The organism is Marinilactibacillus psychrotolerans, from assembly GCF_900101525.1.
GTDB lineage: Bacteria > Bacillota > Bacilli > Lactobacillales > Carnobacteriaceae_A > Marinilactibacillus > Marinilactibacillus psychrotolerans.
Genome location: NZ_FMZD01000017.1, coordinates 1 through 57,671 on the forward strand (window position 1 = coordinate 1; position 57,671 = coordinate 57,671).

At 35.1% G+C, this 57,671-nt stretch carries 47 protein-coding genes, 1 riboswitch and 1 other annotated feature (1 of these 49 running past the window's edge); of the genes, 11 read left to right on the forward strand and 36 right to left on the reverse strand.

Features of this window, described 5'->3' with window-relative positions:
* Positions 1 to 28 precede the first annotated feature (28 nt).
* Positions 29 to 289, forward strand: a complete 261-nt coding sequence (locus BLT22_RS09135; protein WP_091762709.1) for a hypothetical protein — start codon at positions 29 to 31, stop codon at positions 287 to 289.
* A gap of 477 nt (positions 290 to 766) precedes the next feature.
* Here the strand turns inward: BLT22_RS09135 and BLT22_RS09140 are convergent, their stop codons facing one another.
* The 5 genes from BLT22_RS09140 to BLT22_RS09160 form a co-directional block, all read right to left on the reverse strand.
* On the reverse strand, positions 767 to 2,527 hold the full coding sequence (locus tag BLT22_RS09140; RefSeq protein WP_087059842.1) for an ABC transporter ATP-binding protein: 1,761 nt from the start codon (positions 2,525 to 2,527) through the stop codon (positions 767 to 769).
* Complete coding sequence (locus BLT22_RS09145) at positions 2,524 to 4,284, reverse strand: ABC transporter ATP-binding protein (RefSeq protein WP_091762712.1); 1,761 nt, start codon at positions 4,282 to 4,284, stop codon at positions 2,524 to 2,526. The genes BLT22_RS09140 and BLT22_RS09145 overlap by 4 nt, the downstream gene beginning before the upstream one ends.
* Positions 4,285 to 4,857: 573 nt before the next feature.
* Positions 4,858 to 5,190 (reverse strand): PTS sugar transporter subunit IIB, encoded by a 333-nt coding sequence (locus BLT22_RS09150; RefSeq protein ID WP_091762714.1) that lies wholly within the window; start codon positions 5,188 to 5,190, stop codon positions 4,858 to 4,860.
* Positions 5,191 to 5,244: 54 nt separating this feature from the next.
* Positions 5,245 to 6,252: a Gfo/Idh/MocA family protein gene (locus BLT22_RS09155; protein WP_091762717.1), complete on the reverse strand. Its 1,008-nt coding sequence runs from the start codon at positions 6,250 to 6,252 to the stop codon at positions 5,245 to 5,247.
* 19 nt (positions 6,253 to 6,271) lie between these two features.
* A complete protein-coding gene (locus BLT22_RS09160; protein WP_091762719.1) occupies positions 6,272 to 7,123 on the reverse strand; it encodes a metallophosphoesterase in 852 nt (283 codons plus the stop codon).
* 191 nt (positions 7,124 to 7,314) lie between these two features.
* Between BLT22_RS09160 and BLT22_RS09165 the strand changes: the two genes are divergently transcribed.
* Complete coding sequence (locus tag BLT22_RS09165) at positions 7,315 to 7,521, forward strand: hypothetical protein (RefSeq protein ID WP_087059851.1); 207 nt, start codon at positions 7,315 to 7,317, stop codon at positions 7,519 to 7,521.
* A 163-nt stretch (positions 7,522 to 7,684) separates the two neighbouring features.
* On the opposite strand, the gene BLT22_RS09170 is transcribed toward BLT22_RS09165, so the two are convergent.
* Positions 7,685 to 7,948, reverse strand: coding sequence for a hypothetical protein (locus tag BLT22_RS09170; RefSeq protein WP_087059855.1), 264 nt, complete (start codon positions 7,946 to 7,948; stop codon positions 7,685 to 7,687).
* A gap of 667 nt (positions 7,949 to 8,615) precedes the next feature.
* On the opposite strand from BLT22_RS09170, the gene BLT22_RS09175 reads away from it, so the two are divergent.
* Positions 8,616 to 9,944 (forward strand): sodium-dependent transporter, encoded by a 1,329-nt coding sequence (locus BLT22_RS09175; RefSeq protein WP_091762720.1) that lies wholly within the window; start codon positions 8,616 to 8,618, stop codon positions 9,942 to 9,944.
* Positions 9,945 to 10,037: 93 nt separating this feature from the next.
* Here the strand turns inward: BLT22_RS09175 and BLT22_RS09180 are convergent, their stop codons facing one another.
* The 4 genes from BLT22_RS09180 to BLT22_RS09195 all read right to left on the reverse strand — a co-directional run bounded on the left by BLT22_RS09180 (position 10,038) and on the right by BLT22_RS09195 (position 13,299).
* Positions 10,038 to 11,291: a mechanosensitive ion channel gene (locus tag BLT22_RS09180; protein WP_091762722.1), complete on the reverse strand. Its 1,254-nt coding sequence runs from the start codon at positions 11,289 to 11,291 to the stop codon at positions 10,038 to 10,040.
* Between the two features lie 154 nt (positions 11,292 to 11,445).
* Positions 11,446 to 12,327 (reverse strand): DegV family protein, encoded by an 882-nt coding sequence (locus tag BLT22_RS09185; RefSeq protein ID WP_091762724.1) that lies wholly within the window; start codon positions 12,325 to 12,327, stop codon positions 11,446 to 11,448.
* A gap of 35 nt (positions 12,328 to 12,362) precedes the next feature.
* A complete protein-coding gene (locus tag BLT22_RS09190; protein ID WP_091762726.1) occupies positions 12,363 to 12,986 on the reverse strand; it encodes a hypothetical protein in 624 nt (207 codons plus the stop codon).
* A 31-nt stretch (positions 12,987 to 13,017) separates the two neighbouring features.
* On the reverse strand, positions 13,018 to 13,299 hold the full coding sequence (locus BLT22_RS09195) for a DUF503 domain-containing protein (protein ID WP_091762728.1): 282 nt from the start codon (positions 13,297 to 13,299) through the stop codon (positions 13,018 to 13,020).
* Between the two features lie 362 nt (positions 13,300 to 13,661).
* Here BLT22_RS09195 and BLT22_RS09200 point away from each other — a divergent pair, with 362 nt between their 5' ends.
* Positions 13,662 to 14,576 carry a DUF368 domain-containing protein gene (locus tag BLT22_RS09200; RefSeq protein WP_087056999.1) on the forward strand — a complete coding sequence of 305 codons (915 nt, stop codon included), beginning with the start codon at positions 13,662 to 13,664 and terminating at the stop codon, positions 14,574 to 14,576.
* 66 nt (positions 14,577 to 14,642) lie between these two features.
* On the opposite strand, the gene BLT22_RS09205 is transcribed toward BLT22_RS09200, so the two are convergent.
* The 9 genes from BLT22_RS09205 to gcvT form a co-directional block, all read right to left on the reverse strand.
* A complete protein-coding gene (locus BLT22_RS09205) occupies positions 14,643 to 14,837 on the reverse strand; it encodes a YwbE family protein (protein ID WP_087056998.1) in 195 nt (64 codons plus the stop codon).
* A gap of 63 nt (positions 14,838 to 14,900) precedes the next feature.
* Positions 14,901 to 15,362 carry a DUF305 domain-containing protein gene (locus BLT22_RS09210; protein ID WP_087056997.1) on the reverse strand — a complete coding sequence of 154 codons (462 nt, stop codon included), beginning with the start codon at positions 15,360 to 15,362 and terminating at the stop codon, positions 14,901 to 14,903.
* A gap of 12 nt (positions 15,363 to 15,374) precedes the next feature.
* Complete coding sequence (locus BLT22_RS09215; RefSeq protein ID WP_087056996.1) at positions 15,375 to 15,896, reverse strand: O-acetyl-ADP-ribose deacetylase; 522 nt, start codon at positions 15,894 to 15,896, stop codon at positions 15,375 to 15,377.
* A gap of 155 nt (positions 15,897 to 16,051) precedes the next feature.
* On the reverse strand, positions 16,052 to 17,779 hold the full coding sequence (locus BLT22_RS09220) for a Na+/H+ antiporter NhaC family protein (RefSeq protein WP_091762730.1): 1,728 nt from the start codon (positions 17,777 to 17,779) through the stop codon (positions 16,052 to 16,054).
* 111 nt (positions 17,780 to 17,890) lie between these two features.
* A riboswitch (Lysine riboswitch) is annotated at positions 17,891 to 18,064 on the reverse strand.
* A gap of 199 nt (positions 18,065 to 18,263) precedes the next feature.
* On the reverse strand, positions 18,264 to 19,049 hold the full coding sequence (locus BLT22_RS09225; protein ID WP_087056994.1) for an SDR family oxidoreductase: 786 nt from the start codon (positions 19,047 to 19,049) through the stop codon (positions 18,264 to 18,266).
* A 48-nt stretch (positions 19,050 to 19,097) separates the two neighbouring features.
* A complete protein-coding gene (gene gcvPB / locus BLT22_RS09230; RefSeq protein ID WP_091762732.1) occupies positions 19,098 to 20,558 on the reverse strand; it encodes an aminomethyl-transferring glycine dehydrogenase subunit GcvPB in 1,461 nt (486 codons plus the stop codon).
* 1 nt (position 20,559) lies between these two features.
* Positions 20,560 to 21,915 (reverse strand): aminomethyl-transferring glycine dehydrogenase subunit GcvPA, encoded by a 1,356-nt coding sequence (gene gcvPA / locus BLT22_RS09235; protein ID WP_091762734.1) that lies wholly within the window; start codon positions 21,913 to 21,915, stop codon positions 20,560 to 20,562.
* Between the two features lie 115 nt (positions 21,916 to 22,030).
* Positions 22,031 to 22,414 (reverse strand): glycine cleavage system protein GcvH, encoded by a 384-nt coding sequence (gene gcvH / locus BLT22_RS09240; RefSeq protein ID WP_087056991.1) that lies wholly within the window; start codon positions 22,412 to 22,414, stop codon positions 22,031 to 22,033.
* Between the two features lies 1 nt (position 22,415).
* A complete protein-coding gene (gene gcvT, locus BLT22_RS09245) occupies positions 22,416 to 23,555 on the reverse strand; it encodes a glycine cleavage system aminomethyltransferase GcvT (protein ID WP_091762736.1) in 1,140 nt (379 codons plus the stop codon).
* A 371-nt stretch (positions 23,556 to 23,926) separates the two neighbouring features.
* Between gcvT and BLT22_RS09250 the strand changes: the two genes are divergently transcribed.
* Both BLT22_RS09250 and BLT22_RS09255 read left to right on the forward strand, forming a co-directional pair.
* Entirely contained in the window at positions 23,927 to 25,123 is a 1,197-nt protein-coding gene (locus BLT22_RS09250; RefSeq protein ID WP_087056989.1) for an iron-containing alcohol dehydrogenase, read from the forward strand.
* A gap of 27 nt (positions 25,124 to 25,150) precedes the next feature.
* Positions 25,151 to 26,266 carry a GerMN domain-containing protein gene (locus BLT22_RS09255; protein ID WP_091762738.1) on the forward strand — a complete coding sequence of 372 codons (1,116 nt, stop codon included), beginning with the start codon at positions 25,151 to 25,153 and terminating at the stop codon, positions 26,264 to 26,266.
* Between the two features lie 79 nt (positions 26,267 to 26,345).
* On the opposite strand, the gene BLT22_RS09260 is transcribed toward BLT22_RS09255, so the two are convergent.
* Together BLT22_RS09260 and pepV are read right to left on the reverse strand one after the other, a co-directional pair.
* Entirely contained in the window at positions 26,346 to 26,546 is a 201-nt protein-coding gene (locus tag BLT22_RS09260) for a hypothetical protein (protein ID WP_087056987.1), read from the reverse strand.
* A gap of 112 nt (positions 26,547 to 26,658) precedes the next feature.
* Positions 26,659 to 28,068 carry a dipeptidase PepV gene (gene pepV, locus BLT22_RS09265; RefSeq protein WP_091762740.1) on the reverse strand — a complete coding sequence of 470 codons (1,410 nt, stop codon included), beginning with the start codon at positions 28,066 to 28,068 and terminating at the stop codon, positions 26,659 to 26,661.
* A 182-nt stretch (positions 28,069 to 28,250) separates the two neighbouring features.
* Here pepV and BLT22_RS09270 point away from each other — a divergent pair, with 182 nt between their 5' ends.
* Positions 28,251 to 29,081: an NAD(P)H-hydrate dehydratase gene (locus BLT22_RS09270; RefSeq protein ID WP_091762742.1), complete on the forward strand. Its 831-nt coding sequence runs from the start codon at positions 28,251 to 28,253 to the stop codon at positions 29,079 to 29,081.
* A 384-nt stretch (positions 29,082 to 29,465) separates the two neighbouring features.
* Here BLT22_RS09270 and BLT22_RS09275 read toward each other — a convergent pair whose 3' ends face one another.
* From BLT22_RS09275 to BLT22_RS09295, 5 genes are all read right to left on the reverse strand, one after another.
* Positions 29,466 to 30,182: a pseudouridine synthase gene (locus tag BLT22_RS09275; RefSeq protein WP_091762745.1), complete on the reverse strand. Its 717-nt coding sequence runs from the start codon at positions 30,180 to 30,182 to the stop codon at positions 29,466 to 29,468.
* Positions 30,183 to 30,229: 47 nt separating this feature from the next.
* Positions 30,230 to 31,903 (reverse strand): putative polysaccharide biosynthesis protein, encoded by a 1,674-nt coding sequence (locus BLT22_RS09280; RefSeq protein ID WP_091762747.1) that lies wholly within the window; start codon positions 31,901 to 31,903, stop codon positions 30,230 to 30,232.
* A gap of 236 nt (positions 31,904 to 32,139) precedes the next feature.
* Positions 32,140 to 33,912, reverse strand: coding sequence for an ABC transporter ATP-binding protein (locus tag BLT22_RS09285; RefSeq protein WP_236048923.1), 1,773 nt, complete (start codon positions 33,910 to 33,912; stop codon positions 32,140 to 32,142).
* Between the two features lie 240 nt (positions 33,913 to 34,152).
* A complete protein-coding gene (gene leuS, locus BLT22_RS09290; protein WP_091762749.1) occupies positions 34,153 to 36,573 on the reverse strand; it encodes a leucine--tRNA ligase in 2,421 nt (806 codons plus the stop codon).
* A 229-nt stretch (positions 36,574 to 36,802) separates the two neighbouring features.
* Positions 36,803 to 37,029, reverse strand: a binding site (T-box leader).
* Between the two features lie 147 nt (positions 37,030 to 37,176).
* Complete coding sequence (locus BLT22_RS09295; RefSeq protein WP_091762751.1) at positions 37,177 to 40,695, reverse strand: muramidase family protein; 3,519 nt, start codon at positions 40,693 to 40,695, stop codon at positions 37,177 to 37,179.
* 281 nt (positions 40,696 to 40,976) lie between these two features.
* Here BLT22_RS09295 and mnmM point away from each other — a divergent pair, with 281 nt between their 5' ends.
* Entirely contained in the window at positions 40,977 to 41,543 is a 567-nt protein-coding gene (mnmM, locus tag BLT22_RS09300) for a tRNA 5-(aminomethyl)-2-thiouridylate-methyltransferase MnmM (protein WP_091762753.1), read from the forward strand.
* Positions 41,544 to 41,637: 94 nt separating this feature from the next.
* On the opposite strand, the gene BLT22_RS09305 is transcribed toward mnmM, so the two are convergent.
* The 5 genes from BLT22_RS09305 to BLT22_RS09325 all read right to left on the reverse strand — a co-directional run bounded on the left by BLT22_RS09305 (position 41,638) and on the right by BLT22_RS09325 (position 49,223).
* Positions 41,638 to 42,594, reverse strand: a complete 957-nt coding sequence (locus tag BLT22_RS09305) for an ABC transporter permease (RefSeq protein WP_091762755.1) — start codon at positions 42,592 to 42,594, stop codon at positions 41,638 to 41,640.
* Positions 42,591 to 43,679: an ABC transporter permease gene (locus BLT22_RS09310; protein WP_371861805.1), complete on the reverse strand. Its 1,089-nt coding sequence runs from the start codon at positions 43,677 to 43,679 to the stop codon at positions 42,591 to 42,593. Before BLT22_RS09310 ends, BLT22_RS09305 begins: the two co-directional genes overlap by 4 nt.
* Positions 43,663 to 45,237: an ABC transporter ATP-binding protein gene (locus BLT22_RS09315; RefSeq protein ID WP_091762766.1), complete on the reverse strand. Its 1,575-nt coding sequence runs from the start codon at positions 45,235 to 45,237 to the stop codon at positions 43,663 to 43,665. Before BLT22_RS09315 ends, BLT22_RS09310 begins: the two co-directional genes overlap by 17 nt.
* Positions 45,238 to 45,491: 254 nt before the next feature.
* Positions 45,492 to 46,562: a BMP family lipoprotein gene (locus tag BLT22_RS09320; RefSeq protein ID WP_091762758.1), complete on the reverse strand. Its 1,071-nt coding sequence runs from the start codon at positions 46,560 to 46,562 to the stop codon at positions 45,492 to 45,494.
* 324 nt (positions 46,563 to 46,886) lie between these two features.
* Positions 46,887 to 49,223, reverse strand: a complete 2,337-nt coding sequence (locus tag BLT22_RS09325; RefSeq protein WP_091762760.1) for an FtsK/SpoIIIE family DNA translocase — start codon at positions 49,221 to 49,223, stop codon at positions 46,887 to 46,889.
* A 177-nt stretch (positions 49,224 to 49,400) separates the two neighbouring features.
* Between BLT22_RS09325 and BLT22_RS09330 the strand changes: the two genes are divergently transcribed.
* Both BLT22_RS09330 and yidC read left to right on the forward strand, forming a co-directional pair.
* Positions 49,401 to 49,772, forward strand: a complete 372-nt coding sequence (locus tag BLT22_RS09330; protein ID WP_091762762.1) for an acylphosphatase — start codon at positions 49,401 to 49,403, stop codon at positions 49,770 to 49,772.
* 75 nt (positions 49,773 to 49,847) lie between these two features.
* Positions 49,848 to 50,807, forward strand: coding sequence for a membrane protein insertase YidC (gene yidC / locus BLT22_RS09335; RefSeq protein ID WP_176935431.1), 960 nt, complete (start codon positions 49,848 to 49,850; stop codon positions 50,805 to 50,807).
* A gap of 25 nt (positions 50,808 to 50,832) precedes the next feature.
* On the opposite strand, the gene BLT22_RS09340 is transcribed toward yidC, so the two are convergent.
* From BLT22_RS09340 to argR, 5 genes are all read right to left on the reverse strand, one after another.
* The gene (locus BLT22_RS09340; protein WP_236048926.1) at positions 50,833 to 52,353 is read right to left on the reverse strand and encodes a sensor histidine kinase; all 1,521 of its coding nucleotides are present in this window, start codon (positions 52,351 to 52,353) and stop codon (positions 50,833 to 50,835) included.
* Positions 52,350 to 53,042, reverse strand: a complete 693-nt coding sequence (locus tag BLT22_RS09345) for a response regulator transcription factor (protein WP_072695406.1) — start codon at positions 53,040 to 53,042, stop codon at positions 52,350 to 52,352. The genes BLT22_RS09340 and BLT22_RS09345 overlap by 4 nt, the downstream gene beginning before the upstream one ends.
* Positions 53,043 to 53,343: 301 nt before the next feature.
* Positions 53,344 to 54,783 (reverse strand): NADP-dependent phosphogluconate dehydrogenase, encoded by a 1,440-nt coding sequence (gnd, locus tag BLT22_RS09350; RefSeq protein ID WP_091762764.1) that lies wholly within the window; start codon positions 54,781 to 54,783, stop codon positions 53,344 to 53,346.
* Between the two features lie 456 nt (positions 54,784 to 55,239).
* Positions 55,240 to 56,949: a DNA repair protein RecN gene (recN, locus tag BLT22_RS09355; RefSeq protein ID WP_087056974.1), complete on the reverse strand. Its 1,710-nt coding sequence runs from the start codon at positions 56,947 to 56,949 to the stop codon at positions 55,240 to 55,242.
* A gap of 44 nt (positions 56,950 to 56,993) precedes the next feature.
* Positions 56,994 to 57,443 carry an arginine repressor gene (argR, locus tag BLT22_RS09360; protein WP_087056973.1) on the reverse strand — a complete coding sequence of 150 codons (450 nt, stop codon included), beginning with the start codon at positions 57,441 to 57,443 and terminating at the stop codon, positions 56,994 to 56,996.
* Positions 57,444 to 57,627: 184 nt separating this feature from the next.
* Here argR and BLT22_RS09365 point away from each other — a divergent pair.
* Positions 57,628 to 57,671: part of a transposase coding region (locus BLT22_RS09365; RefSeq protein WP_176935433.1), annotated on the forward strand (this coding region is incomplete at its 3' end). Its footprint extends 207 nt past the window's final position; the window shows 44 of its 251 annotated nt.

Here is a 57,671-nt window from a genome sequence, read left to right on the forward strand (position 1 = left end):
GCTTTGTCTCAATTAAGAAATTAACTAAATGGGAACTGCAAAGTTATGGATAAATTTCCTGCACTCTTATGGATTTTATTCTTGCAAAATACAATATTATTTGTCAGGAAAATTAGATATTAAAAACCTTTCTTTTAAGCATAAATTTTTAATTAACCTCTTATATAAAAATGCCAAAAAAAAAGATCTTATTGAATTAACCAAAAATGAGTTAGATATCATAAATGCTTACGAACAAACTTCTGATTTTAGATTATCTAAATTAGAAAAGCTGATGAGTGAATTATAATGAACACAACTTACCTGAGCATACTTGTACCACTCTATTTTAAATAAGTGGATTGATAGAAATACTGTTCTTAGTAAAGCAGATTCTTTTTTATTAGATTAAAATTTTTGAAAATTCTACGCTAAATAACTATTTATAAAGGAATATCTAAGGGATGAGCTAACCTATCAATCTTCTGTTCCGAATATTAAAAGCTTCTGCCTAGTTCTAAAGATGTCTATATATTGTTTTAGTGTTGGAGACGATATTAATGAAATGCATAAAAAAATAAAAAGATTCATACTCCCAAGATTAAAGGCGACAATAGACTACTAAAAGTATCGCTGGATAACAGTAACTAACAAAAAGAAAACGCCACAAAAATATTTAAAAAATAAAACACCGTCAAATCAAGGTTTGCTTTCCTTGATTTGACGGTAATTTATTTTACTTAGTTTTAATTGACTATGCCTTCCTAAACTTCTGTCTCTACTTTTCTTAAGCATCCATTTTCTGACCTTTTTTCTGCATTTGGTACATTTCAGCATAAGCACCTGCTTGTGCCAACAAGCTCATATGATCTCCTTCTTCTACAATCTCTCCTTGGTCTAAGACAAGGATTTGATCAGCATGTTGAATTGTCGATAATCGATGAGCAATAATAAAGGTTGTTCTTCCTTCTTTTAAGACCTGCATTGCATGTTGAATAATATCTTCTGTTTCTGTATCGATCGAACTGGTCGCTTCATCTAGAATCAAGATTTTAGGATTAAAAGCTAAAGCTCTTGCAAAAGAAATCAATTGACGTTGCCCCGAACTCAGTGTATTTCCTTTTTCTACTACTGGTTCATCTAACCCTTTTTCAAATTTACTTAACATATCTTCTCCACCGACATCTTTTAAAGCTTTCATAGCAGTTTCTCTAGATATCTTTGGATTATCCAATGTAATGTTTGACAATATGGTTCCAGTGAATAAAAATGGATCTTGCAACACAATTCCCATTTGTTCTCGTACAGATTGCCTTGAATACAGTTTCGTGTTTTGTCCATCAATTTCAATTATTCCTTCTTGCGGATCATAAAAGCGAAACAGCAAGTTCATAATCGAACTTTTCCCCGAACCAGTGTGTCCAACTAGCGCTACTGTTTGTCCAGGTTCAGCCGTAAACTGAATATCTTTAAGCACTTTTTTCTCTTCTGTATAACCAAATCCTACATTTGAAAACTTAACTTGTCCATTTGTAACTGTCATTTTGTCTACAGCATTTTCTTCCGATTCTTGATCAATCAGTTCAAAAACTCTATCTCCAGCAGCAATAGCCTGTTGCACAAAAGTCATTTGCTGTATAGTTCCTTTAATTGGCTCATAAAGTCGAGTAATGTAGTCACTAAATAGATAGAGCATCCCAACAGATATGCCCAACGTTCCGTTAATATATTGTGTGCTAAAGTAAACCATCAAAATCAATAATGTAATTCTTCTTAAAAAGTCAGCTACTGTAAATTGAGAACTGGCATCTAAAATCACATATTTTTTCATGACATCGTACCACTCATCATTGATTTTAGAGAATTCTTTATCCATTTTTTCTTCTTGTTCAAAAGCTTGAATAATTGCCATTCCTTGGATTGATTCATTGAATTTTGCATTTATATCAGAGTTTAAATCTCGTTCTCTCCGATTATAGACCCCGGCAAATTTAGTATAAAATTTGCTCCAGAAATACATAATTGGGATTAAGACTAGTAGTATTAATCCTAAAATTTGATTAAATAGCATAATGGCTATAAACGTCCCTATTACATACATTACATTCATTAATATCTGCCCAATTGCATTCACATAAAACTGTTGACGTAATGACTCCGTATCGTTAGTAATTCTAGCAACTACTTTTCCTGCGGGTAAGTTATCAAAATACTCCACAGGAAGTTTTTGAACTTTTTCATATACTTGATCCCGTATAATTTTTACTGATCCATTAGCAGCTTTCATTCGGGTAATTTGACTTAAATAACGAAAGGCTGCAGTAGAAATCATCAGTAAAGCATAAATAACAATTAATTGCATTAGAGTATCTCCAAACGCTACTCCAGTTGCAGCAGCAGGGGTTATCACATTATCAATAATTCTCTGGGCAATGATTGGCGCACCTAGGTCAGTCACTGTTGAAAATAATAATAAGGCAATCCCCATTCCAAACTGCCATTTGAAATATTTCATATATGAGAGGAGTCTTTTTACTGTTCTCATTATCTCACCTCTCCTTCCTCATTCGCTTCGTTTGACTTAATTTCTTGACGCAGAAACTGTTCATAATACCAGCCTTTTTGCTTGATTAATTCATCATGTGTTCCGCGTTCTATGATTTTTCCATTATCCATTACAATAATTTCATCAGCTTGTTTCACTGCTGATAGTCTATGTGTAGTGATAATGGTCGTTTTATTTTTTCGAACTTTCTGAATATTTTTGATAATATTCTGTTCTGTTTTTGCATCTACTGCTGATAGTGAATCATCTAGGATCAAAATCTGCGGGTCTTTGATTAAAGCACGTGCAATCGAAATCCTTTGTTTCTGACCACCTGAGATTGACATACCTTTCTCGCCAATCAACGTATCTAAACCCCGCTCCATCTTTTTCAAATCATCTTCAAAAGATGCATTTCGGATACTTGTCATAATTTCCTCATCCGTAGCCTCTTTTTTCCCAAATGCTATATTCTCTCGTACACTTCTACTGAATAAAACATGATCTTGAGGCACATATCCAATCATTCTTCTGAGTGCGGGATCTTGGTACTGTTGATAAGCATATTCGCCCATATCAAACGATCCTGTGCCAATTGGATATTGGTTTAATAATTGACGTATAAGGGTCGTTTTACCAGACCCTGTTTTACCTACAATTCCTAATAATTTCCCTTTTTCTAGATCCAGTTCCAAATTTTCCAGATTTATTGATTCGCTAGATCCATATCTAAAATTGAATTGGTTGAATTTAATGTCTTTCACTTCAGTAATATCTTCTTGCCCATCAAGATTAAGTCCATCCGTTGCATTCATAATTTCTTCCACACGGCGCATGGATGCGCTCCCTTGTCTGAGGATTAAAATCAATTCAGAGATTGCAATAATTGGCCAGATCGTCATCCCAAGATATAGTTGAAAAGCTATCATATTTCCTACAGTTAAAGTCCCAGAAGCAACTAAAAAACTACCGTAACTTAGCGCTACTACCACACTAAATCCTTCAAAAAACTTAACAGTCGGTCCAAATATTGCTCCAGTTTTAGACACTAGATTATTTTTATGGTAAAGATCTTCTGTTTGCTTTTTGAATTTTTCAATAAAATCTTCTTCCTTGACATATGCTCGAATAACTCTAGTACCATCTACCATTTCGAGAACATCTTCATTAACTTTAGAAAAAGATTTTTGAGCTGTTTCGTAACGTTCGTCTATTTCAGCACCTTTTTTTCTAAACACATAGATCATTGGTAATAAAGGCAAGATCGTTGCTATTGTTAATGCCCAGTTTACAGTAATCCCCATCATCGTTACCAGTACACCAAGATAAACAGTAGAAGTCATTAAAACTTCCATTCCATACCCCGCTGTTTCTGCTAATGCACGAATATCCTGCGTTCCCCGAGTCATTAGATCCCCTGTTCTGAATCGTTCAAAGTAAGGAGCCCGCATTCGAAGCAGATGGCGCATCATTTTACTGCGCATTTGTTTTTGAAGCTTATAAGCACCTGAGAACAATCCATAAACCCATGAAAAGTCCAGCAAATAAGTCAAAATAATGAGAACTGAAAATGCGATAACGTAAAATTGTAACCTTTGCGTATTCATTATTCCATTCACAATATCATCTATCATCATCCCTACAATAAATGGAATAAGTACTGCACAAAGATTTCCTAAGCCAAGTCCTATAAATGATAAAGTGTATTGTAATGCATTTTCTTTAAAGAAAAACTTTAATTTTTTTATAACATCAAACATAAATTTATCCTTTCTTTCCTTTTTCAATAATAAAAAGTAGTTAATTTTCTTTATTCTTTTGACAGCTTGAATTATTGTGTGCGCTACAAAGCATTTACATTCTTAAATCCGCAAATACACATAAAAAAGCCACAGACTACCCTCTTAACGAGAAATAGACTGTGGCAACTATGTGTTGTCTTTTGAGCACATACAATTGCACACTGACAATCGTTACTACAAAAAACTAATCTACCATTCTACTTGGAAAAAGGAGGTATCGGGTCGTACAATATTAACGTATAATAACATTAGACTGTTCTGCTCTTGAGCGATTATTAAATTATTCATAATGTAGCCCCTCCTTTTCTATGTAATATATAACGTTTCTAAATGCTTTTATGAAAGCAAAAAGAAATTAAATTACTTAACAAAATTTACTATACACAATATTAAATATAAATACAAGCTTTACCTTAAACTTTTTTTAAAAAGTTAAATTTGTCCTTTTTTAGAACTAGTTATAATATAAAAAAGAAAATCAAACGAATTCCTACTGTTTGAATAAAACAGTAGAGGTTCGTTTGATTTAAACTATTCATCAGTATTTTGTTCTGTCCCATTTAAAACTTCTAAAAGTATTTTATCTGCATTCATCATACCATAGTCTTTTGTTTCGATAACATGAACTTCAATTTGCTTTTCTTCAACTTTTTTCAGGAATTTAGATTTCATATAGCGAACTTGAGGACCTAAAAGGATTATATCTATTTCCTCAGAAATTAATCGAGCGTCTGCATCATTAGCAGAAACTGCTGTGATATTCACTTCAAGCTTATGTTTTTCTGCTGCTTTTCTCATCTTGGATACCAGCATATTCGTACTCATGCCCGTTGCACATATTAATAGTATATGTTTCCTTGACATCACTCATCTCCCCTTTTTAGCTATCGACTTGCTGCTATACTTTTTATTTACCTATTAATATCCATCATTGAAAGAAAGATCTGCACTTTTTCTTAATTTATAAAGTGTACGGTTAACTGCTTTAGCAAGAGCAGTCCATTCAGCTAACTTTTCTTTCGCTTCAGGCTCTTCTAAGTGATTGATTACTTCTGCAAATACTCTGGCTTCTTCATATAATGTATTTTCTGCTGCAGGGTGAATGGCTACTTCTTTAACTGTTGAGTTTTTTGCATTGATTTCTTCTAATTTTTCGATTCCAACTACTGCATTTAAGCGTAATGTTTTCTCCAGGCTATAAATTTCAGTTGGTAAACTAGATGTGGCTATTTTCCCAAACAACAAAGTCACATCAAAGTCATTATAACGAAGGACTGCAGTCCCTTTTCCATCTACGCCTGTGCGAACTTTTTGAGCGAAATAATGCGCTTCTTCAGGTTCGCCAAACCAGCTGACAGCAGCATAAAGTGTATAAATCCCTAGGTCCATTAAAGCACCACCAGCAAACTTAGGAGAGAAGATATTAGGCTCTTGCCCCTCTAATACAAGATCATATCTAGAGGAATACTTCATATAAGTCAAGGTAGCTCCTTGGATTTCATTTAGTTGACTGATCTCTTCTTTAACTTTTTTAAAATTATCTTCATGAATATGTCTAGCCGCTTCTACTAGTACAAGACCCTTTTCTTCAGCAATTTTACTTGCTTCTTCCCATTGGTCTGGATTGGTGAAGGCTGGTTTTTCTACAATAACGTGTTTACCGTTTTTTAATGCTTGGATAGATTGTTCATAATGCAAGCTGTTTGGAGATGCAATATAAATCACATCTATCGCTTCGTGACTAACGAATGCAGCAAAATCATCAATAGCTTCTTTTGAATGATAAGGTTCTCCAAATGATTCTGCCTTATTTAATGTTCTTGAGTAGACAGCTCTTAATTCATATTGTTCCGTTTCCAATGCTGCTTGAACAAATACATTACTTATATTGCTTGTTCCGATAACGCCTAATTGTAATTTAGTCATTTAAATCCACTCTTTTCTATTAATTTAGTGTAATCACTACTAATTCTGGTCTGTTATTAATTCTAAAGGGAAAGCTTGAATTCCCGATTCCTCTAGTAATAATCATTCTTTTTGACTGATCTTCTTCACCTGAAAAAATTCCATAATCATATTTGGGAAATAATCCTTGACCGGGAGCTATTGCTCCTCCGATAAAAGGAATTCTCATTTGTCCTGCATGAGTATGCCCAGATAAAATTAAGTCGGGTGCTTTTGTTTTATCATCCAAATATTCTTTGAAAAACTCAGGACGATGAGCAAGTAGTATTTTAGGTTGATTGCTCATTTCAGAAGTTAATTCTATATATTTCAATCTAGGTTTGGGACTATCTTCGCCAGCAGGTCGTTCTGCTAATCCCATCAGGACAATTCCTCCTTCATTCTCATTAAACGTTATCCATTCTGCTTCATCAAGTAGTAACTTTACTTTAGTAGTATCCAGCACATAGGTTAAATCTTCAAATTTAGCTGTCTGTATATCATGATTTCCTGTTACCATGTAAGTCGGTGCAATGGCGCTTAGTCCATTACATAATTTCCGAATTGGCACATCTGTTAAGTCAGGTAAGCCAGCTTGTACTAGATCTCCCGTTATAACGATTAAATCTGGATTTATATCTTTAACTTTTTGAATGATATTTTCAATATATCCTTTATTGTATCGCGGTTTAAGATGTGTATCTGATAATTGAAGAATCTTTTTTCCTTTTATATTTTTATGTAACTTAGGGATCGTTACTGTATAATCGTTCACTTCCAAGTAATAATTTTGAAGATATAGATAAACCAGTAGCCCTACGATCAATATAATAATGACAAACAACCATTCCATCGTTCTTTCCTCCTATGCTGCTATCGTCAGTTTACCACACTAACCATTATTAGATAAAACAGACACATCGACAGCACTCCTAAATATTAATGTTTTAGTTATTGTACCACAAAAGCCTATGGTAAGCGTTTTTATTTTAAAGATTCTAGTAAATATAGTAAGCTATAGTTATGAAGAAAGGAGCGTTTTAAGTGCCAAATCCAAATGATTCTATTCCAAATGGACCTCATCCGATTGTTAATCCTGATCATATCAAGATAAATGATTCAGATACTGTTGATCCGAAACAGCAAAATCCAGATGAAGAAGAAACAAAACCAGAAGACTTCGAAAAATTTAATGTAGATAACGTAGATCAGTTAGAAAAAGAAAAGAAAAATTATAATGATTCAGAATAAAAAATCAGACGTCATCTCTTCTAAGATGACGTCTGATTTTTAGCATATTCTAAATGAATAGACTTATTATCTATAATTTTTCATTTTCATATTTTTTTAATTTTATAATTAAAGCTATAGAAAGAGCCTCCTTTAAGACACTTTCTGTAACTTAAATCATTCCCTATTTATTGAGTCTTAAATTTTCAAAAGAAATACTTCTAATCAACTTTCGATCTGAGCATCCTTGTTCCACTAACGAAACAGTTGCCACTTTCATTTTAAATAAATCTTCCAAATCCATTTGATGTTTGCTTAGTACTGAATCTAGAGGAATATCAAATTCTCCATCCGCATTTTCAATAACTTCATCATCCTCGATACACAATTCTTTAGATTCGGTCTCTGTTTCAATAACATAGATAAATTTTTTATGTTTGATTTGCATATCTTCATTCCAATCTTTTGCTTTGGTATATGTTTGTAATTTTGTATATTTTTAATCTGTAAGAAAGCTAATACTTCCACGATAAAAAAATTATACCTTACTCATTTCAAAATGTCTGTGTCTTTTTTTCGACTTTATTTGCATTATTAATCAATCGTCACTAAATTGTTGAAAACACTGTACATTTTGAACTATATTAGTATTTTTTCTGCCTTTATTTTACTATTTTGGTTCTTATCATTTTTACTTTTATTCCGATTAATTCTTTTAATATAAATACCACTTATTTAATTTCTGTAATTTTGACAAACCAAAAATATTTACAATTAATTATAATTAACGGACTCCTTTATATGACTGATTTCTACTGGATGTTTTGGATACCTATTGTATACAAGAATCTATCTTCTTTATTTTCAAAAGGCTCCTGGAGAAAGCAACTTAATTTTTATAAAGTATTAGAGAAATTTTTCATAAGTAAAGCGTATACACATTAAAATTATAAACAGTTATTAAATATTTAGATAATTAGATTGAAATCTCTCATACTTTAACGTAGACTAATTAGAAATCAGTTTAATTGCTTGCCATTATTTTATAATATTCAATATTCTATTAAGCATAAAATTTAGTTAATCTGATTTAATTTGGATAAAGGAGTTTTTATATGAGTAAAGAACGAGAGCACTGGGGATCTCGCTGGGGATTTATATTAGCAGCTATGGGGTCTGCCGTAGGACTTGGTAATATCTGGCGGTTTTCTTATGCCATGGGAGAAGGAGGCGGTTCTACTTTTCTGATTATTTATTTATTAAGTGTTATATTAATAGGCTTTCCCGTTATGATGATTGAATTTGCAATCGGACGAAGAGCACAAACAGACGCTATTGATGCCTTCAAAAAACTAGCGCCTAAATCTTTTTGGGTAGTCGCTGGCGGAATGGGTGTCCTAGCTGCCTTTGTTATTCTTTCATTTTATGGAGTTATTGGTGGATGGTCACTGAAATATATTTTCTCTTACTTGACCGGAGGTATTTCGGGTAATACGGAGACATACTTTACAGAATTTGTAGGTACTACTATTGAACCTATTGGCTGGCAGTTCCTGTTTATGGGGATTACCGTTGCTATCGTTATGTTAGGCGTTCAAAAAGGTATTGAAACGTCTTCTAAATGGATGATGCCCATTTTAAGTATTTTATTGATCGTCTTAGCAGGTTACAGTTTAACTTTAGGCGGCGCTAGCGAAGCCTTAACTTTTATGTTTCATCCTGACTGGTCTGCCTTTACTAATCCAAGTGTATACTTTGCGGCAGTTGGTCAAGCATTCTTTACACTAAGTCTGGGAATGGGTATTATGCTGACATATGGTAGTTATTTAAGTCCTAAAGACAAGCTAACCTCATCAGCGGCTTATATTATAATTCTTGATACTCTTTTTGCTATTATTGCTGGATTAGTTGTTTTCCCTGCTTTATTCGCCTTTGATTTAGATCCTACTCAAGGGGCTGGACTGGTATTTGTTGTATTACCGACAATTTTTGAAGGAATTAGCGGCATTGGTCTAGTAGTTGGAGTTGCTTTCTTTATTCTATTAGCATTAGCGGCTCTTTCATCAGCTATTTCATTATTAGAAGTAGTCGTTGCTTACCTTATTCGAAGACTAGGAGTATCCCGTAAGTTAGCTACGCTTGGTATAGGATTTGTCATTTTCTTAGTAGGTATTCCTTCCTCTCTAAGTCAAGGTGCTGTCACTATTAATGTGTTTGGAGATTCATTCTTGGACTTTATGGATAAATTTTCAGGTAGCTTATTACTACCACTTGGTGGATTAATTATTGCTATTTATGGAACATGGTCTTGGAAATCCGACGAGTTATTAGAACACACAGATCTTAAAGGTGTAGCCTGGGCTCCAGTATTTCTATTCTTTGCTAAGTTTATTGCACCTTTAGCTATTTTAGTTATTCTGGTATTTGGTATGTTAAACTGGTAAAACTCATTATAATTAAACTAACCCTTCCTTATAAATTTATAAGGAAGGGTTAGTTATTTTTTTACAATGATTAATGGGGTTAATTGATTTTACTTAGTCAATTTCTTTTGTATTTGATTTGCTTGCTTCTTCATCGATTTTACTATCTAAACGTGATAATTGTTTCTTAGCAAACTCTCGTCCACCAAGACCAAATGATAAAGCAAAGGCAACAGCTAATCCACCAATGATACAGATGAAAGCTGCTTGAACGATAGCTGAAGCAAAGTTCAACTGATCTAATGCCATGAAAATGGAAAAGACAATCAAGATATATTTGATCAACATTCCTGCTAACATACTACCCGTTGTGCTTTTAATAGCAGATGACAACATTTGTCCACCAACAAATCCTAATCCTATAATAATTGCGGCGAATAAAACGTTTGGAAGATATCCAATCACTACGCTTAGAATAGAATTTAACATTTCTAGGTTTAAAGCATTTAATGCTTCTACTAGGAAGAACAAACCAATCAATACTGCAACTGTCTGTCCAGCAATTTTAGATAAATCCAAGTTCATGTTACTTGATTTTTTCAAATAAGAGGAGTATTTATTTAATCCAGCACTTTTCAGCAGATCCGTTAGAATCATTCCAGCAAACTTAGCAATCGCAAAACCTACAATCAATAAAACAACTGCTACTAAGATATTTGGAATTGCTGATAAGATTGTATTCAATACTGAGCTGATTGGATCAGCAATTGAATTAATATTCAACACTTCAAGTGCGACTAGTATAATTGGAATAACAATTAAGAAATAAACAATATTTGCTAGTACTGAAGCTAATGTACCTTTATTTTTCTTCACTTCTGCATCAGTTGTTTCTCCACCTGTGAGCTTAGCTAAATGTTTATCTATATTCGCTGCTACTGCAACGTTATAGACTAAATTCTTAACAAGTTTAGCAGCAAACAAACCTAATACCAGAACAATTCCTGCTGCAATGATATTGGGAATGAATGCCAGCACTGTATCGATCATATTCATAATCGGCTGTCCGATAGAATCTAATCCAAAGGTAGAAAAAATGCCAGGTAAAAACAATACCCACACCAGATAATAAGCTACTTTACTTAATGTATCAATTAAAGCATGTGACTGCTCTTCAGTGTTGGTAGCGCCCCATTTCTGGAAATATTTTCCAATCCCTATTGCTTTTAATCCCTTTGAGACTGCCTTGGCTACTAATGTTGCGACTATCCAAGCAACTATGATAAGAACTATACCTAATAATAATTGTGGCAAGTAATCCAAAAATGAATTAAACCCATTTTGAACCGTATTTCCTGCATTATCCATGTAATATCTCTCCTTTTTTGTATTTAACTACTTATTCAGTATATAGAGAGAGTACTATGCATACAAACAATACGCATTAAATAAGGCTAGCCAACTACTATTAAGTTGACTAGCCTATACATCTTGAGTCTTATTGAATTCAAGAAATAACTATTTAGGTTTCTTTTATATACATGTAGTGATCAGGTTTTTCATCAAAATAGAAGACGCCGACTCCTCCGATGCCTAAGTGAGCCGCCAAAAGGGCTCCTAAATCTAAAATTTGAGTGGTTACATGAGGTAAAGCTGTTTTCACCATGTTTTCAAGTTTCTCTGCTGATTCTATATCATTTACATGACTGATTGTAACAAGCTGATCATCAAACGTGCCTACACCTTCCTTAACATCTTGAATAATTTTCTTATAAATACGTTCCTGCCCGCGGACAAGTTTCTTAACAATGATCCCTGTATCATCTACTGTAAGATAAGGTTTGATGTTAAGTGCAGTACCAGCAGCACCCGCCACTTTAGATACTCTTCCACCCTTTACTAACCAATTTAAATTATTTAATGTGAAATGATATTTTATATGCTGCGCATTTTTTCTGGTTTGCTCTACAATGGTTTCAAATGGTAAGCCATGTTTCACCATTTCCATAGCCTGGATAGCCAGTAAGGCTCCTCCGCCTGAGCCTCCTAATGAATCGACTACTTCGACTTTCATATCAGGATGATTCGTTTTGTATTCGTTGATTAGAGAATAGGCAACTTGAAAAGTACCCGAAAACTGACTATAGATAGAAATGTAGAGAACATCTTCATTTCTGCTTCGACAGTCATTAAGAATATCCAGAAGTGACTGAGGAGAGATTTGTGAAGTTTTAGGAAGAATACCTTGACTCATATACTCGTGAACTTGTTTTAAAGATATTTCTTTTTGGTCTAAGTAATCTTTATCATTGATAATCACACTTAGGGGTAAAAATTCATAGTCATATTCCTTTTTCATAAAATCATTTTGATCAATTCCTGAATCAATAATTACTTTTATCATTTTTTGCCCTACTTTCTTTTAACAGTGCATTTACTTTAACTATTTAAAATCTGATCTATTTCAGTTGGAGTCAATTTATTTACATTATATCGATTCCAGATTTCAGCTAAATGTTCCGCATAAACCTTTCCATATATTTTTACAACTGTTTCTTTCCATTGTTTTAGCGAATCATATTTAGTAGAAAGACTGTCTTCTTTTTGTGCACTAAGTAATTGGTTATTATCCATGTTACTATTTAGATCAATCGTCACTTCTTGCATTTCTAGATCACTTTCTTCTCTTCCTTGCCAAATTTCGTCAGGAATCACCAAAATATAAAGATCTTTTTGCAAGTAAACATAAAAAAAGCCTTTTTTAATTAAGGGTGCAATAACTTCCAGTTGCTTCAGATTCTCAAACGCAATGGCCTGTTCTATTTGGTCTCCAAACTTATCCAGCAAATCTGTTATAACAGGTTGGTAGAATTGGTGAAATTGTTCGTAAATATTTTCATATAATTTTTGAACCAATTGTTCTTTTTTCCAGCTTTTCTTTATAGAAAGATTCAGATTTTCTGATATAGAAATCAACTGATTTTTTGTGCAATTCGCCAGATTTTTTTCTAATGATGTGGAGATTGCTTTTTTTATTATAGGAAAACGCTCTTGTGATTCCAACTTTTTTCATCCTTTTTTATGATTTTACTATTTAATACTTTTGCCAATCGATTTCAGTAACTTCTACTTCATAATTATTCTCAATAAACTGAATGACTTTCTGTAGTATCTTTTCACACAATACTCTATTATTCCCTACTATCCCAATTCCAAGAATTGCTTTATTCCATGTATCCATTTCATCAACTTCTGCTACACTTACATTATACTGATTTTTCAACTTATGAAGAATACTTTTAACAACGCTTCTCTTATCTTTTAGAGAATAGGCATCATAAATCATAATGGTTAACTCCATTCCTATCAAAACCATTGAACATTTCACCTCAAATTCAATCAGTAATAAACTCCTATATATAAAAGCTTCTTTTGCCCAGTAGGGAATTGTTTTAACTGATTAATCATACCATAATTTTCAAAAAGGGTAAAAGTCCAGATTATACTGAACAGATGACTACTTTGTTCACAATTTGAATGCTCTTCAATATTTTTAGCATTAAAGTAAATAGATTGACCTTTCAATCATTTAATCATTCTATAAAATAACAGTTGAATCCCCTCTCATTCATTCTACAACGTTCAAAATAAAAGATTTTATTTTTTTTAAACTCTTTTCATTTTATTATGATAAAATAGGGAAAGTGAAAATTAAAAAAACATTTAAAGGAGATCTTTATGCAATACATTTGGATGATAGTTAAAGGAATGATCATTGGAATCACAAACGTGATACCTGGTGTATCTGGGGGGACAATGGCTGTTTCCTTTGGAATCTATGATGACATTATACATGCTGTTACACATGTAAAAAATGAATTTAAACAAAGTTCTAAAGTCTTAGGACCCTTAGCTATCGGTGCTTTAATCGGTATTGCTGGGTTTTCATATTTTATTGAGCTCTTACTAGATCAATATACTTTAGCAACTGCTATCGCATTTATAGGTTTAATACTCGGTGGGTTACCTATTCTCTGGAACTCTTTTCAGAAAAGCAAGTTACAAGAAAAACAATCATTGAACTTTATCCACGTAATTTTATTTTTGATCTTTTTTGGGATTGTAGCTTGGATGTCTTTTGCAGATAAAGGAGGAAATGGTGCGCAATCAATTTCTCTTAGTCTTGGTAATGTACTAGCTTTATTTATAGTTGGTGTTGCTTCTGCAGCTGCTATGGTCGTACCTGGAGTGAGCGGATCTTTACTGATGTTGATTTTAGGATTCTACTACGCAGTCATCTATACCATCAATCAATTTACTGGTGCCTTATCAAGTTTTGATATGGATACTTTAATTCCTTTCGGTACTTTACTAGCTGCTTATGCCGTTGGAATGCTGGTAGGGATCGTTCTCATTAGTAAAGCCATTGATTACTTTTTCCAGAATAAACCAACTTATACGTATGCAAGTATTTTAGGTTTAGTTGTTGCTTCGCCAATTGCTATTTTAACGAATACTACTGCACTTGCAGACTTACAATCTGGTAGATCAATCTGGTATTATTTATTATCCATCATAATAGGGATGCTCTGTTTTGCTCTAACATTTGCTTTAGGTAGAACTGAAGATACAGCAGATGCAATAGAAGATTAAAAAAGCTCTTACTGTGATGAGGAATTGGTTCAAAACCGATTATCCTCATTCAGTAAGAGTTTTTTATTAAATAATTTCTTGTACTCTTCCAACTTGATTTTGTTCTTCCAGCATAACTTTTATTCCATGGGGATGTTGTGGGCTATTTGTCAATATCTTTTTAACATGTCCTCTAGTTAATGTACCTGATCTTTGATCTTTTTTTAGTACGATATCCACTAAAGCTCCTATTTCAATATTTGCTCTTTTCTTACCATCCATTCTATTCCCTGCTCTCTCAAATTATTTAATTGGTTCTACGTGCTTTTCTTTTTGTGCATTGTTTTAATCTTCATCCTCTTGCTTTTCCAAATCATCAATTAAGTTATTCATTAATTGGATTTCTTCTTTCTGTGTTTTGATTATACCATCTGCAAGCTCTCGAACTCTAGGGTCAGATATATTTGCACGTTCACTCGTTAGAATTGCAATAGAATGATGCGGAATCATCGCTTTCATATAAGAAGTATCATCAACAGTTGTTTGACTTCTTACTAACCAGAGTGAAACACCAAAAACAACAATAGAAGCAGCTAAAATCATACTATTCACTTTCTTATTTTTATACATTTTCCACATAAACAGTATCATAATGACTGCCATAACTGCACCCATCATAATCGCCATGTATACTCTAGTCTCGCTAAACTTTACATCAGTGAATTCAAATACATTTAAAAACATCAAAATATACATAATCACTGTTGAGGTCAAAATCATAAGTCCAAATTTAATATATTGTTTCATTCTATCTTCCTCCTATATTTTATCACTATTTTGTACTATTTCTTTATACAACTTTGCTGTTCTCTCATCAAACGCTACGAGCGTTACCTTAACATCCCGCTTTTTATCAGCTAAATAATCTATTATAGTATGAATTGCAATTTGAGCAGCTTCTGCTGCTGGATAGTGATAAATGCCTGTACTGATTGCTGGAAAAGCAATAGAGCTAATGTGTTTTTCTTCAGCAATTTCTAATGAGTTCCGATAACAATTCTCCAGTAATTGATCTTCTCCATGTTGCCCATCTCTATACACAGGTCCCACTGTATGAATAATATATTCAGCAGGCAAATTATATCCTTTTGTCAGCTTCGCTTCACCGGTTTCTGCCCCACCCAGTTTTCTGCAAGCTTCTTTAAGTTCAGGTCCAGCTGCTTGATGGATCGCTCCATCTACGCCACCACCCCCTAAAAGAGACTTATTAGCCGCATTAACAATAGCATCCACTTCTAATTGTGTAATATCTCCTTGCCAGATATTAATTTGTTCTTTCATACTACCCCTCCCTTTTGTGAAAATCTATGTATCTATCGTATAATCTTAAGAAGCAATGAGCAAATAAAAGAGCCTAGTCAAATGAACCGACCCTTATATTAGATTTCAGGCTAATATAAGGGAGTCAATTCAAAATATGATAGGCTGTTTTAAGGTTATTGTTCTTTCAGTTTATTTGGTGTTGTTTCAACTTTTTTACCTAACAAGAATACCATTCCGATTATAGCTATGAATGTAATGGGTAAAATAATCCAAATATTCAAGCCCATTGCTGAAGGAAGATATCCAAATACTATAGAGATTATTCCCACTGCTAAAGCATAAGGCAGTTGTGTTTTAACGTGATCGATTAGATTAGACCCGGCTCCCATCGAAGATAAAATAGTTGTATCAGATATTGGTGAGCTATGATCACCAAATATTGCTCCTGTTAGGACTGCCCCAGCAGACATAATTACGAATTCTGAATTTCCAGGATCCAGTGCTGAAGCTAATGGAATTGCTAAGGGCATTAAAATCCCCATTGTTCCATAAGATGTCCCTGTAGAAAATGAGATAATTGCTCCAAGAATAAAGATAATTGTAGGAAGCAAGACCGGAGGCATGGCATCTCCTAAGAGAGAGACAAGATAATCTGCTGTACCCAATTCATTCATTACAGTGGATAAGGACCAGGCAAGTAATAATACTACGCCTGTTATCATCAATGTTTTCATTCCCTTTATCCAAATATCTATTCCTTTACTGAAGGTGAACAAGTCTTGTGAAACACCCATGATTAGAGCAATGATGCTAGATATTAACGCAGCTTGGAATAAAACGACTGATGCATCTGAAGCACCGAAGGTTTCTCTTATCGTTACAAAAGATAATGGGGAATTGACTATTTCTTGTGCCAATAACGTGTTATCTCCAGTTAAGATTGCGCTTCTACCATTCATATAAAACCCGACAAAACTAAACACAATCAAGCTACCAATTGGAATTAGTGCGTTCCAGATCGTCGCTTTTTTTTCATTTAACACCTCTTGCTTTTCTTCATCAGCCTCTACTTCAGAGTTTTCAGCAATTAACATTCCTGTGTCTCTCGCACGTTCCTGGGCTTTTTTCATTGGTCCGAACTCTCTCAAGGTAACAGAAGTTACCACAACAAAAAGCAACATCAATATATTATAGAAGCGGTAAGGGATCGTCTGTAGAAAGATTCCGTATGCATTAACATTCTGTCCGATTGACTGATAAGCATCATTGATGAGTCCAACCTCATAGCCGATCCAAGTTGAAACTAATGCGATTCCAGCAATTGGTGCTGCTGTAGCATCAATTACAAAAGCTAATCTCTCTCTTGAAATTTTCATTTTATCTGTTACAGGACGCATGATTGGACCAACAATCAAGGCGTTTGCATAGTCATCAAAGAAAATCAGTATGCCAAGTGCCCAAGTAATCAGCTGCGCACTCACTGGACCTTTCGCTCTTTTGGCTAGGCTTTCTGCTACTGCTTGCGCTCCGCCCATACTAGTGACTAAAGCAATTAATCCTCCAATCGTCATAACTTGTAGAATAATACCTGCATTCCATGGATCTGCTAGAGAGCCTAGAATGTAGTCTACAATATCAGTAAATCCATAAACGATGGCCAATAATATATTTGTTCCATAATAAAACTGCATCAGAATTGTACCTGAAAAAATCCCCACAAAGAGTGATAAAATAACATTCTTGGTTATAAAAGCCAAAATAATTGCGATAATAGGCGGAATCAGAGTCATCCATCCAATCGAACCGGCTAAACTAGTTTCTATTTCTTCAGCATAGACAGGGGCTGGTATAAAACATATAAGTGCCGTAAATAAAGTAATCAAACTAAGCTTTTTTAACATTGTTAGTCTCCTATCATTTTTTGGTATCTCGTAATAAAAACGCACTACTTGCTTCAAAATATAAAAAGAGCACCTAAGGCAGTATCACCCTAAATGCTCGCAAGTTGCATATAGTTTGATAGTGCTCCACGAATTTTTCGTGACAGTGCTCCGCTTATTAAACGAAACCCCAGCAGGTAAAGAACGACTTCCTCTATCTACTTCGGCAAAGAACCCTTTCAGACTCAATCAACGGGGGTCACCCTCCTGAATCATACTCTTATTCTTCGCGCCTCTATCTTTATTACAATTTATTATAAATTAGTTTACAAGGAATCCAAAAAAAATGCAAGTTGCGTTTAGTCCTTCTACTATTTTGAACTATATTTTATTAATAGCTCTAAAGTCAGAAATCATTATAAAAAAACAAAAAGCGGACATTTATTTGGTTAAATAATTGCCCGCTGTTAATAATAATTATTTATATTTCATTACCAAGAATCAGTTAGAACGCTTTAACCATTCCACCATCAACCAACAGGCTTTGTCCTGTTAAATAGGTGTTTGCCCCTGATACTAAGAAAACAGCTACTTTAGCAAATTCTTCCGGTTTGCCATATCTTCCAAAAGGTATATTTTGTAGCATGCCTTCTGTAATTTCTTGAGGAGTTTTTCCTTGCTTATTTGCCTTAGCAGAGTCTAATTGAAGCAAACGATCCGTTTCAATTCTACCAGCTCCTATCGTATTCACCAGGATTCTGTCCGTCGCTAATTCTTGAGATAGACTTTTGGATAATCCAGAAATACCCATTCTAAAAACATTCGATAACGTTAATCCATCGATTGGTTGTTTAATAGATGAAGAAGCATTGTTTAAAATGTGCCCACCATTGACTTTTAAGTCTGGTAGTACTTCTCTTATAGTACGAATATAGCTCATTAGTGTAAGGTCAAAAGCTTTTTGCCATGCTATATCATCAAAATCTTCAAAAGTTCCAGATGGAGGTCCACCAGCATTATTAACTAGTATAGATATTGGACCAAAGGTTGAACGAGTAACCTCAACAAGATTCTTAATACTTTCAGCATCTGATATATCTGCGACAGTATACTCAACTTTTCCAGTAGCTGTTTTCAAGATCTCATTTTTGGCTGTTTCTAGTTTATCTTTGCTTCTGCTCGTCAACATAACATTGGCGCCTTCTTTAGCCAGTTCTGATGCAATTGCTTTGCCTAATCCTGAACTAGAAGCTAGTACGATAGCAGTCTTGCCTGTTAAATTCAAATCCATTGTCTTATCTCCTTTTAAGTTCATCTTAAGGTAATTATAAAGGAATATCTAATCCTGGTAAATGACTTTAGGTTTTCGTGCAGCCATTACTTCATCTAATCTTCTAACCGATTTAGTCAACGGTGCATCATGCAGTAAGTCTGGGTCTTCTTCTACTTCTTTTGCAATTTCAATCATCGCTTCTACGAATTCATCCAAGGTCTCTTTTGCTTCTGTTTCAGTTGGTTCAATCATAATAGATTCTTCTACAATCAATGGAAAATAAACAGTCGGTGCGTAGAATCCATAATCTAATAAGCGCTTAGCAATATCTAACGTTCTAACGCCTTTACGTTTCTGACGTAAGCCACTCAATACAAATTCATGCTTGCAATGTTGTTTGTATGGTGTGTCATAATATTCTGATAATCTAGCCTTTAAATAGTTTGCATTCAGTACTGCATCTTCGGAAACTTGCTGTAATCCCTCAGCACCCATAGACTTGATGTACGCATAGGCTCTTACATTAACCCCGAAATTTCCAAAGTATCCTTTCACTCTTCCAATTGTATCTTCATAATCTGAATTTAAAACATACAGATTCTTTTGTTTCTCTATTCTTGGAACAGGCAGAAAAGGAGATAAATATTTTTTGACTCCTATTGGACCGGATCCGGGACCTCCTCCACCATGAGGTGTACTAAATGATTTGTGTAAGTTTAGATGAACAACATCAAATCCCATCTCTCCAGGAGTAGATTTTCCTAAAATAGCATTCGCATTTGCTCCATCGTAATAGAGTAGACCGCCGGCTTCATGGACAAGCTCAGCAATTTCTACAATATCTATTTCGAATAACCCTAATGTATTTGGGTTGGTAAGCATCAATCCAGCAGTGTCTGGTCCTAATGCTGCTTTAAGGGCCTCAACCCCTACAGTTCCCTTCTCGTTAGATTTTATTTGTACCACATTATATCCAGCTACCGCTGCGCTAGCAGGATTGGTACCATGAGCGGAATCAGGAACCAGAATCGTTTTCCGCTGATTTCCTTCTCCATTCTTTTCATGATAAGCTTTGAAAATTAATAACCCTGCCCATTCACCTTGTGCTCCAGCAGCTGGTTGTAAAGAAATATCATCCATCCCCGTCACTTGTTTCAAGTCTTCCTGTAAATCGTACATCACTTTCAATGCACCTTGTACAGTTGCAGGATCTTGTAAAGGATGAATATGCATAAATCCATCCATGCGCGCTATATCCTCATTGACCTTAGGATTATATTTCATTGTACATGAACCCAAAGGATAAAATCCTGTTTCAATTCCAAAGTTTTTATTAGCTAATGCAGTATAGTGTCTCATCAGCTGCAGCTCAGAAACTTCTGGCAATTCAGCTGCTTTTTTTCGAAATAAATGTTCAGGTAGTTCTTCAGTAAGATCAAAGACTTCGACATCACTTTCCAGTAAGCTGAAAGCTCGACGCCCAGATCTTGATTGTTCAAAAATCAATTTTGTATTGGAAGTTGTCATTTTATTTTACCACCTCTACTAAAGCTTTTACGAATTGATCTATTTCATCCTTCGTTCTTTTTTCTGTCGCACATAGTAACATGCCATGTTCAACTTCTATTAAAGGCGAGACATCATATCCGCCTACAAATCCTTTTTCAAGCAGATATTGATTGATTATAGAGACTGGTTGACTTAATTTTACTACAAATTCATTAAAGTAAACGGACTGATTAAATAGTTCAAACCCAGCTTCTTTTAATTGCTTAGCCAAGTAATGTGTCTTATCTATATTTTGCTGTGCCATTTCCTGAACGCCAACTTTACCTAGTGCAGACATGAAGACTGAACTAGCTAAAGCGTTTAAAGCTTGGTTAGAGCTCATATTAGAAGTAGCTTTTTCCCGACGGATATGTTGTTCTCTGGTTTGGAGAGTCATGACAAACCCTCGTTTCCCTTCGATATCCACTGTCTCTCCGACAATTCGACTGGGGACTTTACGCATATATTTACTTTTTACTGTAAAGTATCCACAATGCGGTCCCCCGTATGACATAGGTAGCCCAAGGGGTTGCATATCTCCGACAACAATATCCGCTCCAAGATTTCCTGGAGCCTCCAATTTTGCTAGAGCTAATGGATTAGCTACCACAATGAGTAAAGCATTACTTGAAATAAGAATGTCTTTAATTTCTTTTAAGTCTTCAATTGATCCAAAGAAATTAGGATATTGTACCACCACTGCAGCTGTTTGTTCATTCAGTGCACTTTTTAACTGATCCAGATCTGTAATTTCATGTTTTAGTCCAATCGTTTCAACCTTATATTCCATTCCAAATGCATACGTATCGACAACTTCTTTTGCTTGAGGGTGAAGAGCCTCAGATAATAAGATTGTTTGTTTTTTTGTAACGGCCGTTGCCAGATTGCAGGCTTCTCCTAAAGAAGTAAACCCATCATATAAACTTGAATTGGAGACATCCATTCCAGTTAATTCACAAATCATTGTCTGAAATTCAAATAATGCCTGCAGCTCACCTTGACTGGCTTCTGGTTGATAAGGTGTGTAAGCTGTCATAAACTCTGATTTAAGTGTGACATGATTAACGACACTAGGTATAAAATGATCATACGTACCGGCACCTATGAAATAAGGGGTATTGGAAGTTGTGTGATTCAAATCGGATAAGGAATGCATGTGTTTAATTAATTCAAATTCACTTAATGGTTTATCCAAATCTATTCTTTTATCGTTTGTTGCTCTGGTTGTAACAGGAATATCCGAGAATAGTTCCTCAATCGATTCTACACCGATTGTTTTTAACATTTCTGCTCTATCTGCTTCAGTCGCTGGTAAGTATCTATGTTGTTCTTTCATTATGGCCACCCCTTAATTTAAGAATAAAATAAAAGAGACTCCCCGAAATAGGTGAACTCTCTTTAATTGATTCTCCTTGATTTGCTTTTATTTATGAAATCATAAAAATTTCAGCTTATTCACTTACAAATTCGTCATACGTTTTTGCATCCATCCATTCTTCGGTATTTAATTGACCAGAAACTTGAACTTCCACAATCCACCCTGCACTAAAAGGAGCATCATTTAGCTTTTCTGGTTCGTCTTCCAAAGAATCGTTAACTTTTACAATCGTTCCTTCAACAGGACCATAAATGTCTGAAGAAGATTTAACGGATTCAACAGTGGCAAATCCTTCTTCTTTTTTCATTGTATCGTTTACGGCTGGAAGTTCTACGAATACCACATCTCCTAATTGTTCGACTGCATAGTCAGAAATGCCGATTCTTACATAATCCTCACTTATTACTTCTATCCATTCGTGTTCATTAGTAAAATATAATTTCTCTTTTTCAGCCATGTTACATTCCTTCTTTCTTCTTTTCTCTATTTTTAAGCCAATCTTTTTTTGTAATTCTAGCTTCAAGCTGTTTTTTTCTTACTTGGATCCAAATCTTATGATCAAAAGCAGCATGTTCTTTATCAATTAGCATCATACCAATACTTTTGACTAGCGTTGGTGATTGGGTTCCAGAAGTTACTGTACCGATAATTTCTCCTTCGCTATTTAAAACGGGGTAATTATTTCTTGCAATTCCTTTTTCAATTAGTTCAAATCCACGAGAAACTCTTTTTAATCCTATCTTTTTTTGGTTTCTCAAAGCTTCCTGACCAATAAAAGAATCTTTCTTATCTACTTTTACAGCAAATCCTACTCCACCTTCTAAAGGAGAGATCTCTTCTGTTAGCTCATGTCCATATAGAGACATTCCTGCTTCAAGTCTTAATGTATCTCGTGCTCCTAATCCACATTCTTTCAATCCATGATAGGCCCCAGCTTTTAATAATTTGTCCCAAAGCTGCTGAGTTTGATGCCAATTTACGTATAGCTCAAATCCATCTTCCCCAGTGTAACCTGTTCGAGCAACAATCACATCTTCTATATCTCCAAATTTTTCTGATGGAAAGAAGGAATAGGACTTTAAAATTGATAAATCGGTTTTTGTCATTGTAGTAAGTATTCTTTCTGCTTTTGGTCCTTGAAGAGCGATTAATCCATAACTATTGGAAACATTCTCAATAGTAATAAACTTTTCTTTGTGACTTTCCATCCATTTATAAATCTTCTCAGTATTTGCTGCATTTGGCGTGACTAAAAAACGAGTATCCGAAAATTTAAATAAAAGTAAATCATCTAATGTACCACCTGCTTCATTTGTCATGGTATTATATTGAGCTTGGTTTACTTTCATAGCTTGAACGTCATTCGTAACTAATTTATTCAACCAATCAGCAACCTGTTCACCTTGAACCATAATTTCCCCCATATGGGATACATCAAACATTCCTGCATGTTCTCTAACGGCTTGATGTTCTTCAGCAAGCTTAGTAAATTGAATAGGTAATGCCCAGCCACCAAAATCAATTAATTTTACAGCTTTCCTTTTATAATAATCATACAAAGGCGTTTTTGATAGTAATTTTTCAGTTTCTTCTGACATCTGGTCCCTCCACTATCTATAAAATATGTATCACAGCATCTAACAAACTTTTTAAATGCAATTGAAAAAAGTCGTATTTTAATTCAATATTTCAACTAATTCAAACTTTTCATTTCATACATTTTATCATGTTTTCATTCGTTCTGAAACAGATAGTTTCCCTATTTTTAAAAATTAACACGGTTACATGTTCTAATAATCGAATTATTTTATTGTTTAAGTTAAAAATAGTTCGTCAAAAACGATAATATATCGGTTTCATTTTCTTTTTAGTTAAAATACTATGGTATCTTCTTGAATTGGTTTATAATCTTCATTTTCTTCTTTATATGATACAATATAGATAACATATTAAAAAGGGGTTTACTCGTATGCAAAAAGAAGTAAAAAATTTCGAATTTCATAATCCAACTAAAATTGTTTTTGGAAAGGATCAAATTCAATCTATTTCCAATCTTATTTCGAAAGATAAAAAAATCCTTATAACTTACGGTGGTGGGAGTGTTCAAAGATTTGGAACATTAGACCGTGTTCGAAAAGCTTTAGCTGATCATACATTTGGTGAATTCGGTGGTATCGAAGCAAATCCTACATTTGAAACTTGTATGCGTGCTGTTGAATTAATTAAAAATGAACAGTTTGATTTTATACTGGCTGTTGGTGGTGGATCAGTAATTGATGGTTCAAAATTTATTGCTGCCGCAGCAGAATTTACGGGAGACCCGATTAATATTTTTGCAAAAGGAATTGGTTCAGGTGAAGCAATTAAGTCTGCTCTTCCGCTAGGAACCATTTTAACCCTTCCGGCAACTGGCTCAGAGATGAATAGCGGAGCTGTTATTACCTTTAAAGAGAAAAAAGCAAAAGTAGGATTTGGAAGTCCATTTGTTTATCCCCTATTTTCTATACTAGAACCTGAGTTAACTTATACGTTACCAAAAAGACAATTAGCAAACGGGATTACCGATTCCTTTGTTCATATAATCGAACAATATCTAACTTATCCAGTGGGGGGAGCCAGAGTTCAAGATGGTTTTGCTGAGAGTTTATTGCGGACATTAATTGACATCGGTCCTGAAGTTGTTAAAGAAGATAACCATGACTATTCTATCCGTGCTGACTTTATGTGGACAGCTACACTTGCTTTAAATCGGCTTCTCTCTACAGGCGTTCCAGGTGACTGGTCCACCCATGCCTTAGGTCATGAAATTACTGCCTTGAATCACACTGATCATGCCCGTACGCTTTCTGCCATCTTACCTGCTGTTATGATGGTTCGAAGAGAACAGAAATTTGATAAACTCGTTCAATATGCTGAAAATGTCTGGGGAATTACAGACGGTTCCACAGAAGTAAAAGTTGATACAGCCATATTAAAGACTGCCGCTTTTCTTAAATCACTCGACATGCCAGTAACTCTTAAAGAAATTGATGTTAAATCTGATGATATTGACTACCTTATTGAGCAATTAGACATTCATGGCAACACACAAATTTCCGAACGTGGTGATCAGACATTAGCAGTTTCTAGAGCTATCTATGAGAAAGCTTTAGAATTAGAATTTTAAGTGCCCATAATAAAAGGAGGAATATCGATGAGCCACCAGTCGCTTGTAAAAAGTCTTGCTGTACTTTCGTTATCTGGTTTGCTTTTAGCAGCTTGCTCAGATACTGAAGCACCTGAACTTACAGATGAGAACACAGAACAGACAGATGTTAACGATGAGTCAAATACAGATTCGTCTAGCGAAGAGCCAAGCACAACGCTTTCTCAGAATATGCTGGATTGGGTGCCAATGATTGAAGACACTGAATATGTCTATGAAGGTGAAGGTGCTGAAGGTGCTAGTTATACTGTTTACCCTCAGTTCACACACAGTGATACTATGCAATTAGTTCAGTCTACTTCAGGTACTGATATGGTTAAGGTTTATGAATACACTGAAAACGAAGTTCGGGAAGTATTCTTAAGAGGAGAAACTTATTTTAGGGATGATATTGTTGATACCGGACTTACTACTGGTCAAGACACCTTTGATATTTTATTGCAGTCTCCTATAGAAAAGGGTCATAGTTGGGAAAGTCCATCCGGCTCAGTTTCGGAGATCACTGGTACTAACGTAGCCGTTGAAACACCAACCGGAAATTATGAAGCGATCGAGGTAACTCGTAAGCTGAATGACAGCACTACCGTATTATATTACGCTCCAGAAGTTGGTTTGGTGCAGACAATATCCGATCCAGATAGTGATATGACTGTCACCTCTACTTTAAGCAAAATACAAGAAGATACTGCCGAAGAAATTCCTTTAACTGTTTATGAATTAAATGAAATGGCTACAGCATTGATTAAAGCAGATGCCACGATGAAGTTGAATACAAATGATCCTGCTCGTATCCAATTAACTGAAATATTAAATGGTAGCACAGGTGACATGACTATCCCTTCACTAACTGAGAATGTTGAAATCAATTATATGTACTTGGGCAATGACGGCATAGTTCATGTAGACTTTTCAGAAGAAATTACTGAAATGCAAGCCGGTTCTGGTATCGAATCGTTACTGCTTCAAAGCATCGTCAATACGATCGGCGGATTATATCAGGCTGATGAAGTTCTTTTAACTGTTGAAACCGAACCCTATTCATCAGGACATATTTTACTAGAAGAAGGACAAACTATGAAAGTCGATCAATCCGTTGTTGAATAAACTGTTTTTTCTTTTAATTTTTCCTTATACAAAAATCCCTTTCGCCTACTAAAAGCGAAAGGGATTTTGTTATTTATAATTAATTTTTCTTATTCATTTCTTTTTTCACTTTTAAGAAATAAGTCAATGTACCACATACATATCCAATTCCTCCGCCTATGATTACCCCATATAAAAGCTGATTCATAAATATGCCGATTATGATTCCAATAACAGACCCGAAGATCATTCCAAATGGCATTAGAAAGTTGACAAACCCGTTATCTTTTGAAGGCATCATCGTTCAATCACTCCTAATATTTCATAAACTTAGAATTCATTTAATTTTGTTTTTAGCATTCTTATGATAATAGGATGCTCATACATCTAGTGGTCTTATTTCTTGGTAAAATTTATTTTACTAATTCATAAATAGCTTCGGCATAAATAGCCATTGCATTCATCAAATCATCTACTGCCATAAATTCATTTGCCTGGTGCATTGTATCTACACTATCTGGGAACATTGCGCCATAAGCAACCCCACGTGTCATCAAACGTCCATAAGTTCCACCACCGATAACTTGTTCACTTGCTTCTAATCCTGTCTGACGATGATATACATCTAACAAAGTACGGACTAATGGGTCGTTTCCTGGCACATAATGTGGAACTTTGCCTTCTGGAAGGGTCACTTCTACAGAATATTGAGACATTTTCTCGTTTATGCTTTTACCAATTATTTCTTCTGAAGTACCTTGAGGATAACGCATGTTAATTGTTAGTTGGCCTTCTTCATCTGCTTTAAATTTAAATATTCCAGTATTTGAAGTTAAAGCCCCCATCACTTCATCAGTGTGTGCGACGCCTAATTTTTCTCCAGCTGGATCTTCGTGCAAGTAAAGTGCAGCGACTTGTATAAAGTCTTGTGCATCTCCTCCGAAATTGAACTCTGACAAGAATCGAGCTAAATAAGTTCCGGCATTTACTCCTTTTGCTGGTGTACTACCATGTGCTGCTTTCCCAACAATTTGGATGGTTACACGATGGCCATCTACTGCAAAATCACCGCTAACTGGCTGTCCAGAAAGAAAATCTTGGAAGGCATTTTCTAATTCTTCTGGTTGTTTTGAGTCGATAACTGCTACAGCATCTTGAGGAACCATGTTTGGACGCAAACCAGATTCAAATTCAACTAGTTTATGTGTTCCACCTGCTGCATTTCCACCGAATTTTAAGACAGCAGATACATTTCCTTTTTCACCGTTGATGATAGGAAAAGCTGCATCTGGTGAGAATCCGAAGTCTGGTTCTTGTTGAGTTTCTAAATAGTGTTTGATTCCTTTCCATTCACTCTCTTCGTCGGTTCCTAAGATAAAGCGAATTTTTTTAGAAACAGGCAAATCTAATTCTTTAATTATTTTAATGGCATAGTATGCAGCCATACCCGGGCCTTTATCATCACTTGATCCACGTGCATATAATCTACCCTCTTTGATTACAGGTTCAAACGGATCGGTTTCCCATCCAGTTCCAGTTGGCACAACATCTACATGAGCAAGAACGCCCATGATCTCGTCACCATCACCATATTCAATATGTCCTGCCCAGTTATCAAAGTTTTCTGCTTTGAATCCATCTCTTTTACCGATTGCTAAAAATTCTTCTAAAGCTTTTTTAGGTCCTGGTCCTACTGGTGCATCCTTAGTCGCTTTTGAGTCATCTCTTACGCTATCGATTTTCAAGATCGTAAATAAATCTTCTAAAAAATCATCTTTCCTTTTTGCTGCTTCTGCTTTCCAATCAATTGACTGAGTTGTCATATATTTTTCCTCCTAGTAAATCTATCCTGTTTCGTAAAAAGTGAATCCTTTAAGAATTCCAACCTTTTCACTTCTACAGTCTATTTTAGCATTTTTTAGAATAAACACCAATTCATGCACAAGTAAAATATGTGCATAATCAGTAAACTAAGCGTAAAATTATGGTCAAAGGAGGGTTTATTTTGAAATTATTAAATGAAGAATATATAAAACAGGCTATTCCTGTAAGAGAAAAGAACAGTTATAAAGGTAACTTCGGAAAATTATTATTTGTTGGAGGGAATGAACAAATGGGTGGAGCCATTATCATGTCTGCCTCAGCAGCAGTATACTCGGGTGCAGGATTAGTAACCGTTGCTAGCGCTCCGGTAAATGTTCACGCCCTTCATACAAGAATTCCAGAAGCTATGTTTATAGATATGTATGATTTAGACACTCTTGCTAGCATGATTAAGAAAATGGATGGTGTGGTTATAGGTCCTGGTCTAGGACGAGATGATCGTGCGATAGATGTTATGAATACTGTTTTAAAAACATTAACAGAAGATCAGTTTATTATAATAGATGGAGATGCTATTTCTATTTACGTAAATGAATTACTAGATCATCCGGATGCTCAGCTTATATTTACGCCCCATTTAGGAGAATGGAAGACTTTATCCAACATGGGACCAGATAAGGAAAATCTCCAAGATAATATTCAAAAACAAAAAGAATTAAATGCTATAGTCATTTTGAAAAAAGGACAGTCGGAAATATATTTTGAAGATGAGGTCTGGCAGAATATACCTGGAAATCCTTCAATGGCAACAGGTGGCATGGGAGATACACTCGCAGGAATGATTGCAGGTTTTATTGGACAATTTGAAACTTATAAAAAAGGAATCCTTTCAGCTGTCTTCTTGCATAGTAAAATTGCTAATACATTAGCCGAAACTTATTATGTAACTCTCCCAACAGCCATAATTGATCACATTCCTAAAACAATGAAGGGTTATACAAATTCAAATTAACCTTTTAAAAACCTTTATTGTTTTGAATTAGTGAAATGATAAATTCCGTTTAACTATCTTCCCTAAAGTTAGCGTTTCGGATTATACATTTGATCTACTGGTTTATCTTCAGTTTTTACTGGATTTAAACCAGCTATTTCTCTTTAACTTTGCTTGCCCATTTATTTTCATCAACGAAAAGTATGACTAAATCCTCTTAATTCAACTAATGAAAAATATTACTTTTTGTTAGATAGATGTCTATTTCACTGCTCTCTTTACATCTTTTCATATAGTTTAACAATTGTGTTTTTCTACATACGAAAATCCCTAAAAGATAGAGAGAATCGTCTAACTTTTAGGGACCGAATTATTAAATAACTGATCAATTTACAAGTTTCGTTGTTATGCTTTTAATCGTTGAACTTCTTCTTTGGTACATTCTCTATATGCGCCTAACTCTAAGAGAGGGTCTAATGACAAGCTTCCCATTGAAAGTCGTTTTAAATAAAGCACCTCTTTATCCACTGCATGAAACATTCTTTTTACTTGATGGAATTTCCCTTCTTGAATAACGATTTCAATTTTAGAGATTTCCTCTTCTGTGTCGATGTCTATTATTGTCAACTCAGCAGGCATTGTCAGATATTCATCATCTAATTCAACACCTTCTTTGAATTTAGTTATATCTTTTTCTGTAACAATTCCTTTTATTTCAGCAAAATATTTTTTATCTACATGGTGCTTAGGTGAAAGCAATCTATGTGTCAATGCACCATCGTTTGTTAATAGCAATAAACCTTCAGTATCAATATCTAGCCTACCTACAGGATGCGGCTCCTGAACAATATCACTCGGTTGAAGTAAATCAAGTACCGTTTCGTGCATATCATCTTCAGTCGCACTAATAACCCCCGCCGGTTTGTTTAGTATAAAATAAACGTATTCTTGATAATCTAAAGATTCCCCGGCAATCAGGACTTCATCCACATCTGGATTAACTTGTGTTTTAGGATCTTTCACCGTTTCACCGTTAATCTCAACAATGGATGTTTTCAGTAACTTTTTAACTTCTTTTCTGGTTCCTAGCCCACTATGGGCTAATAATTTATCGATTCTCATAATTCACCTCAACTCTAGTGTATCTATTTAGTCAATTAACTCAAAACTTATTTTATTTTTAATTTATTTCTTACTCTAACTGCTTGTTCTCCTAGTAAACGATCAGCCAGCCGTATTTTCAAGACAAGATAACCATAAACTGTCATCCCTACAATAGCTAAGATCGGCAAGGATAATCCTGCTTGTAACTTACTATCATAATTTAAAATCATTCCTGTTCCTTCTCTAGCAATAACTGTTACGATTCCCATAATCAAAGAAATAATCAGAATCAGCATAGAACGACGAAACAGTAAACTAGCGGAATAATTAGTGGCTTTATGCATGATTTTCATCATTAACCAGCACGTTATCCCAAAACCAGCGATAGTAGAGTAAAGCATGCCGTATGCCCCAAATCCTAAGATTCCAACGAATAAAGGTTGTGTAATTAATTTAGCTATAAATCCAATGATTAATGCTCGAATAGCTGGTCTTGTTTGTCCTGCAGCTTGCAACATGTTTCCTAAGACTGCATACAAAGCAATAAAAATACTCATATAAGCGGAAACTTGCGTGACCGCAGTTCCTAACTCATTAGGTTGAAAGAAAACATTATATAAAGGTTCAGCTACTGCCGCCATTCCTACTGCTGCAGGAAACATGACAAAAAACAAAAGCTGTACACCTTTTGAAAATTGTCTACTCACTTCTTTAATATTTCTTTTAGCCATCAATGTACTAATGAGCGGAACTGTCGTAATCGATAAAGCTGTACCAAATGAAGTTAATATCATAATTAGTTTGTGCGCATTTGCTTGAGTAATTCCGTATGTTTCTTCAATTGCATCTTTACTCATACTGGATAACCATTCCATAATCGGTGCATAAGTAATTTGATCAATCATTTGAAAAATTGTAATACCAGTGGCAATCACGATAAACGGTATGGATGTTTTAATAATTCCTTTTAATAATGCATTTGAAGAGACCTTTACTTCTCCAGTGCTTTCTTCTTCACCATAGTCAAATGCAGTATCTAATCTCTTGATTTTCCAAGCTAAATAAGCAAGAGAAAAAATTGCACCAACAAAAGCTGCAAAAGTAGAATAAGACACCGCCGTTACCATTCCCTCACCTTCACCTAACAAAACTTGCGTAATTATGTAGGCTGAAACTAACATGAATATTATTCGTGCAAACTGTTCAATCATTTGAGAAATTGCTGGTGCAGCCATAGTATTATGTCCTTGAATAAACCCTCGAGTGACACTCTGCGAAGGAATGATCAATAAAGCAGGTACTAATGCTCTCATAACAATTACTGCATCATCAGTACTAGCAGATGGACTGGTTTTCGCTAATAAGGGCGCCAACAAATACAAAGCAGCTGCTGAAATAATCCCAGTAAAAACCATTAATTTTAACCCTTGCTTATAAATAGATTTAGAGACTTCATATTCTCCAATCGCATTATAATGACTAATTTGTTTTGATATTGCTGAAGGAACACCTGCTGTAGCCAACGCCAGGAAAAAAGCATAAGGTGTATACCCTATTTGAAACAGAGCATTAGCTGCATTAGCTTCACTCCCCATCCAAGCCATCCAAGGGATAATATAAATAATTCCGAGAACTCTTGAAACCATACTTCCTGCTGTCATCCAGGCTGATCCACTAATCAATTGCTGATCATGCGTCAATTCTTTTTTTACTGTAGTCGGAGTGGATTGATTATCCATTATAGATTGAACCTTCTTTCGATAAGTGGGAAATAGTTTAATTCTTTTAAAATCCGTATATTTTTTTACATTTACATAGAAAAAGGAGCAACCTGCGCTCCTTTACCAATTAGATTCTATTTTACTGTTTTAATGTATCCGTTGCAATCTCGTTTGCAAATAATAAAGTAATTTATTAAAAATTTAATTATTGTAGTGAATTAATAAAAATAATTCATTTAATTCATTTAATTCATTTAATTCAGTTGTTGTTTTGCAAATAAACCATACATAGGATGGGTATTTAATAATTCCTCATGAGTCCCCATTCCCGTTATTTCACCATTGTCGATAAATAAGATTTTATTGGCATCAATAATTGTACTCAAACGGTGAGCAATCACAAAAGTTGTGCGCCCTTCCATTAATTTATTCAACGCCTGTGATACAATTCGTTCTGATTGACTATCAAGACTGGCAGTTGCTTCATCCATCATTAAAATTTTGGGATTTCTTAAAAATGCTCTAGCAATATTAATTCGTTGTCTTTGTCCTCCAGATAGTTTGATTCCTCGTTCCCCGATCATTTCATCTAACCCATCAGGAAAAGCCTCGATGAACCCTCTGGCATAGGCCATTTCAGCAACTCGCCATAATTCTTCATCAGAAATTTCAGCATTTTCCGGCAGTCCGTAGCACAAATTTTCTCTTATTGTCCCTGACATCATTGCGTTTTCCTGAGATACATAGCCAATCTGGCTTCTCCAAGAAGCAATAGAAATATCTTGAACAGGAATATCTCCAGCAATAATTTGTCCAGAATTAGGTTCATAAAATCTCTCAATCAGCGCAAAGAGTGTGGTTTTACCTCCCCCACTAGGACCGGCAAAAGCAATTTTCTCACCTGGATTAGTTGTAAACTGAATTTTTTTCAATATTGGATTACCTTCTGTATACTCAAATGATACATTCTCAAAATGCAGAGGCAAATTCGTAATATCTACTTCTTCCCCAACTTCTGCTGGTTCTTCCTCTTCATCCAAGATATCAATAATTCGGTTTGTTGCTCCTGCAGCTTTTTGTATCTGCATGAAAAAGTTCATGAACGTAACTGCGGGAAAGATAACTTGAAATAAGTAAAGTAAGAAGGCAACTAGAGAACCAGTCGTCATTACTCCTTGAGCAACTCGATAGCCGCCGTATCCAATAACCATCACGACAATTCCCATCATTAACGTGTACATTAAAGGGGCAATTAAAGACATATATCTTGCTTCTTTTAACCCAATTTTATATAAACGAGTAATCCCTCTTTTTCCTTTTTCTTTTTCATATGGCTCTGCTGTTGAAGATTTCATAAGTCTTGCTTCAGAGATTGTCTGTTGAATTTTCCCTGAAAATACTGCAGTTTCATCTTGCATTTCTTTTGAAATTAAGGCAATTTTATTCCCTAATGGTTTAACAAGTATCGTTACTAAAGGGATTGCAACCAACATAACTAACGTCATTTTCCAATCCATAAAAACCAATATAAAGAATACGCCAATGACAGTAATAATTCCTGTAACAAATTGCGGAAAGAATGAAGTAATTAGATTCTGTACAATAATAGTATCATTCGTAATTCGACTAACGACTTCTCCAGAAGCGTATTGATCAAAAAACTTGACGGGAAGTCTTGTAACCTTTTTCCACAAAAATGTTCTTAATCCTGCAATGACCTGGTGTCCTACTTTATGTAAAATGAAATTGGACATTGCATCTAATAACACTTGAATGACAAAGACTGCAATAATGCCAGCTATCATTTTAGGGGTAAAGAAATCTAATTCTACGCCATCTATAAATCGCTGTGTTACCAAAGGGATCATTAACTGAGTGGCAGTGGTCAATACACTGCCTATTAAACCAATAAATAGTAATGATTTAGATAAATCAGTTGACCAAATCAGTCTGATAAATTTTTTAAGATCATGTTTATTTAATTTTTTTTGTACGATCAATTCGTTACGCATAAAATCGTGTTGCATGTAAGTTTCTCCTCTATTTAGATTAATGACTAATCTAACGTCAATTCTATAAACATAGTGCATTAATATTCTATCAAACAATCGCAAAGGTTGCACTGATTATTTAAATAATCAGACTTTAGACTGATGAGCTACATTTAGAAGGTCACTAAAATCAGAAGGAATCTATTGGAAATATCCTATTTCATAAAAAAGAAGACATAAAACTTAGGTTCTATGCCTTCTAATATTTTGGCTAATTTAATTAGGCGCAACAATATTAACTAGTTTTCCTGGTACCACTATTATTTTACGAACGGTTTTACCTTCTAAATGTTCTTTAATATTTCCATTTTCCATCGCCATTTTTTCAAGTTCTTCTTTAGATATGTCTTTAGATGCGGTCGCTTTGCCACGAATTTTTCCGTTGATCTGGAAGACAACTTCTACTTCATCCGTTACTAGTTTTGCTGCATCATAAGTTGGCCATGTTTCATAAGTGATACTCTGTCCCGTTTGGCTCACACGACTCCATAATTCTTCTCCTAGATGAGGCGCAATTGGTGCCAGCATTTTCAAGAACCCTTTAATGTAATCTACTGGTAGACCTTCGGCTTTATAGGCTGCATTTACAAATACCATTAATTGTGAAATACCTGTATTAAACTGTAAATTCTCAAAATCTTGAGTCACTTTTTTTACCGTCTGGTGATATACGACATCTAAAGATCCATCATTTATAGTTGTGATACGATCTCTCAAGCGATCTTCTTCATCAATCAGTAATCTCCAGACACGATCTAGAAATTTACGCGAGCCTTCAAGACCATCTGTACTCCAAGCAATAGCTGCATCAAGCGGTCCCATAAACATCTCATATACTCTTAATGTATCTGCTCCAAATTCTTCCACAACATCGTCAGGATTTACGACATTTCCTTTTGATTTAGACATTTTTTCATTATTTTCTCCAAGAATCATCCCTTGATTATATAAGCGCTCGAATGGTTCTTTAGTCGGTACAACACCTAAATCATATAAAAATTTATGCCAGAAACGAGCATATAATAGATGGAGTACAGCATGTTCTGCTCCACCAATATATAGATCTACTGGAAGCCATTTTTTTAATTTTTCAGGATCGGCTAGTTGTTCAGAATTTTCAGGATCTATAAATCTCAAGAAATACCAAGAGCTTCCTGCCCACTGCGGCATTGTATTCGTATCTCTTTTACCTTTTTTTCCGGTTTCAGGATCGATTACGTTAACCCAGTCTTCTATAACAGCTAATGGTGATTCTCCTGTTCCGGATGGCTTAATTTCATCTGTCTTAGGCAATTCAATTGGTAATTCTGATTCTGGAACTGTTGTAGTTGTACCATCTTCCCAATGAATTACAGGAATTGGTTCCCCCCAGTATCTTTGACGAGCAAATAACCAGTCTCTTAATCGATAGGTTGTTTTTCTTTCTCCAACTTGCTTTTCTTCCAGATAAGCTATTATTTCGCTGATCGCTTCTTCTTTATTTAACCCATCCAAGAATTCTGAATGTATATGTGGACCATCTTCTGTAAAAGCAGCTTCTTGTACATTTCCACCTTCAAGTACGGGAATAATTTCTAAGTTGTATTTCTTAGCAAATTCCCAATCACGCTCATCATGTGCTGGAACTGCCATGATCGAGCCAGTTCCATAAGAGGCTAGTACATAATCTGCGATCCAAATGGGCATTTCTTTACCGGTTACTGGATTAATTGCATAAGCACCTGTAAATACCCCTGTCTTATCTTTGTTCAAATCCGTTCTTTCTAAATCAGATTTGACGCTTACTTCTTTAATATAGGTTTCCACTGCTTCTTTTTGATCTTCTGAAGTAATCTGTTCAATCAATTCGGATTCTGGGGCTAAAACTGCATAAGTAGCACCAAATAAAGTATCAGGACGAGTTGTAAATACAGTAAATTCTAACTCTGTATCTTTAATCTGAAATAATACATTTGCACCTTCAGATTTACCAATCCAGTTTCTCTGCATATCTTTTATATGTTCGGGCCAGTCAACCTCTTCTAAATCTTCTAGTAAACGATCTGCATAAGCCGTAATTTTAAGCATCCATTGCTTCATCGGTTTACGGTAGACAGGATGACCTCCACGTTCAGATTTCCCATCGATTACCTCTTCATTTGCCAGCACTGTTCCTAACGCTGGACACCAGTTAACAGGTACTTCTGCCTCGTAAGCTAATCCTTTTTCATATAATTTAATAAATATCCATTGAGTCCATTTGTAATAATCAGGATCTGTCGTATTGATTTCTCGTTCCCAGTCATAACTAAATCCTAATGAATTGATCTGACGTTTAAAAGTCTGGATATTTTTTTCTGTAAATTCTGCTGGATCATTTCCTGTATCTAATGCATATTGTTCCGCTGGTAAACCAAACGCATCCCACCCCATCGGATGAAGTACATTATAGCCTTGAGCACGTTTCATACGTGAAATGATATCTGTGGCAGTGTACCCTTCTGGATGGCCAACATGCAGTCCTTGTCCGGATGGATAGGGAAACATGTCTAATGCATAAAAGTTCTCTTTATTATCCTCTTCTGTTGTTTTGAATGTATGGTTATTAATCCAAAACGCTTGCCATTTTTTTTCAATTGATTTGTGATTGAATGACATCTTATTCTCTCCTCTTTAAATAAAATCTAATTTTAAAATAACTTTCCCACAATTCATCTTCGAAACTTAATATAGAACTAAGAATCCGGTAATCCTGTCCCGTTTCACTCAAAGGGATAAGGAATTCTCAACTCACGAATGATCATTCAATTTACACAAACGAAATGATCAGCTCGATACACTTCAAACAGGCAAAACAAAAGCCCTATAAACTATACAATTGTATAGTTTATAGGGCGTAATTGATCGCGGTACCACCTAATTTTATTGTTCTGTATAAAAAACAGAAACAATCTCAAATCTTTAACGCAGATTTACGGCTTAAGTTAATAGAATCAATTGATTGTTTCACTTAAACGACTTCCAGGCGAGTTCAGTTACTTTTATACGTATTTCCACCAACCATACGCTCTCTATAAAAAAAGTAGACCTATTATTCCTGTTCAGAGTCTTTTGTTTAAAAGTAATTAATGAATTTTTTATTTTGTAAATCTATTATTAATCATCATCTTACCAAAACACTTTGATAGTAGCAATAGTTTTTATAAAAATGCTCAAGCAAAAAGCTCTGACAATCACGGGGACTGTCAAAGCTTAAACGGATTAAACCGTTAATGTTTGTTCAATAAAAATCAAATCAGTAGATAAATTATTTTTTTCTTTTAAAGATTGAACTGTAGTGTTTAATTTAAGAGCAATTCCAGAAAGCGTATCGCCATTTTTCACTTGATAAGTTCCTGATGAACTTGGCTTATCAGAACTTGTTGTATTCGAACCTTCTTTGATTACCAATTTCTGACCAATATAGATTGTATCGTTTGAAAGTTCATTCCATTCTTTTAATTTTGCAACTGTCGTATTATTATCAAGAGCAATTTTATAAAGTGAATCTCCTGATGAAACAACATAGTTACTTAATCCCAAGTTGCTTTTAGATTGTTTAGCCTGATCTTTTACTGTTGTAGTTGTTTTGGTAGAGCTGGTAGACGTCACAGATAATTTCTGCCCTACATAAATCAGATCACTACTCAAATTATTGGCTGCCTTAAGTTTAGCAACTGTGGTATTGTATTTTCTAGCAATACCAGATAGAGTATCTCCAGAGACAACATTAATTGAATTAGTTTCTTCTTTTGTATTAACTTCTTTTGTATTATTAGTTTCTTTTTGTCCAGCAAGCAATAATGTTTGCCCTACATAAATCATGGCTGAAGATAATTTATTATCTCGAGTGATTTTAGCTACCGTAGTATTAAAACGGCGAGCTAGAGCACTCAATGTATCCCCTGCAACTACTTTATAGGAGCTGACAGGTGCTTCATTACTATCCGTCTTGTTTTGTTCGACAGTTTCTGATTTAGTAGAAGTTTTTCCATTAATAACAAGCTTCTGGTTAACAAAAATTAAATCAGATTTTAAGTTGTTTGATGATTTTATTTTAGCAACCGTTGTGTTGTACCTTCTGGCAATCCTTGATAAAGTATCTCCACTTACTACAGTATAAGCTGATGTTGTAGTGGACTGATTTTGGTTAGTTGTTCCAGAATTTGAGTTAGATCCTGTGGACACTTTACTATTTATGGTCAATTTCTGGTTGATTAATATTAAGTCAGATTTCAAATTATTTGAAGCTTTAATAGCGGATACGGATGTCTTGTATTTTCTAGCGATGGAAGATAAAGTATCTCCACTTGCTACAGTGTAACTGGTTGAACTCGTTTGAGATTGATCTTTATTACTGTTTGTAGGTTCATTTGTTTTGCCTGAAACAAGTAATTTTTGACCTACAAAAATTAAATCACTTTTTAAATTATTAGCAGATTTGATTGCTGTTATAGAAGTTTTAAACCTTCTAGCTATTGAAGTTAATGTATCTCCAGAAACAACTGAGTAGCTTGAATTCGTTACAGAGCCTTGGGAACTATCATCTGTTTGATTCCCTGATCCCGAATTAGATGAACCACCAGTTGATTGACCCTTAACTGATAATCTTTGATTAACAAAAATTAAATCACTTTTTAGATTATTCGCTTTTTTAATGGCTGATACAGTCGTGTTAAAGCGTCTTGCTATTGATGTTAAGGTATCTCCACTTTTTATAGTATAGGTAGTATTACTTGAATTCTGATTATTTTCCGGATTCTTATTCGTCTCTTCTTTAGAAGGACTAGTAGAATTTTTTCCGGGAATGGTTAATTTCTGATTTACAAAAATCAAATCACTTTTTAAGTTGTTGGCAGATTTGATAGCCGATACAGTTGTTCCGTTTCTTCTAGCAATCGAAGTTAATGTATCTCCTCGAACAATTACATAAACATTTCCACTATTGCTGCCATTATTATTGTTTCCTGTGGAAGGAGAAGTAACAGGTTTTGTTGGAGTAGCTGGATCAGTTGATCCAACCCCAGAACCACCATTTCCGTTACTGTCAAAGCGAGTTAATCCATATTGTTCAATTATTCTATTTAGTTTACTTGCATAAGTTGGGTCCGTAGCATATCTGCCTTGCAACCATGCCGAAGCATCTTTATAAGAATTTGCATTTTCAATCCAAGCACCAGAATAATATCCATTATTCCAACTCGTTCCACTTCGGATCAGACGAGCATTGTCTTGAAGAGATTCTGCATAGCTGGGGTACTTTTTGAAATAATCTGTAATCGTAATCCAGCCAGTGGTGTTATAATATTCTTTTGTTTTCATTCCAACAGAGTTCCCATTGTAACTGCCTTTAATTCCAAACAGGTTATGGTTTGGTGGTGCAGCTAGCTTACTTTTACCATATCCAGATTCCAGACTAGCTTGTGCAATCATAATAGAAGCATAAATTCCGTTTTCTTTTGCCACTTTTTGAGCATAGGAAGAGATCTGGTTAATAAATTCATTTGTAGTGTTTGTTTGATTTAAATTACCTGTTCCTACTGCTGGCACAGCAGATCCTGCTGCTTTATTAATTGCCAGCTTTTGACCTACTTTAATATAGTTTGGATTTGATAATTTATTTAAAGAGACAATATTAGCTACAGTAGTATTATATTGTTTGGCAATTTTGTTTAACGTATCTCCAGATCTAACGGTATGAATAACAGCCTTTGTTTCTGTTTTTGTTTCTGTTTTTGCAGGTGTTTTTGTTTCTGTTTTCGGTTTAGTAACTGGTTTTGGCTCTGGTTTTGTTTCTGGTTTTGGCTCTGGCTTTGTTTCTGGTTTTGGCTCTGGCTTTGTTTCTGGTTTTGGCTCTGGCTTTGTTTCTGGCTTTGTTTCTGGTTTTGTTTCACTTTCGGTATTCTCAACAGGAACCGCTTCTTTTTCTTCGGTTTCACTCTCAGTACCTTCAGTATTTTCATTTACTACTTCAGGTGCCTGATCAGCTTGGAGTTTTTGTTCCTCTTCTAAAGAAGGTTTATCTGAATCCAACTCATGATTGGATTGCTCATCTAATTTATCTTGATCACTTTCAAGTTCAGTCTGATTTGCAGCTTCACTTGTATCAGCAGTTTCATTTCCCTCTAATTGTGTCGCTTCAGTGATCTCGTCTGTATTGGTTGTATCATTATTATCTTGTGTAAGGTTCAAATTTTCTTCTTGTTTTTCGATGACATTCTCTTCATCTATGTTTACAGATACTTCATCTGGAGTTTGATCTACGGTTTCATTTTGTAACGATTCTGATTCTATTGCTTCAGCATCTTCTTTTTGTTCCATTTGGTAAGTAAGTAACGCTTCAAAAACAGTGTTTAAATCATTAGAAGATAAATTTTCTACATCTAGCTGCTCTAACAGACTTTCTCCACCTGCTAGTCGAATCATACTAGTTAATTGTGTTTTAATAAACTCAAGTTCTTCATTTTCTGTATTCGTTGTATCTTCTACAGTAGTGGTCTCATCTAAAGATTTATTTTCTGATATTTCATCATCGTTGACAGTTGTCTGTAATTCATTATACTGATTATATAAGTCTTGAATTTCTTCTTTGTTCAAATCTACTTCTTCTGCTTGAACAGCCTCAGTAAAAGCAGAAATAGCTACCATACCTGCAAGCACACTTGATGACATAGTAATTTTTAATGAACGTTTGCGATTATTTTTTTTGTACAATTCCAACCTATCTTTGCGTTTTTTCATACATTTGTACCCCTCTCAAAAAAACGAGTCCTTAATAGTTTCTTTGTCATTTAATTATACAATTAGTAACTTACAAAAGGAACCCTTTACTAACGTTTTTGTTAAATGTTACATAGTTGTAACAGTAGAAAAAGCGAACAAACCTAACTAAGTAACTGCGTTAGTCGGATAGTTGTTATCTTTTTATGTTACTGACTAGATATAGGCTAATATTTTTATAACTATATTCTAAAATAGGGGAACGCTCCTTAGTACTTAATAACATACGAAAGGATTTTTTTATGCTTATGTCACCTTTAAGGTATTGTCATCATTTGTTAGCACAACTTGTTTCATCTGGTGATACTGTAATAGATGCCACAGTTGGAAACGGACAAGACACAATTAAATTAGCTCAATTAGTCGGAAAAACTGGAAAAGTTTATGGTTTTGATATCCAAGAAACGGCAATAGAAGAAACCAAAAAGAAGGTTCAATTGACTGGTCTAACTGAACAAATAAAACTAATCAATGATGGTCATGAAAAAATGAATGATTACATCACAGACAATACAAAAATACAAGCGATTGTCTTTAATTTAGGTTATTTACCCAAAGGAGATAAATCAATTATCACTTTACCAGATACAACTCTATCTGCCTTAGAACAAGGACTGAATTTATTAAATGTTGGTGGACAGATATTAATGATGGTTTATTATGGTCATGATGGAGGGACTGAAGAAAAGAATGCTATACTCGCTTATCTCGAGACTTTATCTCAAGAAAAATTTTCTGTACTTCAATATGGATTTATTAATCAAAAGAATTCTCCTCCTTTTCTAATTGCTATTGAGAAAAGAAGATAGATAAATATTGATATACTTCCTAAATTAAAAATAGTATGCAAAAAAAGAGAGTTGCTTCCATGAGAAACAACTCTCTTTTTATAATGAATACATTTTATCGCGACTTAATGTAAGTAGTTCCTAGTCTCGCTGGTGCTTCAGCTCTACCAATTACTCCAACTAATACTAAAATTGTTAATAAATATGGCATAACTAATAACCAGATCGCTGGGATATCTTGGATAATCGGAATATAGGTACCGATACGTGCTAAACTTTGTGCAAATCCAAAGAATATAGCTGCGCCCATAACTCCAAGTGGATTCCATTTACCAAAAATCATAGCGGCCATTGCAATAAATCCTTGTCCTGCAATAGTTAAAATACCAAATTCATTAGAGATAGCTTGAGCTTGAATCGCTCCACCCATCCCGCCAAGTAACCCTGAAAGTAATACTCCTGAATATTTCATTACATATACTTTGATTCCAAGTGTCTCCGCAGCATGTGGGTGTTCTCCGACAGAACGCAAGCGTAACCCAAATCGTGTTTTGAATAGCACAAACCATGCAACAACGGCTAATATGATCCCAAAGTAAGCTGGACCAGAAGTATTTTCAAAGAAAATTGGTCCAATAATTGGTATACGATCTAATAAAAAAATATTCGTTCTTCCAAAGGACTCTGGTAACGGACCTGTTTGGGCCGCCCCGAATATAGCTCTTGTCAAAAACACACCTATAGCTGGAGCCGCAAGATTGATAACTGTTCCTGAAATAATATGGTCTGCTCTCAAATTGATCGTTGCAACAGCATGTATAATTGAAAATAAAACACCAATCAATCCACCAGCAATAAGACCTATCCATGGAGTCCAACCACCGAATGCAGCAGCGAACTGGATATTAAAGACCGCAGACATAAATGCTCCCATAACCATAATACCTTCAAGACCAATGTTAACTACACCACTACGTTCAGAAAATGTTCCGCCTAATGCAGTTAAGATCAAAGGAGCTGCATAGATTAATGAGCTTGATACAATCAACTGAATAATATCTAATGCGTTCATACGTCTCCTCCTTTTGTTGAACTTGCCGCTTCTTTTTTAGCAGCCCTTTTATCTACAAAATAACGAATGATATAATTTGCACCTACAAAGAAAATAATTGCCGAAGTGACAATATCTGCCATTTCATCTGGAACTCCTGCACGGTTCGGCATAAACCCAGCTCCAATATCTAAAACTCCAAATAGAATAGAAGAAAAGAAAATACCAATTGGATTACTTAATCCTAGTAATGCTACTGCAATACCATTGAATCCAATATCCGGTAACCCACCTTGTGTAAAGATATTTCCGAATGTACCAAGTCCGTGGATTGCTCCTCCTAATCCGGCTAAAGCTCCACTTAAAAACATTGAAAGAATGATATTCTTTTCTGCACTCATCCCTGCATAAGTCGAAGCATGTGGATTTAATCCTACAGCTCTAATTTCAAAGCCTGCTGTAGTTCGAGTCATAAAAATCCAGTAAAGGATAACAACTGCCATCGCTATGAAAAAACCTAAATTCAATCGAGAACTTTGTGTTAAAGTTGAAAGCCAGCCAATACTTAGACTTGCATTTTCCCCTACAGATTCAGTTGTGTTTCCTGATTCTGAAAGGACATCTCTAATCAAAAAGTTTGTAAGTTGTAACGCTGTATAGTTCAGCATGATTGTCACAATAACTTCACTCGTTCCAAAGTATGCACGTAAAAAACCTGCAATTGAAGCCCATAATGCTCCAATGATTGCCCCGACACCAAGGCTAAGTGTAACAAGTAAAATCCTAGGTAAGTCTGGAAAAGATAATGCAAACCAGATAGCACTAACCCATCCAACTAAAGCTTGTCCCGCAATACCAATATTAAAAAACCCAGCTTTAAAAGCTAATGCGAAACCTAAACCAGTAAAAGTTAGTGCAGTAGCCTGTCTTAATGCTTCCCCAATAAAATAAGGGCTTGCGAAAACGCCAGATATCATTGCATCATAAGCTATGATTGGATTATATCCGAATGCTACCATTAAGATTGCTCCAAATATAAAACCAAATACTATAGATAATACTGGCACAAGTAAGTTATTCAGCCATGTTTTATGTTGTCGAATCAACTGCATCTTTCTCCTTTCCTTTTCCATCAGACTTTTTCTTAGCTTCAGCTATTGGAACGCCTGCCATTAATAATCCAAGTTCGGATTCATTCGTTTCATTAGCATTAACGATAGCAATTATTTTCCCATCGTACATAACTGCTATTCTATCTGAAACATTCATTACTTCATCTAATTCATAACTCATCAATAGTACGGCTTTCCCATTATCTCTTAATTCTATTAAACGTTTATGGATATATTCAATTGCCCCAACATCTAAGCCTCGAGTTGGTTGAGCAGCAATTAGTAACGCAGGATCCCTATCAACTTCTCTAGCAATGATTGCTTTTTGTTGATTTCCACCTGATAAAGAAGCAGCAGTGTGCTCTTCACTTGGTGTGCGTACGTCAAATTCTTCAATCAATCGTTTAGCATGTACTTTTATTTCTTTATAATTTAAAAATCCATGATTACTATAAGGTTTTTGATAATACGTTTGCAGTGATATGTTTTCTTCTAAAGTCATTGGTAAGATTAATCCGTATTTCTGACGATCCTCAGGTATATGGCCTAACCCAGCTTCCGTAATTTTTCTGGGTTTCTTATTGGTAATATCTGTTCCAGCTAAATGTACTTTACCGCTGCTAGATTTTGTCAGACCAGACAAAGCTTGAATCAGTTCAGATTGTCCATTTCCATCTACTCCGGCAATTCCTAATATTTCACCAGCTTTAACTTCAAAAGAAATTTCTTTGACTGCGTCGTATCCGCGGCTTTCTTTAACGGTCAACTGCTCTACTTTCAAGACAGTTTCTTTAGGATCTGCTGGTTTTTTATTTACTTTAAATGTTACCGAACGCCCTACCATCATGTCTGCCAATTCTTGCTGGGTAGTAATAGATACATCAACTGTATCAATACTTTTACCTCTACGGATGACTGTACAGCGATTAGAAACTTGTTTGATTTCATCTAACTTATGGGTAATTAAAATAATTGATTTACCTTCATCTGTTAATTTTCTCATAATCCCCATTAATTCTTCAATCTCTTGAGGAGTCAATACGCCTGTTGGTTCATCAAAAATCAGAATATCAGCACCACGATATAATGTTTTTAATATTTCCACTCGTTGCTGCATACCAACCGTAATATTCTCAACTTTAGAACTTGGTTCAACCTTAAGGCCATAATGATCAGATAATTCTTTTATCTCTTTTTCAGCACTCTTTTTATCAATATAACCAAATTTACTTTTTTCTCGACCTAACATAATGTTCTCTGTAACAGTGAATTTGTCTACCAACATAAAATGCTGATGGACCATCCCTATTCCTAGCTCATTAGCTACATCTGGAGATGATATTTTCACACTATTTCCATTGACTTTAATTTCACCGGAAGTCGGTTCTAAAAGCCCTGATAAAATATTCATCAAAGTAGATTTCCCTGCACCATTTTCTCCTAATAATGCATGAATTTCGCCTTTTCTTAAATCTAGATGAATATTATCATTTGCTCTGAAAGTCCCGAACTCTTTTGTTATTCCCTTCATTTCGATAACAGATTGTGACATCGGCAAAAGAAGCCCTCCTTATTAGATTAGTATTTAATTAATGAAACTCATAGAATCTCTGTCTTATTATCCATTATAGACCTACAGTATTCAAGGTTCCTTAAAAAATTAGACGAAAATTTCTTGATAAGTTACTGCGCTTGTAAAAAAAAGTTCATAATTACATCGTTCCTTCTAAAATACATTAGGTATAAAAAAGCGCCAGTCTATTGACTAGCGCTCTTTGTTAAATTTACTTTAAATCTGAGCTTATATTATTCAGCTGCTGGAGCTTCCGGCACTTCAATTTCACCATCAAGAATTTGTTGTCTTGCTTCTTCAACAGCAGACCAAGCGTCTTCTGACATGTTACCTTCGGTGATACCAACGCCATCTTCAGCTAAACCGTAAATAAGATTTTCTCCACCAGGGAATCCTTCATCCATTGCTTGATTAGAAGCTAACTGGATAGCAGTTCCTACACCTTTAAGTGAAGAAGTCAATGTCAAGTTACCATCAGCATATTTACCAAGTTCTTCTTGGTCACGGTCTACTCCGATTACCCATAATTGATTTTCTGAACCTGATTCCATACGATCAGTTGCTTCAGTAAATACGCCATTACCTACAGCTCCGGATGCGTGATAGATAACATCTGCACCTGAGCTATACATTCCAGCAGCAATTTGTTGTCCTATTGCTGCATCAGAGAATGACTCTGCATATTGAATATCAATTTCAATTTCAGGATCTACAGATTCTACCCCTGCTACAAATCCTGCTTCAAATTTGTCGATTACAGGCCCAGCTATTCCGCCAATAAATCCAACTTTATTTGTTTCAGTAGTATGCGCTGCTGCAACACCGACTAAATAAGCAGCTTCATTATCTCGGAAGTTCAAGGACACTACATTATCTTTTTCAACAACTGCATCTACGATACCAAAATGTTGATCAGCATTAGCAGTAGCTACTTGTTTAACAGCATCTGCCAATTGGAACCCTACTCCATAAATGACATCATAATCATCTTGGATAGCTTGATTCAAGTTAGGAACAAAGTCTGCTGCATCATCTGACTGATAATATTTTACAGCACTATCATCAAATCCATGCTCTTCTGCCCATGCCTGCATACCTTCCCAACCTGACTGATTAAATGAACGGTCATCTACTCCGCCTTCATCTGTAACCATACCCAGTTTAAAATCTGCCGTTTCTTCTGTATCAGTATCGTTTGAATCTCCGGCACCCTCTGATGAATCGCCCGCGTTTTCTCCCTGGCATGCAGCAAGTAAAAATGCAGATGCTCCAATTGCAAAAAGATTTCTTAATTTAGTCGTCATTACTAAATTCCTCCAATTAAAGTTGTATGTAGATTTGCTATTGAATAGAGACAAGCATATTATTTTTTATTAATAATGGCATTCTACTCAGTTCGCAAAATCTTTTATATCTCGAACTAATAGTACCATTTTTGTAAAGAAAAATAAAGTTAAAATACGATTATTAAATGTGTGTTGTTGTCAGATTGTTCATTTGAAACCGCTATATAACAATACATTCACTATATGCGTCTATTTTTATTCTTAAATTGACATTTTTTGTACAAAAAAACCGACTGAATACTTTATCATTCAGTCGAGTCTTTACCTTATATTTACATTACGCTATTGTTCGGAAGAGTCTTTTGGTTGACTCGGTTCAAGTTCAGCTTGGACTAAAACTTCTCTTGGTTTTGATCCTTCGGATGGACCAACGATTCCTCTCATTTCCATTTCATCTACTATTCTTGCCGCTCTATTATACCCAATTCTAAATCTTCTTTGTAATAGAGAGATACTTGCCGTTTGCATATCTACTACTAACGAGACAGCATCTTCATAGAGGTCATCTTCTGCTTCACCTTGTTCAGCTTTAGGTTCATCTTTCGGAATCATTTCTTCAACATAATTTGCCTCTTGCTGTTCTTTTACAAAATTCACGACTGCTTCAACTTCTTCATCAGATATAAACGCACCTTGAACTCGATTTGGTTTATTTTCACCCATAGGTTGGAAGAGCATATCTCCTCTACCTAAAAGTTTTTCCGCTCCATTTCCATCGAGAATAGTTCTGGAATCCGTACCACTGGATACTGCAAATGCAATCCGAGAGGGTACATTAGCCTTAATTATACCCGTTATAACGTCCACACTCGGTCTTTGAGTCGCTAAAATCATATGAATGCCTGCAGCTCGTGCCATTTGAGCTAAACGAGTAATGGCATCTTCAACATCGTTTGATGCAACCATCATCAAATCAGCTAACTCATCTACAATTACTACAATATAAGGAAGCGGAAGTAAAGCTTCTTCTTTTTCTTCGTTTTTCTTTTTAACAAACTGATTATAGCCAGCCATATTTCGAGTTCCACTGGCAGCAAATAATTCGTATCTTCTTTCCATTTCTTGAACGACTTTATGCAAGGCCTGAGCTGCTTTTTTTGGATTTGTTACTACTGGTGTTAATAAATGTGGAATACCATTATAAACATTTAACTCAACCATTTTTGGATCAATCATCATTAATTTAACTTCATTTGGTTTAGCTTTTAATAATAAGCTTGTGATAATGCCATTAATTGCAACAGATTTACCAGAACCTGTTGCCCCTGCAACCAACAAATGCGGCATTTTAGACAAATCTGCCATTGCAACATTTCCACCAATATCTCTTCCTAAAGGTACCTCAAGTAGCTGATCCTTATTTTTAATCTGTCCTTCGATCACATCTCTAAAGGAAACCATACTAACTTCGGAGTTAGGAACTTCTATTCCAATCAGCGCCTTGCCAGGGATTGGTGCTTCCATTCTGATATCCTTGGCAGCTAAAGCAAGCGCAATATCGTCAGTCAGCCCAACGATTTTGCTGACTTTCACTCCTGTAGCCGGCTGTATCTCATATTTTGTTACAGCGGGACCAAGGTTTGCTTTGGTCACTGTTGCTTTTACACCAAAACTCTCAAATGTCTCTTCTAATTTTTTAACATTTTCTTGAATAAGTGAGTATTCAAATGATTGATCAACTGCTTCCCGTTTATTCAATAATGAAATAGGTGGCATCTTATATTGCTCGTTTTCTTCTTCTCCAATTTCGAAATCAACTGTGCCTTCATCAGATAGAACCTGTTCTTCTTTTCCATTTTTTTCGATATCTTTCTGTTGAAATCCTTCAATTTTTAAAGCCATTTGCCCTGCGGGGGTATCTTCTACTTCTGCCGGGTCCGATTTTTCGTTATCAACAGGTTTAGATAGTTTTCCGTTTACTGGGATTTCATTGTCAGTTTTTTCTTTGTTTTTTGGATTATTTTTACTCTTTTTAGCATTCTCTTTACTTGCTTTACGTTTAATTTGTTTTTCTTTAAATGAGGTCATCTTCGCTTTAATGAAATTCCGTAGATTTCGTCCACCAATGCGTATTTTTTCTAATAACGCTTTATATGATAGTTGGAAAAAAGTCATAATCCCCACAAAGGTTAATCCAATCATCATCAGATACGTGCCGGCTGACGAAAACAAAAAGTAACTTATTGCGTATAATACCGCCCCAATCATTCCGCCACCAATGTTTTGGCCAATAGAAATACTTTTAAATTGTGGAAGATACATTCTCCAAGTTGCATTAACAATATTTACATTCGCATCCATTATTGGAGAAAACAGTTCTGCATGTTGCCAGACTACTACCGCACAAAATACTAGAAAACTACCGATCCATTTAGGACTTTTCAGGCTTGGACGATTTCCTTTAATCAATAGATAGATTCCAATTATTATCATTGCAATAGAAGCTATTATGTAGGTCTCACCAACAAAAAAACGTAAAATATTTGCAAAAAAACGTCCGACAAATCCAAATTGACCGATTGCCAGAAAATTAACTACTAGTAGCATTACGCCTATTAATTCAGTTGATACACCTGTTTTTTTCTTTTTAGGTCTACCTCTTTTACGTGCTCGAGCCATTTTGATTAACTCCTTAAGTTGATTTCATTCTACAATATTATAACATGAAACCTATAGGTGCGAAAGTTTGTTCTGACGGTCTCTGGAGTAATCCTCAACAGACAGCATTACTTTTGACGTTTGGGATCGTTTCCCTGTAAACTAAGTGTATCTAAAATAGTCTAAGGGGGAAGAAAAGTGGGATCAATTTTTGATGGTTTTTTCAAAAAAGGACAAGAAAACAACGAAGCAGCCGAAATTGAGTATGTGAACGAAAATAATGAGAACCTTGAGAAAGTAAAAGTATCAATCAGAATTTTTGGAACGGTTCAGGGTGTAGGATTTCGTTTTACTACTAAACAGACCGCTGATGAGATTGGTGTGACAGGAATAGTCAGAAACGAAAATGATGGATCAGTATACTCAGAAGCAGTAGGAACTTCTGATCAGATTAATCAATTTATCGAAGCATTGAGAAAAGGACCAAGTCCAGCTGCTCATGTTGACAAAGTTGTTGTGGAATTTGATAAAAACATTGAAGAAAAATCGAATTTTTCTCAGTCTAATTGAATTATTCTTTTTTATAAGGTATAGTGAGAATTGGCGATTTAGCACCTCACTAATTTATTAAAGGATTGAATAAAATTGAAAACTAGAACAAAGAAATGGATACTTTCCGGTGGAATGCTATCTTTAATGTTATTCATGGCTGGTTGTATTCGTATTGATGAGTCCGGGAACCCTGCTGGATCAATCTCTCAATTCTTATATGATTATCTTGTAGTACCTACACAGCAATTTATTGAATTTTTAAATGGTATATTCGGCAGTTATGGTTTAGCCATTATTGCTATTACTATTATCGTAAGGATATTGATTTTACCCCTAAGTATTCGTCAACAACGAGCTACTATGGAACAACAAGTTAAAATGTCAGTCGTAAAGCCAGCTGCTGATGAAATTCAAGCTGAAATGAAAGAAGCGACTGATCCAAAACAGAAACAAGAACTTCAAGCAGAGTTAATGTCACTTTATCGAGAAAACAATGTCAATATGCTGGGCAGTCTTGGCGGATGCTTACCTTTACTCATTCAGATGCCAGTCTTTACAGCGATGTTCCAAGCCATCAGGATGTCTGAAAGTATTCAAAATGCTTCATTTCTTGGGATAGGATTAGGTGAGCGTAGTATATTACTTGCTCTCGCAACCGGGGCTGTCTATTATTTACAATCAAGAGTCATGCTTTTAGGGATGCCTGAAGATCAAAGAAAACAGTCTAATACTATGATGTTGATGAGTCCGATTATGCTACTCTTTATTTCTTTCTCAAGTCCTGCTGGTTTAACGTTGTATTGGCTCGTGGGTGGTTTCGTAGCCATCGCTCAGTCAGCAATTACAACTTTTTATTATAAACCAAAAGTACAAGCAGAATTGAAAGAAAAACATGGGGAGGTACAAGTCGTTGAACGTAAACGCAAACCTCGTAAGGAAGCAGAAAAAGTAGTGAATAGCGATCAAACTACTTCAGCATCAAATCGAAACAAACGAAATGCCAGTCCTTTTGAAAGTAAAAGCAAAAGAAATGAAGGCAAACAAAAAAGATAAGTAAATAAAAGAGTCGCAAATGAGGTTATTCCTCTACTTGCGACTCTTTTTCTGTTGAATCTTTCTCACTCTCTGTTTCCAAGATCGGCAAAATAATTCTAAAAATAGAACCGTGATCTAATACACTTTCTGCCCATATTTTCCCTTTATATCCTTCTAATAATTCTTTTGCAATAGAAAGTCCTAACCCATTCCCGCCTTTATATCGACTTCTAGCTTTATCAATTCGATAAAAACGATTAAAGATCTTTTCTGTATCTTCTTCGGACATTCCTTCACCATAATCTTGAATGACTATTTGAACTTTTTTGTCACTCATGGAAACTGATAGATGCACTTCTTTCCTATCTGTAGAATACTTTACAGCATTATCAAGCAGGATAATCAGAATCTGTTCCAAATGATTTCGATAGATGTTAACATATATTTCTTCTCTCAAATCATCATCTAAAATAAACGTAAAATCCGGATGAACTAATTGAATATTATTATAAGTGGCATTTATAATTTGCCTTACTGGTGTTTTTTCGTTCTTATAGTGGATTTCAACTTGTTCCGCTCTGGAGAGGTCAAGCATTTCTTGTACAAGACTCTTCATTCTTCCTATTTCTTGTAATGACGCATCTAACGATTCCTCGAGTACTGTAGGGTCATTTTTTCCCCAACGATTCAGTAATTTCAAGTGTCCCTCTACTACTGCTACAGGGGTTCTCAGTTCATGCGAAACATCTTCTACAAATTGTTTCTGGTGTTCAATATTTTTCTGCATTCTACTCAACATACTATTATAGGCATTCGCTAGATCTGTTAATTCATCTTGTCCGTTCCCAGCATCAATTCTATCTACATAGTCCGGATCGTTTTCGATCTTTTTCATAGCGTCTGTAACTTTTCTGATCGGCAGTAAAAATCTACGTGCAATCATATATCCAATAATTGCACTAAACATTAAAGCAATCAGACCTGTAACTAGAATGGCCATTAAGATACTGTTAGACAAGCGGTGATAAGATTCAAGCGTATTTACTACTTGTAAATAACCGATCTGTCGGTTATTCAGATATGAAAAAATAGGTGTACGAGCGGAGAACGCTTCTCCATTCGGTCCATCAATCGTATCAACTCTCAATTCATCTGTTTGTTCAAAAGAGGCATCAACTGTTGAAGATTCATATAATAACTTAGCATTATTATTATAAACTCGTATAAACATACCCCCAGGGCTAGTGCCCAGAGGGGTGGTTGATACTGTACTTTTATCTTTTGTTTCAGAATAAGATGGAAGCAACTGTAACTGATTTAGTTCCAGTGTTTCAGCAACTGATTCTTCCGTTAAAGCATAAAATTGAGATCCAAAACGATCTGATAAAATTTGAACGGTTTCTCTTAATGAGTCTTCTTCATTTTCCAGCATAATTTGTTGAAAAGTAACATACAGGATCGTGGAAAAAATCGTGTATGTCAAAAAAATTGCAATAGCAGCACCAGTTGTCCATTTCCATCTTAATGAAATTCGTTTTTTCTGATTTGCTAGTGATTGGTTCACGTACGCATCACATACCCTGTACCACGAACAGTTTGAATGTAACTTTCACGATTCGGTACGTCTATTTTATTTCTTAGATAACGTATATAGACATCGACTACATTTGTTTCAACTTCTGTTTCGTATCCCCATACTTTATTAAGGAGAACTTCTCTTGATAAAACAACATTGACATTTTCCATTAATTCGACCAATAGTTCATATTCACGTTTAGTCAATTCAATAACATCTTCTCCACGTCTTACCACTCTATTTTCTTTTTCAACTGTTAAATCTTTGTAGGTAACCGTGGTTTGTCTGTTTGCATTTTCTTCTGTTTCAATTTCAATACGTCTAAGTAATGCGCGCATTCTAGCCAACAACTCTTCAATTGCAAAAGGTTTTACAACATAATCATCTGCACCATGGTCAAATCCTGAAACACGATCAATTACAGAATCTCTTGCTGTCATCATGATAATGGGTACATTACTTACTTGACGAATACGACGAGCAACATCAATCCCATTCAATTCCGGCAACATTAAATCGAGTAACACAATATCCCACTCTTCATTCTCATCAATCGCTGCTTCAAGACCCGCACGTCCATTAAAACGAACTTCAGTCTCAAATCCTTCATGATTCAACTCTAATTCAACAAAACGAGCAAGGTTTTTTTCATCTTCAATTATTAAAATTTTACCCATTTCTTCAGCTCCTAGCTATCTTTTAATTTTTAGTAATGACTTTGTTTATTTGTTTTTTTTAGATATATTAAAAAAAGATAAGAATATGTCTATGGACTTATCTGCCCATCTATACATAACTAGTTTAACATAGTTTACAGATAGAAAAAATGCAAGCTTGCAATTTTTTCTAATTTTATTCTCATATCTGACTTTATTAAATATTTTTATCTTTGCGCACAAAAAATGCGAGATCCAAAAAAGTGGATCCCACATTTTTTCATTTTCGTTTAGCCTTACAGCCTAATTTAAATAAAAAGAATTAATCCCATTGCTCTTGTCCATTATCTCCATACCAGTCAAAGTGGAACGTTCCTTCTTTGTCAGTGCGTTCATAAGTGTGCGCTCCGAAGTAGTCACGCTGAGCTTGAATGATATTAGCAGGTAAGTTTTCTGTACGATAAGAGTCGTAGTATGCAATAGCAGAAGAAAATGCTGGTACAGGTACTCCAGATTGAACAGCTACTCCAACAAGATCACGAACGGATTGTTGATAATTCTTAGTAATATCCATGAAGTATTCATCTAGTACTAAGTTTTTCAATTCTGGTGTTCTGTCATAAGCTTCTGTAATTTTTTGCAGGAATCCTGCGCGGATAATACATCCTGCGCGGAAAATCTTAGCGATTTCTCCATATTTCAGATCCCATCCATATTCTCTTGAAGCTGTACCCATTTGTGCAAATCCTTGAGCATAACTCATGATTTTACTAAAGTACAGTGCTTGACGGATTTTTTCTACTAACTCTTTTTTGTCTCCATCGTATGCTTTCTTTTCTGGATGAGGCAAGATTTTACTTGCAGCCACACGTTCCTCTTTTAATGCTGAAATATAACGAGCAAATACCGATTCTGTAATCAATGGTAATGGCACCCCTAAATCTAAGGCACTTTGAGAAGTCCATTTACCTGTACCTTTATTACCTGCACGATCCAGAATAACATCGACCATTGGCTGACCAGTTTCTGGGTCTTTTTTAGTTAACGCATCTGCAGTGATTTCAATTAAGAAACTATCTAGTTCAGTCGTATTCCATTCACGGAAGACTTCAGCTGTTTCTTCATTGGTTAATTCTGCAACATCACGAAGCAAATGATAAGCTTCAGCAATCAACTGCATGTCTCCATACTCGATACCGTTATGAACCATTTTTACATAATGTCCAGCGCCATTAGGGCCAATGTATGTTACACATGGTTCACCGTCTGCAGGTGCTTTAGCAGCGATTTTCTCTAAAATAGGAGCGATTAAGTCATACGCTTCTTTTTGTCCACCCGGCATGATTGCAGGACCTTTTAGTGCGCCTTCTTCTCCGCCAGATACACCAGTTCCAATAAAGTTAATTCCTGATTCTGCTAATTCTTCACTACGACGAATTGTATCTTTGTAGAACGTATTTCCTCCATCTACAAGGATATCTCCTTTGTCTAAGAAAGGAAGAAGTTGTTGGATAACGGCATCTGTTCCTTTACCTGCTTGAACCATTAACAAGATTCTACGAGGTTTCTCTAATGAATCAACGAATTCTTTTAACTCATGTGTTGCGACTAAATTCTTACCTGGATTTTCAGCGATTACTGCATCTGTTTTTGATCCAGTACGATTATAGATGGATACACTGTATCCGCGACTTTCAATATTTAAAGCAAGGTTTTTCCCCATTACTGCCATACCGACTACGCCGACTTGTTGTTTACTCAAATTATTTAACTCTCCTCTCAGGATGATCTTGAAGACTAAGTACAGTCAGAACACAGAACAAAAGTTATGCCTTTATTCGAATCTACTCAATCTATCTGATCAAATTCCCAACGTTATGATTAAAGTATACACCCTCATCTATATTAAAACGACTGATGGCGCATATTACTTTTATTGCTTAGCTTTATAGTATCAAACTTTGAACATTTTTAAAACAATCTTCTACACTCTTGAAAAAAAAGCTCATTTTGCTTACACTTATAACGAATAATAACCATCATGAAGAAAGTTGGTGTAGACTCGTGGCAAAAAACGATAAAAATAAAAAATCAAACGTCATTACTAAAATCATTATCTGGGCAATGGTCATCACTATGGCTGTTCCAGCCATAGCATCCCTATTAGGCGCTATAATGTAAAGTTAAGTCATGGATATTTTTCCATGACTTTTTTTATTTAATAGTTTTTTATTTTCTTGTTAGATGCTAATGCTAAAAGCTCTTTAGCTGTATCAATTGTTAATTTTGTAATCTCACTACCAGCAAGCATCCGTGCTACTTCTTGGATCTTATCGTCCTCGGGTAGTTGTTCCACATGTGTACTCGTTCTTTCGTCTATGATTACTTTGCTGATGTAAAGATGCTGATCCGCCATTGCTGCTACTTGGGGCAAATGAGTAATACATAATACTTGAGAATATTGTGCTACAGAATATATTTTATCTGCTATTGCCTGAGCAACCCTGCCACTCACCCCTGTATCCACCTCATCAAAAATAATGCTCGTCATACCTTGTTCTTTAGAAAAAATTGTTTTCATTGCTAGCATCATTCTAGATAACTCGCCGCCTGATGCGACTTTCACTAATGGTTTTAGTGGTTCGCCAGGATTCGTGGCTACATAAAATTCTACTTTGTCCATACCATTCTCATAAGCAGCATTAGTTTTGAACTCTTTCATTTCTTTGCTGAAATGCACTGAAAAGACGACCTTATCCATAAACAGTTCCTTTAATTGTTCATGAATGGCTTTTTCTAATCGTTTTGCTACTTCTCTTCTGTATTTAGATAAGCCGTAAGCTTCTTTTACTAATTTTGTTTCTAACTCTTTTACTCTTTTATTTAGATGATCCATCTGACCTTCACGATTATCTATTTTTTCAAGCTCGGCTAATGCTTTGCTATAAAAATCCTTGATTTCTTGAATAGACTGACCATATTTGCGCTTAAGTTGTTGAATGAGATTCAGTCTTGTCTCAATTTCGTTTAACCGTTCTTCGTCATATTCCAGATTGTCCATTTCATTATAAATATCACTCGAAGCTTCTTGGATCTGAAAAAAAGCTGCTGAGACTGTATCAGAAATTTGTTTAAATTTTTCATCCATTCCTTCTATAGAAGCCATACTGTCCATAGCCTGGCCCACTAGATCCAGCCCACTGTTTTCTTCTCCTTGAAGCGCATTATAACTAGAAGAGAGTGCTTCTACTATAGATTGGTGATTTGAAAGCTTTTGTTCTTCTTCTTTTAATGTTTCTTCTTCATGATCTTCAAGCTGTGCTTCTCCTATTTCATCTACTTGAAACTTTAATATATCAAGTCTCTGAGCCAATTCTTGTTCATTATACTGCCATTCATTTTGTTCTTTTTTTACAGCTTTATATTCTTTGTAAAGTTCTTTATAACGTTTTTTTGCATTTGCCAATTTTTTATCGCCGTATTGATCAAGCAATTCAATATGGCTTTCTGGTACCATCAGTTCCTGATGCTCATTCTGACCATGTATATCAATCAATGCGGTTCCAATTTCTTTCAGAACAGCAATGGTTACAATGGTTCCATTAATTCGGCAAACATTTCTACCTGTAGCAAAAATTTCCCTCTGGATCATGATGACTTCATCATCTGAATCGATCGCATGTTCATCCAGCAACTTCATAACTTCCTGATTTTCATTCAAAGAGAAGTGACCTTCTAATAAACATTTTTTTGTACCGTATCTTACAAATTCTGTAGAACCTCTTCCGCCGGCAAGCAATCCGACTGCATCAATAATAATTGATTTACCTGCACCAGTTTCGCCAGTTAAAACGGTCATACCATGGCTGAAATCTAATGATAAATCTTGAATAATAGCAAAATTCTGAATATGCAATGCTTGCAGCAAAGCAAACCCTCCCACTCTAAAATTGAATAGACATTTTGGTTGATTTATACAAATGAAATCATTCTTCTTTGGAATATTTCTGCCTGATCTTCTGATCTACAAATAATGAGGACTGAATTATCTCCAGAGATACAGCCAAACATTTCTTCATAATTAGCTGTCTCAATTAAAGTGCCTAATGCAAACGCATTACCTGGTAAAGTTTTTATGATAACAAATTCTTTTTGAGTATCAATTGACACAAAAGCATCTTTCATTAATCTAGATATTTTCTTTGATATATTAAAATTCATTTCTGGTGGTAAGCTATAATGATATCCTCCAGATTGTGAAGGAACTTTAATCAGTTGCATCTCTTTAATATCGCGCGAGATAGTAGCTTGTGTTATGTCAATTCCACGATTAAGTAAAATTTCAACAAAGTCTTCTTGTTTTTGAATTGTCTCTTGCTGAACCAACTGTCTTAGTAAATGATGTCGCTCTTTTTTTTTCATTTTATATCACTCCTACTTTAAGTACTAGTATCAATACACTAAGTCAATCCTCTTTATTAACAAACAACTAATATGTCATGGTAAGATTTTGAGAGTGTAAAATATCTTGTGTAAATAGAAAAAAGGAAGTCCCTTCTGTAGAATAGAGTTACCACACTACATTCACAGAAAAGAGGACTTCCCTATGAACAATCTTACTACAGATATCTTACAGACTCTAGCCACAAA

Coding starts and splice junctions, on each gene's coding strand:
- BLT22_RS09180 (WP_091762722.1), bottom strand. CDS start 11,291: ATGGATAATGCAGGAAATACGGTTCAAAATGGGTTTAATTCATTTTTG.
- BLT22_RS09225 (WP_087056994.1), bottom strand. CDS start 19,049: ATGGATTTGAATTTAACAGGCAAGACTGCTATCGTACTAGCTTCTAGT.
- BLT22_RS09255 (WP_091762738.1), top strand. CDS start 25,151: ATGAGCCACCAGTCGCTTGTAAAAAGTCTTGCTGTACTTTCGTTATCT.
- gcvH (WP_087056991.1), bottom strand. CDS start 22,414: ATGGCTGAAAAAGAGAAATTATATTTTACTAATGAACACGAATGGATA.
- gcvPA (WP_091762734.1), bottom strand. CDS start 21,915: ATGAAAGAACAACATAGATACTTACCAGCGACTGAAGCAGATAGAGCA.
- BLT22_RS09325 (WP_091762760.1), bottom strand. CDS start 49,223: ATGGCTCGAGCACGTAAAAGAGGTAGACCTAAAAAGAAAAAAACAGGT.
- BLT22_RS09185 (WP_091762724.1), bottom strand. CDS start 12,327: ATGATAAAAGTAATTATTGATTCAGGAATTGATCAAAATGATTTTATG.
- BLT22_RS09285 (WP_236048923.1), bottom strand. CDS start 33,912: ATGCAACACGATTTTATGCGTAACGAATTGATCGTACAAAAAAAATTA.
- BLT22_RS09275 (WP_091762745.1), bottom strand. CDS start 30,182: ATGAGAATCGATAAATTATTAGCCCATAGTGGGCTAGGAACCAGAAAA.
- BLT22_RS09210 (WP_087056997.1), bottom strand. CDS start 15,362: ATGAAACAATATATTAAATTTGGACTTATGATTTTGACCTCAACAGTG.
- BLT22_RS09345 (WP_072695406.1), bottom strand. CDS start 53,042: ATGGGTAAAATTTTAATAATTGAAGATGAAAAAAACCTTGCTCGTTTT.
- BLT22_RS09205 (WP_087056998.1), bottom strand. CDS start 14,837: ATGGATGGTAAGAAAAGAGCAAATATTGAAATAGGAGCTTTAGTGGAT.
- BLT22_RS09315 (WP_091762766.1), bottom strand. CDS start 45,237: ATGTCACAATCTGTTATCGAAATGAAGGGAATAACAAAAGAGTTCGGG.
- gcvPB (WP_091762732.1), bottom strand. CDS start 20,558: ATGACAACTTCCAATACAAAATTGATTTTTGAACAATCAAGATCTGGG.
- BLT22_RS09305 (WP_091762755.1), bottom strand. CDS start 42,594: ATGAACGCATTAGATATTATTCAGTTGATTGTATCAAGCTCATTAATC.
- BLT22_RS09135 (WP_091762709.1), top strand. CDS start 29: ATGGGAACTGCAAAGTTATGGATAAATTTCCTGCACTCTTATGGATTT.
- BLT22_RS09280 (WP_091762747.1), bottom strand. CDS start 31,903: ATGGATAATCAATCCACTCCGACTACAGTAAAAAAAGAATTGACGCAT.
- leuS (WP_091762749.1), bottom strand. CDS start 36,573: ATGTCATTCAATCACAAATCAATTGAAAAAAAATGGCAAGCGTTTTGG.
- BLT22_RS09295 (WP_091762751.1), bottom strand. CDS start 40,695: ATGAAAAAACGCAAAGATAGGTTGGAATTGTACAAAAAAAATAATCGC.
- BLT22_RS09220 (WP_091762730.1), bottom strand. CDS start 17,779: ATGTTAAAAAAGCTTAGTTTGATTACTTTATTTACGGCACTTATATGT.
- mnmM (WP_091762753.1), top strand. CDS start 40,977: ATGCTTATGTCACCTTTAAGGTATTGTCATCATTTGTTAGCACAACTT.
- BLT22_RS09175 (WP_091762720.1), top strand. CDS start 8,616: ATGAGTAAAGAACGAGAGCACTGGGGATCTCGCTGGGGATTTATATTA.
- BLT22_RS09160 (WP_091762719.1), bottom strand. CDS start 7,123: ATGGAATGGTTGTTTGTCATTATTATATTGATCGTAGGGCTACTGGTT.
- BLT22_RS09260 (WP_087056987.1), bottom strand. CDS start 26,546: ATGATGCCTTCAAAAGATAACGGGTTTGTCAACTTTCTAATGCCATTT.
- BLT22_RS09150 (WP_091762714.1), bottom strand. CDS start 5,190: ATGTCAAGGAAACATATACTATTAATATGTGCAACGGGCATGAGTACG.
- pepV (WP_091762740.1), bottom strand. CDS start 28,068: ATGACAACTCAGTCAATTGATTGGAAAGCAGAAGCAGCAAAAAGGAAA.
- BLT22_RS09320 (WP_091762758.1), bottom strand. CDS start 46,562: ATGACGACTAAATTAAGAAATCTTTTTGCAATTGGAGCATCTGCATTT.
- BLT22_RS09195 (WP_091762728.1), bottom strand. CDS start 13,299: ATGGTTTTGATAGGAATGGAGTTAACCATTATGATTTATGATGCCTAT.
- argR (WP_087056973.1), bottom strand. CDS start 57,443: ATGAAAAAAAAAGAGCGACATCATTTACTAAGACAGTTGGTTCAGCAA.
- gcvT (WP_091762736.1), bottom strand. CDS start 23,555: ATGTCAGAAGAAACTGAAAAATTACTATCAAAAACGCCTTTGTATGAT.
- BLT22_RS09215 (WP_087056996.1), bottom strand. CDS start 15,896: ATGAAAGAACAAATTAATATCTGGCAAGGAGATATTACACAATTAGAA.
- BLT22_RS09145 (WP_091762712.1), bottom strand. CDS start 4,284: ATGTTTGATGTTATAAAAAAATTAAAGTTTTTCTTTAAAGAAAATGCA.
- BLT22_RS09250 (WP_087056989.1), top strand. CDS start 23,927: ATGCAAAAAGAAGTAAAAAATTTCGAATTTCATAATCCAACTAAAATT.
- BLT22_RS09200 (WP_087056999.1), top strand. CDS start 13,662: ATGCAATACATTTGGATGATAGTTAAAGGAATGATCATTGGAATCACA.
- BLT22_RS09170 (WP_087059855.1), bottom strand. CDS start 7,948: ATGCAAATCAAACATAAAAAATTTATCTATGTTATTGAAACAGAGACC.
- BLT22_RS09155 (WP_091762717.1), bottom strand. CDS start 6,252: ATGACTAAATTACAATTAGGCGTTATCGGAACAAGCAATATAAGTAAT.